This window comes from Streptomyces sp. NPDC052236 (assembly GCF_044548015.1).
Lineage (GTDB): Bacteria > Actinomycetota > Actinomycetes > Streptomycetales > Streptomycetaceae > Streptomyces.
The window spans coordinates 1-57,245 of record NZ_JBIUBL010000037.1 but is presented as its reverse complement, the minus strand read 5'-3'; the positions used below and the strand labels follow the sequence as shown (position 1 = coordinate 57,245).

At 69.4% G+C, this 57,245-nt stretch carries 42 protein-coding genes and 9 pseudogenes (1 of these 51 running past the window's edge); 22 read left to right on the top strand and 29 right to left on the bottom strand.

All coding sequences use genetic code 11. The features are described from left to right. A pseudogene (locus ACIHCQ_RS39545) lies at positions 1–30 on the bottom strand (aldo/keto reductase) (its annotated part extends 285 nt beyond the left edge of the window); the annotation flags it as partial. 139 nt (positions 31–169) lie between these two features. Further along, positions 170–592 carry a VOC family protein gene (locus tag ACIHCQ_RS39540; RefSeq protein ID WP_399673596.1) on the bottom strand — a complete coding sequence of 141 codons (423 nt, stop codon included), beginning with the start codon at positions 590–592 and terminating at the stop codon, positions 170–172. A gap of 167 nt (positions 593–759) precedes the next feature. On the opposite strand from ACIHCQ_RS39540, the gene ACIHCQ_RS39535 reads away from it, so the two are divergent. Further along, entirely contained in the window at positions 760–1,770 is a 1,011-nt protein-coding gene (locus ACIHCQ_RS39535; RefSeq protein WP_399673594.1) for a helix-turn-helix transcriptional regulator, read from the top strand. 213 nt (positions 1,771–1,983) lie between these two features. On the opposite strand, the gene ACIHCQ_RS39530 is transcribed toward ACIHCQ_RS39535, so the two are convergent. The 3 genes from ACIHCQ_RS39530 to ACIHCQ_RS39520 are packed head-to-tail and all read right to left on the bottom strand — an operon-like array spanning position 1,984 to position 4,431. Next, a complete protein-coding gene (locus ACIHCQ_RS39530; RefSeq protein ID WP_399673592.1) occupies positions 1,984–2,754 on the bottom strand; it encodes a class I SAM-dependent methyltransferase in 771 nt (256 codons plus the stop codon). 13 nt (positions 2,755–2,767) lie between these two features. After that, on the bottom strand, positions 2,768–3,580 hold the full coding sequence (locus tag ACIHCQ_RS39525; protein ID WP_399673590.1) for an LLM class flavin-dependent oxidoreductase: 813 nt from the start codon (positions 3,578–3,580) through the stop codon (positions 2,768–2,770). Further along, on the bottom strand, positions 3,577–4,431 hold the full coding sequence (locus ACIHCQ_RS39520) for an alpha/beta fold hydrolase (protein ID WP_399673588.1): 855 nt from the start codon (positions 4,429–4,431) through the stop codon (positions 3,577–3,579). The genes ACIHCQ_RS39525 and ACIHCQ_RS39520 overlap by 4 nt, the downstream gene beginning before the upstream one ends. Before the next feature lie 72 nt (positions 4,432–4,503). On the opposite strand from ACIHCQ_RS39520, the gene ACIHCQ_RS39515 reads away from it, so the two are divergent. From ACIHCQ_RS39515 to ACIHCQ_RS39500, 4 genes and pseudogenes are all read left to right on the top strand, one after another. Beyond that, positions 4,504–5,433: a LysR family transcriptional regulator gene (locus tag ACIHCQ_RS39515; RefSeq protein ID WP_399673630.1), complete on the top strand. Its 930-nt coding sequence runs from the start codon at positions 4,504–4,506 to the stop codon at positions 5,431–5,433. 51 nt (positions 5,434–5,484) lie between these two features. Then, positions 5,485–5,640: pseudogene (locus tag ACIHCQ_RS39510) on the top strand (peptidoglycan-binding protein); the annotation flags it as partial. Positions 5,641–6,157: 517 nt separating this feature from the next. Beyond that, a pseudogene (locus ACIHCQ_RS39505) lies at positions 6,158–6,304 on the top strand (hypothetical protein); the annotation flags it as partial. A 51-nt stretch (positions 6,305–6,355) separates the two neighbouring features. Beyond that, positions 6,356–6,505, top strand: coding sequence for a hypothetical protein (locus ACIHCQ_RS39500; protein WP_399673636.1), 150 nt, complete (start codon positions 6,356–6,358; stop codon positions 6,503–6,505). Positions 6,506–6,714: 209 nt separating this feature from the next. Here ACIHCQ_RS39500 and ACIHCQ_RS39495 read toward each other — a convergent pair whose 3' ends face one another. After that, positions 6,715–11,343 (bottom strand): HEAT repeat domain-containing protein, encoded by a 4,629-nt coding sequence (locus ACIHCQ_RS39495; protein WP_399673628.1) that lies wholly within the window; start codon positions 11,341–11,343, stop codon positions 6,715–6,717. Positions 11,344–11,729: 386 nt separating this feature from the next. On the opposite strand from ACIHCQ_RS39495, the gene ACIHCQ_RS39490 reads away from it, so the two are divergent. After that, positions 11,730–11,993, top strand: coding sequence for a hypothetical protein (locus ACIHCQ_RS39490; protein ID WP_399673586.1), 264 nt, complete (start codon positions 11,730–11,732; stop codon positions 11,991–11,993). A gap of 57 nt (positions 11,994–12,050) precedes the next feature. On the opposite strand, the gene ACIHCQ_RS39485 is transcribed toward ACIHCQ_RS39490, so the two are convergent. From ACIHCQ_RS39485 to ACIHCQ_RS39465, 5 genes and pseudogenes are all read right to left on the bottom strand, one after another. Then, complete coding sequence (locus ACIHCQ_RS39485) at positions 12,051–13,175, bottom strand: NAD(P)/FAD-dependent oxidoreductase (RefSeq protein ID WP_399673584.1); 1,125 nt, start codon at positions 13,173–13,175, stop codon at positions 12,051–12,053. A 25-nt stretch (positions 13,176–13,200) separates the two neighbouring features. Continuing rightward, entirely contained in the window at positions 13,201–14,835 is a 1,635-nt protein-coding gene (locus tag ACIHCQ_RS39480) for a LodA/GoxA family CTQ-dependent oxidase (RefSeq protein ID WP_399673582.1), read from the bottom strand. Positions 14,836–15,984: 1,149 nt separating this feature from the next. Next, positions 15,985–16,752 carry a hypothetical protein gene (locus ACIHCQ_RS39475; protein ID WP_399673580.1) on the bottom strand — a complete coding sequence of 256 codons (768 nt, stop codon included), beginning with the start codon at positions 16,750–16,752 and terminating at the stop codon, positions 15,985–15,987. A gap of 349 nt (positions 16,753–17,101) precedes the next feature. Then, positions 17,102–17,681, bottom strand: a pseudogene (locus tag ACIHCQ_RS39470) (IS982 family transposase); the annotation flags it as partial. A gap of 232 nt (positions 17,682–17,913) precedes the next feature. Beyond that, entirely contained in the window at positions 17,914–18,861 is a 948-nt protein-coding gene (locus tag ACIHCQ_RS39465; protein ID WP_399673578.1) for a helix-turn-helix domain-containing protein, read from the bottom strand. Between the two features lie 103 nt (positions 18,862–18,964). Here ACIHCQ_RS39465 and ACIHCQ_RS39460 point away from each other — a divergent pair, with 103 nt between their 5' ends. Further along, entirely contained in the window at positions 18,965–19,996 is a 1,032-nt protein-coding gene (locus ACIHCQ_RS39460) for a saccharopine dehydrogenase NADP-binding domain-containing protein (RefSeq protein ID WP_399673576.1), read from the top strand. Positions 19,997–20,062: 66 nt separating this feature from the next. Here ACIHCQ_RS39460 and ACIHCQ_RS39455 read toward each other — a convergent pair whose 3' ends face one another. Next, positions 20,063–20,194 carry a hypothetical protein gene (locus ACIHCQ_RS39455; RefSeq protein ID WP_399673574.1) on the bottom strand — a complete coding sequence of 44 codons (132 nt, stop codon included), beginning with the start codon at positions 20,192–20,194 and terminating at the stop codon, positions 20,063–20,065. A 31-nt stretch (positions 20,195–20,225) separates the two neighbouring features. Between ACIHCQ_RS39455 and ACIHCQ_RS39450 the strand changes: the two are divergent. The 5 genes and pseudogenes from ACIHCQ_RS39450 to ACIHCQ_RS39430 all read left to right on the top strand — a co-directional run. Beyond that, positions 20,226–20,615: pseudogene (locus tag ACIHCQ_RS39450) on the top strand (carboxymuconolactone decarboxylase family protein); the annotation flags it as partial. 953 nt (positions 20,616–21,568) lie between these two features. Beyond that, a pseudogene (locus ACIHCQ_RS39445) lies at positions 21,569–22,128 on the top strand (LysR family transcriptional regulator); the annotation flags it as partial. A gap of 576 nt (positions 22,129–22,704) precedes the next feature. Then, positions 22,705–23,199, top strand: a complete 495-nt coding sequence (locus ACIHCQ_RS39440; protein ID WP_399673626.1) for a hypothetical protein — start codon at positions 22,705–22,707, stop codon at positions 23,197–23,199. Positions 23,200–23,274: 75 nt separating this feature from the next. Next, complete coding sequence (locus ACIHCQ_RS39435) at positions 23,275–23,556, top strand: DciA family protein (RefSeq protein ID WP_399673572.1); 282 nt, start codon at positions 23,275–23,277, stop codon at positions 23,554–23,556. A gap of 22 nt (positions 23,557–23,578) precedes the next feature. Then, positions 23,579–24,046 carry a hypothetical protein gene (locus tag ACIHCQ_RS39430; protein WP_399673570.1) on the top strand — a complete coding sequence of 156 codons (468 nt, stop codon included), beginning with the start codon at positions 23,579–23,581 and terminating at the stop codon, positions 24,044–24,046. Between the two features lie 1,055 nt (positions 24,047–25,101). On the opposite strand, the gene ACIHCQ_RS39425 is transcribed toward ACIHCQ_RS39430, so the two are convergent. Continuing rightward, on the bottom strand, positions 25,102–25,485 hold the full coding sequence (locus ACIHCQ_RS39425; protein ID WP_399673568.1) for a VOC family protein: 384 nt from the start codon (positions 25,483–25,485) through the stop codon (positions 25,102–25,104). A 431-nt stretch (positions 25,486–25,916) separates the two neighbouring features. Next, positions 25,917–26,100, bottom strand: a pseudogene (locus ACIHCQ_RS39420) (transposase); the annotation flags it as partial. Positions 26,101–26,658: 558 nt separating this feature from the next. Between ACIHCQ_RS39420 and ACIHCQ_RS39415 the strand changes: the two are divergent. Next, positions 26,659–30,339, top strand: coding sequence for a protein kinase (locus tag ACIHCQ_RS39415; protein WP_399673566.1), 3,681 nt, complete (start codon positions 26,659–26,661; stop codon positions 30,337–30,339). A 226-nt stretch (positions 30,340–30,565) separates the two neighbouring features. On the opposite strand, the gene ACIHCQ_RS39410 is transcribed toward ACIHCQ_RS39415, so the two are convergent. Next, positions 30,566–31,822: an MFS transporter gene (locus ACIHCQ_RS39410; RefSeq protein ID WP_399673564.1), complete on the bottom strand. Its 1,257-nt coding sequence runs from the start codon at positions 31,820–31,822 to the stop codon at positions 30,566–30,568. A gap of 129 nt (positions 31,823–31,951) precedes the next feature. On the opposite strand from ACIHCQ_RS39410, the gene ACIHCQ_RS39405 reads away from it, so the two are divergent. Further along, positions 31,952–32,836, top strand: coding sequence for a winged helix-turn-helix transcriptional regulator (locus tag ACIHCQ_RS39405; RefSeq protein WP_399673562.1), 885 nt, complete (start codon positions 31,952–31,954; stop codon positions 32,834–32,836). A 282-nt stretch (positions 32,837–33,118) separates the two neighbouring features. Here the strand turns inward: ACIHCQ_RS39405 and ACIHCQ_RS39400 are convergent, their stop codons facing one another. The 3 genes from ACIHCQ_RS39400 to ACIHCQ_RS39390 all read right to left on the bottom strand — a co-directional run bounded on the left by ACIHCQ_RS39400 (position 33,119) and on the right by ACIHCQ_RS39390 (position 37,561). After that, positions 33,119–33,454, bottom strand: coding sequence for a transposase (locus tag ACIHCQ_RS39400; protein ID WP_399673560.1), 336 nt, complete (start codon positions 33,452–33,454; stop codon positions 33,119–33,121). 530 nt (positions 33,455–33,984) lie between these two features. Next, on the bottom strand, positions 33,985–35,400 hold the full coding sequence (locus ACIHCQ_RS39395; RefSeq protein ID WP_399673558.1) for a DEAD/DEAH box helicase: 1,416 nt from the start codon (positions 35,398–35,400) through the stop codon (positions 33,985–33,987). 1,081 nt (positions 35,401–36,481) lie between these two features. Further along, positions 36,482–37,561 (bottom strand): Camphene synthase, encoded by a 1,080-nt coding sequence (locus tag ACIHCQ_RS39390; RefSeq protein WP_399673556.1) that lies wholly within the window; start codon positions 37,559–37,561, stop codon positions 36,482–36,484. Between the two features lie 580 nt (positions 37,562–38,141). Here ACIHCQ_RS39390 and ACIHCQ_RS39385 point away from each other — a divergent pair. After that, complete coding sequence (locus tag ACIHCQ_RS39385) at positions 38,142–38,663, top strand: GNAT family N-acetyltransferase (RefSeq protein WP_399673554.1); 522 nt, start codon at positions 38,142–38,144, stop codon at positions 38,661–38,663. Here the strand turns inward: ACIHCQ_RS39385 and ACIHCQ_RS39380 are convergent. Continuing rightward, positions 38,627–38,896 carry a hypothetical protein gene (locus tag ACIHCQ_RS39380; protein WP_399673552.1) on the bottom strand — a complete coding sequence of 90 codons (270 nt, stop codon included), beginning with the start codon at positions 38,894–38,896 and terminating at the stop codon, positions 38,627–38,629. The two genes, ACIHCQ_RS39385 and ACIHCQ_RS39380, sit on opposite strands and share 37 nt — an antisense overlap. Between ACIHCQ_RS39380 and ACIHCQ_RS39375 the strand changes: the two genes are divergently transcribed. Continuing rightward, positions 38,897–39,376: a hypothetical protein gene (locus tag ACIHCQ_RS39375; RefSeq protein WP_399673550.1), complete on the top strand. Its 480-nt coding sequence runs from the start codon at positions 38,897–38,899 to the stop codon at positions 39,374–39,376. 456 nt (positions 39,377–39,832) lie between these two features. On the opposite strand, the gene sigJ is transcribed toward ACIHCQ_RS39375, so the two are convergent. Together sigJ and ACIHCQ_RS39365 are read right to left on the bottom strand one after the other, a co-directional pair. Next, on the bottom strand, positions 39,833–40,771 hold the full coding sequence (sigJ, locus tag ACIHCQ_RS39370; RefSeq protein ID WP_399673548.1) for an RNA polymerase sigma factor SigJ: 939 nt from the start codon (positions 40,769–40,771) through the stop codon (positions 39,833–39,835). 5 nt (positions 40,772–40,776) lie between these two features. Next, positions 40,777–41,721, bottom strand: a complete 945-nt coding sequence (locus ACIHCQ_RS39365; protein WP_399673546.1) for an NAD-dependent epimerase/dehydratase family protein — start codon at positions 41,719–41,721, stop codon at positions 40,777–40,779. Positions 41,722–42,079: 358 nt separating this feature from the next. Between ACIHCQ_RS39365 and ACIHCQ_RS39360 the strand changes: the two genes are divergently transcribed. The 3 genes and pseudogenes from ACIHCQ_RS39360 to ACIHCQ_RS39350 all read left to right on the top strand — a co-directional run. Continuing rightward, the gene (locus ACIHCQ_RS39360; RefSeq protein WP_399673544.1) at positions 42,080–42,622 is read left to right on the top strand and encodes a hypothetical protein; all 543 of its coding nucleotides are present in this window, start codon (positions 42,080–42,082) and stop codon (positions 42,620–42,622) included. A 416-nt stretch (positions 42,623–43,038) separates the two neighbouring features. Beyond that, complete coding sequence (locus ACIHCQ_RS39355; protein ID WP_399673542.1) at positions 43,039–44,256, top strand: PP2C family protein-serine/threonine phosphatase; 1,218 nt, start codon at positions 43,039–43,041, stop codon at positions 44,254–44,256. 411 nt (positions 44,257–44,667) lie between these two features. After that, positions 44,668–45,223, top strand: a pseudogene (locus tag ACIHCQ_RS39350) (hypothetical protein); the annotation flags it as partial. 467 nt (positions 45,224–45,690) lie between these two features. On the opposite strand, the gene ACIHCQ_RS39345 reads toward ACIHCQ_RS39350, so the two are convergent. Then, a complete protein-coding gene (locus tag ACIHCQ_RS39345; protein WP_399673540.1) occupies positions 45,691–46,230 on the bottom strand; it encodes a hypothetical protein in 540 nt (179 codons plus the stop codon). A gap of 404 nt (positions 46,231–46,634) precedes the next feature. On the opposite strand from ACIHCQ_RS39345, the gene ACIHCQ_RS39340 reads away from it, so the two are divergent. Further along, a complete protein-coding gene (locus tag ACIHCQ_RS39340) occupies positions 46,635–46,955 on the top strand; it encodes a hypothetical protein (RefSeq protein WP_399673538.1) in 321 nt (106 codons plus the stop codon). Between the two features lie 1,090 nt (positions 46,956–48,045). Here the strand turns inward: ACIHCQ_RS39340 and ACIHCQ_RS39335 are convergent. Genes ACIHCQ_RS39335 through ACIHCQ_RS39325 form a run of 3 tightly spaced genes read right to left on the bottom strand, consistent with a single transcriptional unit; the run spans position 48,046 to position 51,584 of the window. Further along, entirely contained in the window at positions 48,046–49,638 is a 1,593-nt protein-coding gene (locus tag ACIHCQ_RS39335; protein ID WP_399673536.1) for a carboxylesterase/lipase family protein, read from the bottom strand. Continuing rightward, complete coding sequence (locus tag ACIHCQ_RS39330) at positions 49,628–51,013, bottom strand: AMP-binding protein (RefSeq protein ID WP_399673534.1); 1,386 nt, start codon at positions 51,011–51,013, stop codon at positions 49,628–49,630. The genes ACIHCQ_RS39335 and ACIHCQ_RS39330 overlap by 11 nt, the downstream gene beginning before the upstream one ends. Before the next feature lies 1 nt (position 51,014). Next, entirely contained in the window at positions 51,015–51,584 is a 570-nt protein-coding gene (locus ACIHCQ_RS39325) for a phosphopantetheine-binding protein (RefSeq protein WP_399673532.1), read from the bottom strand. Positions 51,585–51,864: 280 nt separating this feature from the next. Between ACIHCQ_RS39325 and ACIHCQ_RS39320 the strand changes: the two genes are divergently transcribed. Continuing rightward, positions 51,865–52,563 (top strand): hydrolase, encoded by a 699-nt coding sequence (locus tag ACIHCQ_RS39320; protein WP_399673530.1) that lies wholly within the window; start codon positions 51,865–51,867, stop codon positions 52,561–52,563. A gap of 484 nt (positions 52,564–53,047) precedes the next feature. Here ACIHCQ_RS39320 and ACIHCQ_RS39315 read toward each other — a convergent pair whose 3' ends face one another. The 3 genes from ACIHCQ_RS39315 to ACIHCQ_RS39305 form a co-directional block, all read right to left on the bottom strand. Then, positions 53,048–54,850, bottom strand: coding sequence for a cholesterol oxidase substrate-binding domain-containing protein (locus ACIHCQ_RS39315; protein ID WP_399673528.1), 1,803 nt, complete (start codon positions 54,848–54,850; stop codon positions 53,048–53,050). 249 nt (positions 54,851–55,099) lie between these two features. Beyond that, positions 55,100–55,462 (bottom strand): hypothetical protein, encoded by a 363-nt coding sequence (locus tag ACIHCQ_RS39310; protein ID WP_399673526.1) that lies wholly within the window; start codon positions 55,460–55,462, stop codon positions 55,100–55,102. Beyond that, the gene (locus tag ACIHCQ_RS39305; protein WP_399673524.1) at positions 55,459–56,166 is read right to left on the bottom strand and encodes a transposase; all 708 of its coding nucleotides are present in this window, start codon (positions 56,164–56,166) and stop codon (positions 55,459–55,461) included. The genes ACIHCQ_RS39310 and ACIHCQ_RS39305 overlap by 4 nt, the downstream gene beginning before the upstream one ends. A gap of 356 nt (positions 56,167–56,522) precedes the next feature. Here ACIHCQ_RS39305 and ACIHCQ_RS39300 point away from each other — a divergent pair, with 356 nt between their 5' ends. After that, complete coding sequence (locus tag ACIHCQ_RS39300) at positions 56,523–57,035, top strand: hypothetical protein (RefSeq protein ID WP_399673522.1); 513 nt, start codon at positions 56,523–56,525, stop codon at positions 57,033–57,035. A gap of 58 nt (positions 57,036–57,093) precedes the next feature. On the opposite strand, the pseudogene ACIHCQ_RS39295 reads toward ACIHCQ_RS39300, so the two are convergent. Then, positions 57,094–57,245, bottom strand: a pseudogene (locus tag ACIHCQ_RS39295) (IS110 family transposase); the annotation flags it as partial.

Sequence of the window (57,245 nt, the reverse complement as noted above, 5' to 3'; positions counted from 1 at the left end):
GATGCCCGCGTCCAAAGCGCGGTGAATCATGCGCGCGCACTCGTCGTGGTCCTGATTGCCGTTCCTGCCGAACATCATGGTGCCCCGTCCCCTTTTCCGGTTCGCTTCTGCCGGGCCGCCGCGCGGCGCACGGCGGCCCGGGCCGATTGTTGTTCCTGTCGGATGTGGATCAGTCGTTGTACGGGGCCACCACGTCCAGGACCCAGGTCACGCCGAAGCGGTCGGTGAGCATGCCGTAAAGCGGTGCCCACTGCGACGATCCCAGGGGCTGCACCACCGTCGAGCCCTCTGTCAGCTTCTGCCACAGGGCACTGACCTCTTCTGTGTCGTCACCGCGCACGGACACGAAGAACGGGTTGCTGCCCTGGTCCCAGGGCAGCTGGGAGGGCACGTCGTAGGCCATGACGTGGAAGCCGTTGTCGCCCGCCACCTCGCCCCACACCACCCAGTCCGCCTCGTTCTCGTTCTGCGCGTTGCCCATGTCCTTGTACGTGACGGCGGCGATACGCCCGCCGAAGACGGACTGGTAGTAGCCCAGCGCCGCCCGTGCGTCGCCCCGGAAGTTCAGGTGGGTGGTGGTCGCGACGGACATGGCCTTCTCCTTGCTCGCGGTTCGGCGAGGTGCGCCGCCGCAGCGATGGAGCCTTGCGGGCGGCAACCTCGTGGCCAGGGGCCATGGCCTCTCTGGCGGATCTTGATACGCACCATTCCACGGGTAGCGGACAGGTTGTGTCCTGTAATGCGGGCAGAATGGTGAGCATGCAGAAGACGTCCTCGCGGCTGCTCGCGCTGCTCTCGCTGTTTCAGACGCATCGCGACTGGTCTGGTGACGACCTCGCCGAGCGGCTCGACGTCACCCCGCGCACGGTGCGCCGCGACATCGACCGCCTACGGGAACTGGGCTACCCGATCCTCGCTTTCAAGGGGCCATCCGGCGGCTACCGCCTGGATGCCGGCGCGCAACTGCCCCCGCTGCTGTTCGACGACGGCCAAGCCGTCGCCCTGGCCCTTGCCCTGCAGTCCGCGGCCACCAGCGCCACGATCGGCGAAGACGCCGCACGGGCCCTGTCCACCATTCGCCAGGTCATGCCGTCCCATCTGCGTCAGCGCATCGACATGCTGCAGGTCACTGCCGTCCAGTCACCCGAGACCGGCAACGCCTCCCCGGTCGGCACGCGGCTCCTCATGGAGGTGAGCCGCGTCATCCACGCCCGTGAGGAACTGCGCTTCGACTACGGGCACGACGCCACCGGCCCCGCCGAGCAACCCCGCCGGACACAGCCCCACCACCTCGTCACCTGGCGCGGCCACTGGTACCTGATCGCCTGGGACCTCGACCGTGCCGACTGGCGCACCTTCCGCGTCGACCGCATACGCCCCCGCACCCCGACCGGCCCGCGCTTCACCCCACGCGATCTCCCCGGCGATGACGTAGCCGCGTTCGTCACCGGTCGATTCCGAGGAACTGACGGCTCTACCACCGACTGGCCCTGCCGCGGCGAAGTCATCCTCAACCTCCCCGCGCAGGCTGTGGCCCCCTTCGCGCAGGACGGAATCGTTGAAGAACTCGGCCCCGACCGCTGTCGCCTGTCCCTCGGTTCCTGGTCGTGGACCGGCCTTGCCACCACTATCGGCCACTTCGACACCGACATCCAAGTCATCGGTCCACCCCAACTGACCGGTGCGTTCGCCGAACTCGCCGCGCGCTACGCCAACGCCGCAGGCACAACCCAATCGGCCCCGCCCCCAGACGCCGAAACCTCGCGCTGAGGCACACCGCGTCAGACCGGCAATGCTCGCACCAGGCGTCGAGAAGAGCGCTCAGCGGTGACGGACAGAGCACCCATGTGCCAAGTAGCGCCCATGGACGAACGGGACGCCGGCCAACCGTTGAACGAGATGGCCAGTTCAGCGACCGATAGGCAGGGCCAATGGCTGTGACCACTCACGCAGCGCGTTCCGGCGGCGGCCCCTCGCAGGTGGTCATCGCCGACGCGCGATGACCAGCCAGGCGCGGGAGTCGAACCATACGCCGTTGCCGGTGTCGTGCGCGTCGAGAGTCGCGCAAAGCCGATCGAGTGCGCGCTTGGCGGACGCGGGATCCAGGTCGGTGACCAAATCCTTCGCCATCCACAGCTGGAGTACGGCAGCACTCGCGCGGTCGGCGTCCGGGCCGTAGTAGACGGGCTCGTGTACGTCGACGACGTCCACTGCTGTGAAGCCGGCCGCGGTCAAGTGGCCGACCACGACGTCCGGATCGGCCAGTGTGAAGGGGTCGACGGCCGCTCCGGCCGACGTCGATGACGTGTGCCCGGGGGAGAGCGCCGCCCGGATCGCGGCATGCCACTCCTGGCGGTCGGCGGCTTGCCAGACCAGCTGTACGAAGCGCGCACCCGGACGCAGGGCTCGCCCGATGTTGGCGAACGCGGCGATGGGGTCGGAGAAGAACATCGTGCCGAACCGACTGATGCCCAGACTGAAATGCTCCGGTGGAAAAGTATGGGTCTGGGCGTCGGCCTGCACGAAGTTGACATTGCGGAGCCCTTCCGTCTCGGCCTGTTGGCGAGCTCGCGCCAGCATCGGACCTGAGACGTCGATGCCGAGCGCAGTACCCGGCGACGCGGCTCGGGCCGCGTCCCGGGTGGTCTGGCCGGTGCCGCAGCCGAGGTCGAGGACACGATCGCCGGGGCGGATGTCGACGGCCTCCCACAGCCGCTCGTGATAGCGCGCCAGCTCCGAGTCGTAGTCGAACAATGCGATCGCCTCCTTATGCCGCTGGGCCGTCGCGGAGTACGCCGCGCACGGTGTCGAGCCGTACACCCGGTTCGAACTCCTGCAGCCACCACGTCGCGCCGGCCTTGGCGTACGGCTCGGGATGGACACCGAGCGGCAGACTGACGGCGATGTCGTACGAGACCATCTCGCCATGGCGCAGTTCGGTGAGGGTGCCGACGACTTCAGCGAGCTGATCCGGGTGCTGGAGATTGGCCGGGAAGAAGCCGTCGAGCCGGGCGGCCCGGCGGACCGGCTTGGCGTTGCCCGGGAATCCGGCGGCCCACACCGGCACGCCGGGCCGCTGAACCGGCCGCGGCAGGAACGTGAGGTCGTCGACGGTGTAGTGCTCGCCGCGGTGGCGCACCGGCTCGCCGGACCAGGCGGCGGCCAGGATCGCCAAGGACTCGTCGAGCATCCGTCCGCGCCGTCGGTCGTCGAGCTGCTCGCCGGTCTTGGACAGCTCGCCGGCGAACCGGTCGCTGCCCAGGCCCACGCCGAGGGTGAGGCGGCCGTCGCTGAGCTGATCCAGTGTCGCGGTCTCCCGCGCGACCTTGGCCGGCCGTCGACGGGCAAGGGGCGACACCATCGGGCCGAGCCGCAGCCGTTCGGTCGCGGTCGCGATCGCCGCCAGCGCGATCCATGGGTCGGCGACCTGTCGGACCGGAGCCCGCCAGGCCAGCTGATCCCACACGAAGCAGCCGTCCCACCCGGCTTCCTCCGCGTCGGCGGCCAGGCGCGCAACCACCCGCGGGTCGGCGAGGTCGTCGAAGAGCGGCAGCCAGAGTGCCGACCGTAGCCGGTTCATGCGCGGCCTCCGTCCGTGTGCCGCACCAGGGCCGACACGAAGTCGTCCCACACCGGCCTCGGCAGGTCGTGTCCGGCCCCCTTGAGGACCAGCAGCTCCGCACCGGGGATCGCGTCGCGCAGCGCCTCGCCGTGCGCCAGGGGCAGGAGTGGGTCGTGGTCCCCGTGGACCACGAGCGTCGGCGCCGCGATATCGCCGAAGCCGCCTCGGGCCGGCTCATCGAACTCGATGGCGTAGTGGTTGACCAGAGTCGATGCGTAGCTTGTGGCGCGTGCCACGTCGCGTTCGACCAGCGCTCGGATCGCGGCCTCGTCGAAGTGCGGCGAGCCACCGGCGTACGCCCTCGCGCCGGCGACCACGTACTCGACGACCGCGGCCGCCTCGGGCGGATCCGGCTCGGCCGGCATGGCCAGGTCGCTCGACGGTGGTGGCAGGTCGTCGGCCCCGGTCGAGCTCGAGACGAACGTCAGCGACGCAACCCGACCGGGATGGTCCACCCCGAGAATGTGCCCGATCCCGCCGAACATCGATTGACAGACCAGGTGGGCGCGCTCGATGCCCAAGGCGTCCTGGATGCCGAGCACGTCCCGGGTCAGGTCGGTGAACGAGTACGCAGGCTGTCCCGGCGGGTAGCTGGTCGAGCGGCCGGTGTCCCGGTGGTCGTAGCGGATCACGAACCGGCCGCGGGCGGCGATCTGTTCGCACAGGTCGGCGTCCCACCACAGCATCGAGGCGGCCGACCCGGCGACCAGCATGATCGCCGGGGTCGCGGGGTCTCCGAAGGTCTCGACACACAACTCTGCGCCGTTGATTGTGGAGAGTTGCTCGCCGTGGGTTTGATGAGTAGTCATGTCTGGCACACTAAAGCCCGCGACTCCATTGTGAAAAGCGATGATTTACGATCAGTTTGATCGCTCATGGCAATGGGTTTCGCTACGCTGGACCTCGTGACCCACGTCGAGCTTCGCCACCTGGCGGCAATGGCCGCCATCGCTGAGGAGGGCTCGTTCGGTCGGGCGGCCGCCCGCCTCGGGTACACCCAGTCGACGGTGAGCCAACAGATCGCCGCGTTGGAGAGGACCGTCGGCGGTCCGGTGTTCGACCGGCCGGGCGGTCCCAAGCCGGTACGGCTCACCCCGCTGGGCTCCGTGATCCTCACCCACGGTCGCGAACTGCTGGCGAAGGCGGAGGCATTGGCCGATGCCGTGGACCGGTTCAAGGCGGGAGACGGCCGGATCGACATCGGCACGTTCCAGAGCGTGTCCAACGTGATCCTGCCGTCGGTCGTACGCCGGCTGCGAGACGAGCACCCCGGCTGCGACATCAGGTTGTCCGAGGAGGAGCCGGAGCAGCCGCAGATCGGTGACCTCGACCTGCTGTTCTACGACGGCCGCATCGACGGCGACGTCGAGCACCTCAAGCTGCTCGACGACCCGTACCTGCTGGTCGCCGGCCGCGGTACCTTCCCCGAAGGTCCGGTCCCGCTGGAGCGGCTCGACGGAGCACCGATGGTGGCCTGGCCGCTGACCTGCGACCAGCCCTTGATGGAGCAGGCAGTCGCCCGCAGCGGCGCCCGTCCACAGATCGTGTTCCGCACCGCCGTCAACGACACCGTGTTGTCGATGGTGCGAGCCGGCCTGGGATCGGCGGTGCTGCCCTGGCTGGCCATCCGCGGTGCCGACGTCCCATCCGACGACAGGCTCCGCGTCCACGAGCTACGGCCATCCCTGCCGCCGCGGGAGATCTACCTGCACTGGCGGGCCGGACGTACCCACTCACCACTCGCCAGCCGGGCCATCGAGATCGCCGCCGAAGTCGCAGCCGAGCTCGCGCCGCCACCAGCCAGTGCTTGATGCCTGCCGGTTTCCCTCGCCCAGGCGCTGCTCACCCTCCACCTCGCGCGTTTGAACATCCGAGCCAACGGCCTGCGGAGCCTGCTGACCGGGCACGGCTACGGCCTCGCCATTGACCGCGCATTCGGCCCGGAGACACTCGCCGCGGTCAAGTCATTCCAGACCAGGGCTGGATTGGCGGCTGACGGCATCGTCGGTCCGGCAACCAAGCAGGCCCTGTACCGGGATGTCGCCGACACGCCAGGGGCGCCCTCGCCGGTCAACCTCTATTCGGCGGAATGCCCGGAATTCATGCAGGTCGGTGAAGCCGACGGATGTGTCACAGAGCTGCAGAGTCTGCTCAACTCGCACGGTCAGCGCCTGGTCCTCGACGGGATTGTCGGTCCGGAGACGAAGGCGGCGCTCTACGGACACGACACGCAGACAACGTGTGTCGTTCCGCCGAACGAGTCGATGTACCAGCCGGCCGTCTTTTCCGCTGGTCGGGCCGGTACCCATCGGCGTTTCGCCATCGCGGCGGCCGTCGAATCGGAAGCAGCATGTGCCACTGGCCCGAATGCCGGCCCTCGTGTAGCCAACACCATCCGTTGGCTGTTCGACGCGCCGCAATCGCGGGAACAATCGCTCGAGCAGGATCACTACTACAAGAATCTCGTCCGCAAAGCGAACGCCAACCTGTACAACGCCAGCCCGAACAACGCCCCTGGCCCTTCCGCCATACCCTATGTCTGGGGTGGCGGTCACAGGGCCAGGACTCGTCCGATGGATCTACGAACTCGCCACGGGAAAGGACGTATTCGGCTGGGGAAACACCGACAGCCAGACCAAGAAGGGCAGCAAGGTAACCGCCGAGAAAGCCGTTCCGGGCGATCTCATCTTCTGGGGATCGAGCGAGAGCAACACGCACCACGTCGCGATCTACATGGGAACCATAGATGTCAATTCCCGTGACGGCGGAACAGGCACGGGGCGCGCGATCTTCGAGGAGTGGTACACCGGTTCCTTCGCCGAGACGCACCTGCTCGGCAAGCGCGGACAGAACGCACTCGGCTACTACCACTACGCGTTTTAGAAGACTGATGAAGATGTTGGGCTCTGGCCCAGGACTGTAAAACGAACGTTGACAGACCCGGTACGTAGACGAAGTCGACCGCAAAGCAGCACGCTTCGAAGCGGTGGTGTCCGACAGCCGACGAGTGCTTACTTCCTGAGGCTGGTCTGTGGCCCGTCAAGGGTGGCCTTCTGCCGGCCGGTGCCCGGTTACGCCGGTGACGCCGCTGCCTACCGGTCGGTGGCGGCCTTGATCTGCCGGAGGACGTCCGTGTAGAGGGACCGTTTGTCGGGACGCGCATGAACAGCGGCACGCCTGAGAGCGGGGACAGCGGACGCGCCCATCCTGATCAGCCCCTCGGCCGCCGTCCTGCGGACGGCAGGACGCGGGTGCTCGAGCATTCCGATCACGGCGGGTACCGCCGGTGCCCAGGCCGCGTGGCACAGAGTCCGGATCGCCATGCGCTTCACGTCCGGCCGCGGGTCGTCCAGCAGGGTCGACGTGTGGCGTAGGTAGGTCTGCCGGTCCAGCATCGCCCGCGAAGTCCGGTGGGCGTGCAGCCGCACCTTGGGCTCAGGATGGTTCAGCAACTCGCCGATCAGGCTGCGCAAGCCGGGGTCCTGGCCCGCAGTCGGGCCGCGGTGCTCCTCGGCCAGACGCGTGAGTGCTCGGCGTACCTGCTCCGGAGTGCCCGTACGTGCCAGGTGCAGCAGCTCCTGCCGCGACGGACGGTGCCCGGCGATTGCCGACACGGCTGCGGAGCGGTCACGCAGCGCCGCCAGCGCGGCGGCGTCCTCCCGGTCGGCGTCCGGGCCGCGCAGTGGCCCGTCGACGAGCCGCAGCCCGTCCGCGAGGTCGTCGCGTCCCTCCGCGCGCAGCCGCCGGCAGGTCCGCTCCAGTGCGGGCGTGCGCGGCAGCGGACGGCCGAGGATCAGATCGAGGAAGCCCCAGGCGCCGGCGTCGAGGCGGTCGCCGAGGCCCTCCGCCAGTACGTCGGAGGGGACACGAGCAAGAGCGGACGACTCAATCGCCGAGCGGAGGGCGGGCGGGCCGTGCTCCCACCACTCCAGCAGCAGCGGAACCAGCGGCCCCAGATCCCACGGGTCGAGATACCCGGCCGCGAGAACCACCCTGTCGCGCCGGATCCCGTCGGCCCTGAGTTCGCTCCCGCCGAGTGCGCGCAGCGCACGGCACAGGTCGACGCCGACGGGTATGTCGACGCGGTCGTGGAGAAACGCTCGAAGCACGGAAAGCCGGATCTCGGGCTCGGGCCACTTCGACAGGGCCAGGGCCGCGGTGTTCCGGTGGCCGGGGGTGGCTGCCTGGAGCATGGCCAGCAGACGCGTTCGCAGCGCGGCCGAACGCGGCTGGTCGAGGTCGTCGGCCCGCGTGACGCGCGGCGCCGGCGCGGGTGTGCCGGCGGTCTCGGTGATGGTCCACGGCGGTGCGTCGAGGGGCTGGAGCGCCGCCATCCAATCGAGCAGGGCGACACGGACCTCCGGGGGTGCGGTGGGGTAGACGTCGACCAGCGCGGCCAGGCGGTCCCGGGAGTCCACAGCGCCCCCGTCGCGGCGGCGGAACTCCGCCAGGGTGCTCGGCGTGCGCACCGTGGCATCCAGCGCGGTCCGCCACGCGGCCCCCGCCCCTGCCCCCGCCCCCGCCCCGGCCGGCGCCGGAGGTTGGGGGATGGCGAACGCGTCGCGCAGTACCGCGGTCTCGGCCCGCCAGGGGTCGGCACCGAGCCGGGCCGCGGCAAGGGCCTGCTCGAGATCGGCGCGGACCAGTACCGCACCGCAACGGCGCAGCAGCGTCAGCGTGGACCGCTCTCCCGCCGGCTCTCCCGCCGGCGTAGGAGGCAGCGCGCGTACCGCGCCGACGACCGCCGGCCTCTCCACCGGCGGCAGCACGTCGGCGACCGCTTCGAGTACCGTGAGAAGGTCGTCGCGATTCCCGCCCGAGGCGTCGGCGAGCTCGTCGAGCAGGACCCGGGTGAACCGGGCGAAGGCTGTCAGTTCCCCGGCCGTCCACGGTGCGGGACACAGCCGGAGCGTGAGCCGCAGTACACGGCTCCGGGCAGCGGGTGCGGACTCCGCCAGGCGGAGCCAGTCCGCCAGCATGGGCCGCAGTTCCCGCAGCCGGTCGGGGTGCGGTGGCTCGTCCCTCTCGGCGATGCGCAGCGCGACCGGGGGATTCCAGCCCTCGGTCAGGAGCGACCCGGCCTCGGCGTCCGCGCCGCCGTCCGGTGCCGTTCCCCGAGTCGCGAGTGGGGTGATGCCGTGCCTGGCCAGTGGTGCCGCCAGGTCGTCGAGCGTCCCGGAAGCCAGGCCGACCCGGCCGGCCGCCACCAGGGTGAGCAGTGCCGGTACGAGTGGTGACGCCTGGTCGTCCAGCGCCAGGACCGAACGGGCCGGCAGCACCTGGCTGAGGCCTTCCAGCAGCAGTTCGCGGGCACGGCCGTCCTCGGCGCGTTCGGCGGCGGCAAGCAGGGACGCCGCGTAGGCGTCGCCGAGGATGGCGCGCAGCGCCTCGACGAGTGTGGCGCGCAGCCCCGGATTGTCGTGGTGCCCGAGCCAGAAGAGCAGTTTCGGCACTGCGGCGGGTGTGCCCGCGCGGACCAGGACCCCGGCGGCGGTCTTCTTGATGTTCATGTTCGGGTGGTCGAGGCAGGCGGCGACGGCACCGCACGCCCAGTGGGCCCGCGCCTGGCCGAGGGCCAGCAGCGCCTGCCGCACGGTCTGGACGTCCTGGGCGGCGGTCAGCGTGACCAGGCTCGCCGACAGGGACTGCGCGTCGTCGCCCGTGGCGTCCCGGGCGAGCAGCGCGATCACGTGCTTGCGTACATGCCGGTCGCGGTGGCGCAGCAGGCGGTGCACCCGGCTGCGGGTGTGCGCGTAGGGGGTCCGGAGCAGCAACTCCAGGAGAATGGCCTGCTCACCGGCGGACAGCTCGGGCCGGTCCAGCAGATCCAGCGCCATGGTCGCAACGAGTGCGTGGCCGGCATCCTGCGCGTTCGCCGTGCCGAGCAGGCAGGACGGCCGGATTCTGCCCCGCTCGTACAGACGGCGGCCCTGGGAGCGCACAGCGTCCAGGACCTCCTGGGGCACTACGGGTTCGCCCTTCGGCTCCCCGTTGCCGGGGCGCGGGCCGCCCGGTTCCCCGGACGCCGCGAGGTCGCCCACAATGCGCAGCAGCAGGTCGGCGATGACCGGCAGGGTACCGGCGTCGCCGTGGGTCGCCAGCCTGCACAGTGCCGCCACCGGCTCGTCAGGGTCCAGGTGGGCCCTCAGCAGGGCCAGTTCCTGTGCGTCGGGGCCGCCGAGATCGGCCGCGACACGGGCCGGCAGATCGGTAGGGTCAAGACGGGCGAGGAGGCCGCGCCGCTGCGCCGGATCGTCGGTCAGATGCCACAGCAGCTCAAGGGCCCGGTTCCGTACCGAGAAGAGATGGGGTGCGGTGAGGCCGGTACCCTGACGCACGGTCAGGCCGAGCCCGTCGGTCAGTGCGGCCACCGTCCGACGCCCGCCGATGGCCTCCAGGGTGTCCAGCACCGCCGCGGGCGCCGACGGCAGACAGGCGAGCACGGCGTCTTCGGCCTGTGTGTGGCGCAGCTCGCGGATCGCGTCGAGGAACGGTCCCGGTGCCGGGGCCAGGGGAAGCACTCGTGTGATCGCCTCCCCGATCGGCAGCTCCGCCGCGCCCTGTCCGGCCAAGGCGACCAGAAGGGCGAGCCGCCGTGGCCAGCTCGGGTTGTCGGCGGCCACATCGACGAGCACCCGGAACATCGTCTGCCGGCAGGTGAACAGGACTGTCGCGACCTCGCGGGAAGGAATCGAGTGATCGGCCAGCGCCAGGCCGACGATGGCCGGGGCGTCCTGTTCGTCCGGGAAGTGCCCGCGCCGGTGGAGTCCGCGCAGGCAGGTCACCAGTGGCCCGCCGAGCAGCAACGGGTCATGTGCGGCGATGGCTGTCAACTCACCGATGTCCTCGCGTTGCGCCAGGTCGCCGAGGAGTCTCATGGCGCGCCGGCGAAGGTCTGGCGGCAGGTCCGTGTTCTCGATGGCCTGCCGCAGTACGTCACCGTGCCCGTGGTGGGCCGCAGCGGTGAGGGCGGCTCGGGCCGGCTCGGGCCTTGTGCTGACCGCGTCGGAGGTGAGGAAGGGGGACAGGAGGCCGGGCGGCAACGGCGTCAGTGCCGCCCAGGGCTCGCCGAGTTCGCTCAGCGCGGCGGTCACGACGTTGCTGCTGCCGCTGTCGAGCAGACCGGTCAGGTGTCCGCGGACCAGTGCGGGAGCCAGCAGTCCGGCGTGCAGGCCCTGCCGGGCCAGCCGCAGGGCCTCGGCCTGCAGGACCGGGTCGCCGCTGCCCACCAGTTCGGCCACGAGCTGGTGGGGGCGATGCGTGCTCGTGATACGCGTTCCCCGCACGGCCTGGTACAACAGTTCGCTCGGTGGTTCCTCGCGGATCACGGCCGGCTCGTTGAGAAGATCGGCGCGCAGCCAGGCGATTTGCACCCCTACCGGCAGCTCGGCCGTACGCCACGACGGCCGGCGCCGCCCTGGGGCGTGCGGGCCCAGCCGCTCGTAAAGCCCCGCCAGGACGAGCGCCGCCTCCGGCGTCCCCGCCACGGATTCGGGCAGCAGACCGGCGAGTTCGGCCATCTCGGGCCCGTCGGCGGGCCTGCCCGATGTGACTCGCTCGGTGAGAAGGACCAGGCTTAGATACCGCAGGCGAGGGTCCTTGTGCCGGACGAGGCGGGCGAAGACGGCTGGTGTGCAGAGCTGGGCGTCGAGGTGGTCGGACAGCCAGCCGACGTCGGCCCGACGTATCGCACGTTGAATGGGTTCGTCCGTCCGCGTCATCACCGGGGGATCGTAGGCCGGGCGTTTACGGTCTTGCCACCCAAATCCGCCTGAGTCGAAGCCCCGTCCGATGATCTGTGGTTTTTATTGGCGATTGTTCGGTGTCGTGGTGTCAGTGCGGTAGGTATCGGGTTTTTGCTGTTCGGCCTGTTGCGGTCGCCGTCACGATGCGCCCCCTGGAGGGCCGCCTCCCGACGTATAAGAGCCTGTTCCCCACGGAGTGCAACACATCCCGTCCGCGTGGACCGCGCCACCCTCGTTCGGGCAGCGAAGAAGGGCGCAGCGCTCATCAAGGCATGTGGCTGAAGTGCTGCTGGACTGCGTACGCCTCCCCATGCCACGTTCGAAGCCGCGGGGGAACCGGCTACGGGGGGCTGGGAATGCTGGTGACGGAGTTCAGCACGGGGGTCGTGGCAGCGCCGGAACGGTTCGCGCTGTGGGAGGAAGTGACGGAACGGTCGCACATGCGCAATCGGCTGCGCAGCAACGACCACGACGACTTCCGTGCCAGGACCGGTCACCGCGGCGTCGCCTCGGGCGACTTTTTGCTGACCCGTTCGGCTTTCATCCCGCAGGCTTCGGCGATGCGGTTGAAGCTGACCTGCACCGCGTTGGCGATGGAGAAGACGACGGAGAAATCCCGGACCTGAAGGACTCCGTTGGGAAATGTGTAAAGCGGCTGTCCGGCGGTGGTCGGGCTGACGTGATCATTCCGCTGCGCCCTGGTGCCGGCGGCCCCAGAACGGGGTGTCCCAGCGTTGTTCGCGTCGGTACTGCGCGGCGTGTGCACGCAGATACTCGGCATGGATGGCCGTAGTGCGCCGGGCGTAGGCCGCCAGGGCGTCGGTGTCACCGGCCCGGTCGGCCAGGATCGCCCGTGCTGCGACCAGGCCGGTGGCCAGGGCAGAGACGATTCCCCGGGCGGCCAGAGGATCGGTCGCGGTGGCGGCGTCACCGACCGCTACCCAGCCCGGGCCGGCCGCGGGGCTGGCGCAGCTGGAGCCGACGGCCAGCACCCGCAGCCGCCGGGGTGGGCCCTTCCAACGGGCGATGCGGTCCCGGACATGACCGGTGCGGTGCGCCTGGGCCCACCACACGCCCGGATCGAGCAGGTGTGAGCCGGCGAGGAGGTCGGCGTCGGTCATGGCCATCACCACCCGCCCACCACCGGGCAGCGGGGCGTTATACCACCAGCCCCAGCCAGTGGACTCCACCAGCGAAGTACGCTCCCACTCGACTTTTTTCGTCCTCGGCGGACCCAACAGCCCGGCGACCGCGATCAGACGGTCGGACCGGATCAGCGTTGCTCCGGCCCGGCGGGCCAGCCGCGCAGCCCGGCCCGTGGCGTCAACGAGATAGCCGGCCTGCAGCACGCTGCCCCCACCCGTGGTGATCTGCCAGTGGCCGTGCTGCCACTGGGCGCCGCGGACGTGCCCGGAGTGCCAACAGGCTCCACCGGCCCGGGCCGCCTCCAGGAAAGCGGCGTCGAACCGGGATCGGTCCAGGTGCCAGCCCTCGCCGTACGGCCCGAACCGGTAGTCCACCGCGGTGAGCGCATCGCGGCCCCAGGCGGCCTGGTTGCCGTAGCAGGGCGCGTGCCTATCGGCGGCGAGACGGTCGAGCATTCCCAATCGTTGGAGCAGCGGGCGGGCGTCGGGAGCAAGACTTTCCCCGACTCGCCAGTCGGGTGTGCCCATTGGGGCAACGAGGGCGACTCTCGCCCCGGCCCGGACGAGGGCAAGCGCGGCCGCGCACCCGGCGGGGCCGCCGCCGGCGATGAGAACGTCGCAGCGCCCGACACTCGCGCTGCCGCTCGGCCCGCTGCTGTTCACTGCATCGCTCCTGCTTCGGCCCGGCCTACAGGGACTCGGGGTCGGTCCGCTCCGTCTCGACCAGAATCTCGCCGCCGTCCGGACCGGGCCGGGCGACGATGAACCCCAGAGTGCTCCACTTCATGACCATCTCGTTCATACCGGTGCCCGGGTTCGCACCGTCGCCGACACCGCGGTCCCACTCTTGGAACGCCCCGGCCGCGGCCTCAATGAGCGCGTCGTGCTCCGGCTCGGGAAGGACTTCATCGGGGCGGGCAGCCGGCCACCAGTGGGTCTTGCACGCGTAGAAGTCGGCCTGCCAGGGCAGGGCCATGTACTTGGTGACATCTCCGGCGGCCAGGTCTTCGCGTAGCCGGAAGGGCGCGGCCCAGGTGGCCGGGTCATCAGCGATGTACGTCATCTCGATGCCCGGGAAGAATCCGCCGCCACTTCCCGTCTCCAGCGCGGCCCGTACCAGGGCGTGCGGCTGGTCTGCCGGCGCGAAAGCCTCAAAGGGAACCGGGGCGGGCACACCCGACCAGTCGTCCTGGAAGTCACCGGCGGCCCAGCGCCGCATCCGCTCGTACTGGCCGGGCAGCACTGTCAGCCATGTCCGTGGCTGGTTCTGCTGCCGATCGCCGTCGTCGCCGGCAAGGATGGGCATGAAACCGTCGTTGGCCTGACTGGTGTCGTCCGTCAGCCCGGGCGTGCGCAACCTGTTGAAGACGGCCTGGCGGAGCCGGGCATTGGCGGTGGCATTCGAGGACAGCCGGGCGAAGCGGTCCGGCGCAAGGAAGTTGCGCCTGGGATCGCCGTGTCTTCTGCGGGCGATTTCATTGACCCACGCGAATCCGACCGGGCGGGCGAGCAACGGGTAGATGTCGCGGGTGAAGGAGACCTCCGGCGGCGTGGGTAGCCTGCCCGACGTGCGGGCGACCTCCAGGGCGACGTCGTACAGGGTGATCAGGCTCGGTGTATCGGGGGCGAAATCGGGCGGGCCCGCCACGCACCAAGCGGGGGTCACCGGTATCTGGCGTCCCTGCGGGCCGATGCCGACCGTAGCGCTGACCGGGCCGTCGGCGATGTCGTCGAACCAGAAGTCATTGTTGGCATAGTGACGGACCGGGTTGGCGGGCTTGACCGAATCGGACTTCCCGAAGCCGCCGAGGACGAGTAGCCGACCGGCTTCGTCGGTGCGCAGTTCGCCCAGCGGTACCCGGATGCCCAGGAAGGTCCCGGTGTCGAACCTGGCATCCGTGCCGTCCTGGGATGGACCGGTCACGCTGCGGCGGCCGGGCCGGACGGCCAGCCGCGCCCGAGCGGAGGGATCAGCGGGATTGATGTGCTGGTTACGGCGGTTGGAGTCTGCGGTGGACTCGTGGAAGCGCCCGGCGAAGTTGAACCACTCACCCTTGGCGTTGGCCAGTTCAGTCGTCCACGTGATCTGCGCTTCGGCGGAGGTGAGCTCGCCCAGGACGGCACCAGCCTGGTCATAGGCGTACAGGCGGAACCGGGCGGCTTGGCGTTTGATCCGCCCGGCGGCGTCCTTGAAGCCGCCGTCGGGCCGCGGCGGGATGCCGGGGGCCTCCGGGACGATGAAGAATCCCTCGGGGCTGTTGCCCAGCCGGGCGATGCCGATCGTGGGATGGATCTCGCAGCGGACGATGTCCTCGGGGTTCATGGGCGCTCCCGTTCAGAGGTTCGGCATCAGCAGATGTGGGCCGCCTGCTGAGGCCGGTGATCAATCGTGGGAGTCACCGACCTGATCCCTCAAGGCAACACCAGGTACCGAGTGGGAGCAGGCCACGAAGTTGATGCGGATGAGTGGGAATGACTCCTGCGGTGGCCGGATTCCTGCCCGCGACATTCGACTCCCGCCCCCACGCGAGCTGCAGACCAAGGCCATCCGATCCGTCGTCCCCAAAGCCCTGGCCGGGCGTGGCGTTCGCCTCCTCGGTCGCACGGGGAGACGTCTGCGTTCACCAGGGTCGAGCTCTTCGAAGGAGGTCGTTATGACTCCGCGCCCGGCTGTACTCCACCTGGGGCCCCGGGAACGCCGCGCTCCTGTACTGAAGGGTTTCACCATCGTCTCGCCGATCGCAGGCGGTCGCAACCCGATACCGACCTGCCCGCCGACATTGCAGCGCAGTTCGATACCGGGAAGGGGCACAGCGCCCCAACTCGCATTTTCGGGCTCGACGGAAATCCTGCAGTCGCGTCATCCCGGGCAGCAGCACCCGCCCAATCAAGACGCGCGCTGGTCAGGGAACCAAACTGAATGTCAGTCACCTCACGGGAGTCACGGACCCGCCGGGGGTGTCTGAGACCGCTGTCAAGTGTCCCGGAGACGGGGCGGTAAACCGCCGATCCGTGACCGACGCGCGGCCCGGAGCCGAGCACCGCGCCGAAGCAGAGCATGAGAAGACGGCAGCCAATTGCGCGAGCACGGTGCCGTACATCCGCATGTGTACGGTTGCCAGGACCGCGGCGAGATGGGCGAGACACAACCACGGAGCACCGAGATGCGGGGTGCGGCGGCGCCACGCGTCCGCACGTAGCGAGCAATGCCGAGGCGACGTAAGACCGTGTCCTATGTGGTTGCGGCGGACGTTGGTATGGCATGGGGAGGAACGACTGGGGGTGGTGAGATCCAGGATGTCCACGTCCGGGATGCGGGGACCGAACTGGTGCACCAGCGGGAGCACGTCGCCGAGCTGAAGCGACGGCTGCCCGAGGGCCCGGTCGTCGAAGATTACCTGTTCCACGAGGGGCCGCCCGAGCTGGCCGCTGGGGGCGGCTGCGCAGCGCGGCACGGGTCAGGACGGCCGCGTCACGGAGCGGCAGGCGCCAATTCACCGGTTTCGAAATACAGCTCAGTCCTGGCGCCAATCTCGACCGGTACGTCCTGGCCGTCCACTGCGGCGACGGCAGCCACCTTGTCCCGTTCCTCCAGCTTCGAGCCAGGCTCATTGGGGCGACCGGTGACAGTGACCTCGACGCCGTGGCGCAGCTGGTCGTCGGACACCTCCAAGCCCTGGATGTCAACCGCCAGCAGGTGGTCGAACTCCCGGTGAGCCGTTGCCTGGAAGGGCCCGGTGATCCGATGTGCAAAGAACCGCTCCGGTCCTTTGCCGAACAGGATGTATGTCAGCTGCTCGGGCGGTTGGGCATCCGGGGCGAACCTGTGGTGGAAGACCACGTCGACGACGTCCACCACGACGTCGGAGGCGATCTCGACAGGCATCTCGGGATGGGCGTCCGGCTGTTCGAAGTGGTTGCGGAACAGGCTCCCGGTGAATGACCTGCGGGCGGGCCGTTCTCCGGCCTTGCCGGGGAAGAGGTCAGGGAGCGCAAACACCTCGGGTGCGAACGTGTAGAGGCGGGCTTCCGGGTGCGCCTTGCGGTCGTCGTGATAGACGCCGTTGAACGAACCGAAGGACCCGTGCAGGAGCACCTGGCGGTTGTGCGGCGCGTGAATCATCGGCAGGTGGGACAGGAAGACGGTGCTGTTCCCCAGCACCGCCATCCCGTGGAAAGCGGGGGCGTCGGGTTCCGGGTGTTCGCCGGGATGGTGGATGTGACTACCGTCTATGCCCATGACATTCCACCTGTTCGCTCGGACCTGGGAAGGGTTGCTGTTGCTGTTGTGTTGGGCCTGAATGCATGAGAGCGGTCAAGAATCCCCTTTGGCAGGACGACCAGCGCCGGCTGAGCGGGAGTGCCCTGGCGGGCCTACAGCCCTGTCCCCAGCATGCGACCGGCCAGGGCACGATGCATCTCGGGATGCCTGCCCGGCGGAGGGATCCCCGCCGCTTGGTAAGCCCGTGGTCGCAGGCCCTTTCGCCGCTTCTCATGCGTGACCCATCCAGCTCGCTCTTCCCCTCCACGCCCGCATTAAGGACGGAAAGGCGTTCACTGCCGGGGCCTCCACCCCTGGTGCTCCGGCGGGTCTCGCGCTCGTCGGCCTTGGCCCCGGTCAGGACGAAGGCGACGGGCAGGCCCTGGAGCGTGCACACCAGGTGCGGCCGAAGGCCCCAGAAGAAGCGGCTGTGACTGGCGCGGTACCCGTACTCGGCCCATCCGGCCAGGTCGGAGCGCTTGACGGTCTCGCGTGAACGGCCGCACTCCACCGGCGTGGAGTCCACGATCCACATGTCGTCGCTCCACACGGATCCACACGGATCCACACGGAGGTGTCGGTTGCCGGCAGCCGGGTAACCCGCCGCAGCAGTCCGCCGGCCTTGCGTAGACACCTGTTGCAGCCGGGCTGCTGGGGCAGGTACGGGAAAAGATGCCGCAGGTGGGAAGGGGTGTGACGGAGCTGCCTGGCCTCGGAGGTGAAGCCGGGCATGGCCTGCGTCATCGCCAGTGTGACCAGCTCGGCGTCGGCAGCCGCAGGGCGACCCCCACGGCAGGCCGCCATGGCGCGAGATGCGCGGACGCCTTCAGCAGGTCGTCGGTCTTCACATGGAGTGCGGTCGGGAGAGTGTCTCGGGCGGCCGTGCGGGAGGCCGGCCGGTGACCAATTCCGGGCAGAAGATGTCCAGGGCGATGCTGAGCCGGTAGTGGCCCGCAGCCGAGTCCGATACGGGGTTCCGGCGGGCTGGCCCAACACCTGGGTGGAGCCAGGGCACAGGCCCTCCGCATGGTGGTGAAGCTGTTGAGCCCGGCCGTCCGTCTTCCGACGGGGCTCATGGCGGAATCCGTTGTTTTTACGGCCGTTACTACCGGAGCCCCCAATTCCGCGGGAGTCCGCCCGTCAGGCGGGCCGCGCGCTGCGGAACGCCCGCCGGTAGCTGTCCGGCGGCACCCCCACCGTCCGCTTGAACTGGCGCCGGAGTGTCGTTGCCGTGCCCATACCAGTGGCCAGGGCCACCGCCTCTACGCTCTCGTCGGTGGCCTCCAGGAGCTCCTGGGCGCGGCGTACGCGCTGCGCCAGCAGCCACTGGATGGGGGACTGGCCGATCACCGCCTGGAACTGGCGGCCGAGGTTGCGCGGGCTTGTGTTCGCCCTCCGGGCCATATCGGTCACCGTCAGCGGCTGGTCCAGGCGTTGCTGGACCCACGCGAACAGGTGGGCGAGCTTGTGGTCGCCGGTGGCCTGGATGGGTGTGGACACGAACTGGGCCTGGCCGCCCGGCCGGTGCGGTGGCATGACCAGACGCCGGGCGACGGAGTTGGCGATGGCGGCACCGTGGTCGAGGTGGATCAGATGGAGGCACAGGTCGACGGCGGCGGCCTTGCCCGCGGCCGTGAGCACGCTGCCGTTGTCCGTGTAGAGCACGTCCGGGTCGACCTCGGCCAGCGGATGACGGGCACTCAGTTCGTCGGTGTGGGCCCAGTGGGTGGTGGCCCGGCGGCCGTCCAGCAGACCCGCCGCGCCGAGGACGAACGCCCCGGTGCAGAGGGAGACGATCCGGGCGCCCGACGCGTGGGCGGCGCGTACGGTGCCGATCAGCTCCGGCGGCAGCGGCTCGTCGATGTCGGCGCACGCGGGGACGATCACGGTGTCGGCGCCGACCGCCCGGTCCAGGCCGTGGTCGGGCTCGACCAGGAACGGGCCCACGCGCACCGGTCCGGGCCCGCAGAGCAGTACGTCGTACCAGCCCTCCGTGGCTTCGCGCGGGGGATTGCCGAAGATCTCGTAGGCCACCCCGAGTTCGAAGTGCAGCAAGTGACCGGCGGCGAGCAACGCGACTGTAGGCACGTCCGAAAGTGTACGCATATTGTCGTTCCGGACCATCACGGTCGGATTCCGTTCGCGGCGAGACTTACCTCCATCGGGCAGGGAACATCGAGATCGGGGAATCATGGACACGGCCGCTGCAGTGGTTGTCTACGGGGCGAACGGGCACACCGGCCGCTTCATCGTCGCCGAGCTGAGAAGGCGCGGCGTCACTACTGTCATCTCCGGCCGTAACGCGGCGCAGTTGGAGGCGCTCGCGGCCGAGTGGCCGGATGTGCTGGTGCGGCCGGCCGACGTGGACGACCCGGGCGCCCTGGATCGGGCCCTCGCCGGGGCTGCGGCCGTCATCAACTGCGCCGGACCGTTCGCGGTGACCGGCGGCCCGGTTGTCGAGGCCGCTTTGCGCGCGGGTGTTCCGTACGTCGACGTCGCAGCGGAGATCGAGGCGAACGTCGCGACGTTCGCCGACTACGCGGACGAGGCCCGGAAGACCGAGACCGCCGTGGTTCCGGCGATGGCTTTCTACGGCGGCCTCGGTGACCTGCTGGTGACCGCGGCGATGGGGGAGTGGACCGCCGCGGACGTGGCGCACGTCGCGTACGGGCTGAGCAGCTGGCGTCCCACCGCGGGCACCAGGACCGCCGGTCAGGTGTCGCACGAACGGCGCGCGGGGCGCCGGGTGCGGTTCGCGGACGGCGGGCTTCAGTACCACGACGACGCGGTGGTGGAGCAGGACTGGGAGTTCCCGGAGCCGCTGGGCCGGCGCACGGTGATCGCGGAGTTCACCATGGCCGACGTCGTCACCGTGCCCAGCCACCTGGACGTGCCCGAGGTCCGCACCTATATGGCCGTCGAGGCCGCGCGGGACCTGGCCGGGCCGGACACTCCCGCTCCGGAGGCGGTCGACGAGCTGGGCCGGTCCGACCAGACGTTTGTTGTCGACGTCGTCGTCAGCGCGGGCGGTGTCGAGCGCCGGGCGACGGCTCGCGGGAAGGACATCTACGCGGTCACCGCGCCGCTGGTGGTGGAGGCCGTGCAGCGGATCCTGGCGGGGGAGACGCGGACGACGGGTGTGGCCTCGGCCGGCGCGATGTTCGACGCGGCGGACTTCCTGCGGGCGCTGAGCCCTTATGTGACTGTGGAGCTGCCGCACTGAGCGGTGACGGGACAGGCTTTATGGAAACCAGGCGGGCCCCCGGCGATTCTCCGGGGCCCGCCTTGCTCACTCCGGTGCGGCGGTCGGATACCGGGTAGGCACGGCCACCTGCTCCTCCTCGAACTCGAACCGCGCGAGGTCGACCGGCTCACGAGCGGCGATGAGGTGCAACGGATTCCGCTGACCTGGGTTCTCCACGTTCTACTGGTATGACCACCATGCCGGTCATACGGTGCCGCGCGCCACGATGAGCCTCGTCCACCTGCGCGCCGGGCAGATCGTCGGCAACACCTACCTGACGATCCTGAACACCGGCTTCCTGCGCAAGGCCGGGGAGTCCGAGGAGCGCATCACCGCCGTCTCCTCCTGGCAGGACGCCCCGTACTTCACCGACGCCGAACGTGCCGCCCTCGCATTGGTGGAGGCCACCCTCCAGCCCGCCCCGCACGGCCAGGAGCGCGTCAGCGACGAGCTGTACGCCGAGGTGGCGAAGCACTACGACGAGAAGGCGCTGGCCACCCTCACCATCGCGATCGGCCAGATCAACTTGTTCATCGCCCTGGCCGTCATCGGCAAGCCGCAGCCGGTCAGCTCCCTGGCGGACGAGCAGTGGGACTGATCCGGTCGGTCCGTCCCCGGGGGTGCCCTCCTTGATGTCTGCCGGTGGGCGCTGGGGCCTTCGTCGGCCTGGCGCTTTTGCCATCCACGGTCTGTCGGTCTGACAGGGCCGGCCACCGACCCGTACGAAGGGTCCGACCTCGCCGGCGTGCCGATCGCAGCGGCGTCGGCGTGCAGATCCGCACCGGCACGGGAGCGCAGCGGAGACCGAGAACCGTCAGCTGCAAGGCCGAGTCCTGACGCTCGAGGACGACCTCGCGGCCGCTCGTACAAGCCTCCGGCGCATGATGCGCAGCGAAATCGCCCACTTCCGCACCCATAGAGAGAACAGCTGTCGGCGTGCTGGCAAATGTTCCCATCTCAGCTGCTGTCGGTTCTAATCCAGTTGCTCTCTGGCACCGTGGAGGATATTGAATAGGGATGATGTCGTTTGAGTGCCGGAACTGTGGCCTGCCGCTCACCGGGCCTTTGAGTTCGTTGCCAGCCGTTTTGGACTCTCCGAGCTGGCCGGACCCAGGTGAAGGGCGACATGCTCCGGCGACGATGCCCAGGGGTTGCTACGCCGTTGAGACAGAGCCGTGGGGGCCGCCCTTCGTTCCCACCGAGACGGAAGGGCCGGCTTACCCGCGTGGGCCATGGATGGATGACGACCGAGGTTCGCTCACTTCGGCCGGACCACGTGGCAACATCGTCCTTCACCCAGACGACGCTCTCGGCCTTGTCAGCCGGCCGACCGGACAGGTTGAGTGTTGCGGGCCGACCGCGGAACACGGGATGAACCAGGGCTGCGCGTGTGGGGCGTTGGTGGCGACGCTCGCAGCCGGCTGCTACGGGCCATATGAGCTTCACCTGGCAGCGGAGGCCATCCGCAGGGTCAACGTGTCCTGATGGCCTCCCGCTGACAGGCAACGGGTCGTCCGCTGCCGCTCACCAATATCGCGCGGGCAGACACTCGTGAGCAGCAGTCTGTTCCACCGGATCGGCCGCCGGGCCGTGCTCACCGAGGCGGGGACGGCGTTGATCGAACCGGCCCGGGCGGCTGTGCGTAGCCTGGAGACGGCCCGCGCCAGCGTCGGGCCGTGCATGAACTGCGCCATGGGGGACTGGACATTGCCGCCATGCCGTCGCAGGCGGTGGAGCCGCTGACCACGATGATCGGTGCGTTCAGCGGCCGGTATCCCGGGGTGTCGGTGAACATCCGGGCCGCCTTCACCTCGCGCGATGTCGTCGACATGGTGCGCACCGGGGCCGCCGAGCTGGGGCTCCTTGCGACGTCGGGTCCGCTTGCCGACAAGGAGGTGATCTCGCATGCTGCCGGGGAACAGCGTTTCGTGCTGCTCCCCCCTGCCGACGGGCCGTTCCCGGCCGGGCAGCCGGTAGGCCGCGAGGCACTGGCTGGGCAGCGGCTGATCGTCGGGCAGCGGGGCACCGGGATGCGCGCGTACGTCGACGGGCTGCGCGAGCACGGCATCGGATTCATCACCGCGGCGGAGACCGAGCACCGGGTGGCCCTTCCGCGAAGTGTGGAGCGAGGGGAAATTCACCGGCGGCCACAGAGCATTCCACCGCGAAATCCTCCGCAGGATGCCACCCAACCAGCGCCCAGGCCTGTTCGCGACCGGCCGCACCAACAACCGCTTCCTTGCGGCAGCGGCCATTCACCGTGTGAGCGACGTCGGTCAACCTGTGGGACGACCTCGAGCCCGCCGCGCATGGCACTCCCCTCGGAAAGCCGGAAAGCCGGAAAGCCGCCACACGCCGAAGCAACTCGAATCCCTGACCGCCGAGTTGGCCCTCGCGTGCCAGCTCCTCGTACGCCCGCCCGCCATCGACACCTCTCGCCGGCGGCCATAGCCCTGGCGTATCGCGCTGCTGCCCCGGCGGCGCCGCGCTCGCTCCGGGGCGCCTCGGGGAACAGCGAGTCGGCGGCGGCCGGCCCGGCGTCCGTTGGAGTGCGTGCCGAGTGTCGGTCCACCGGGGCGGCGGCGTTGTCATGGGACGCTTGCTCCACTCCGCACGGGTCCACGTGGCCGGGACCGTTCGAGGCGGTCCCGGGGACGTGCCGTGCGAATCCTGATGTGGGAGGCCCGGTGGATGTCAGCACGTTCTACGCACTCTTCTCGGCCACCTGCTTCACGCTGGTCGGCCTCTGGTGGAACGTGGTGCAGGGGCACCGGGACTGGCTGCGCGATCCGGCGCTGCGCCGGATCGTCGGTGGTATCTATCTCTCGTTCCTGCTCCCCGCGCTCATGGGCCTGTTCGCGCAGGTCGGCGGCACCGAGACCCCGGAGATCTGGCGGTTCAGCTTCGTAGTGCTCGCCGTGATCGGCTGTGTGTCGACGCTGCGCCTGACCGGGCGCAGCCGCCGGGACGGCTCGTCCGTGTTCCTGACCCTGGCGCAGGCGGTGGCGGCCCTCTTCTACACCTTGATCGCGGTGGTGGGCGCGGAGCCCGAACTCGCCGACGTCGTCGACCTGAAACCGATCCAGGCCGAGGCGGTTCTGCTGATCCTGCTGGTCGTCCTGGGCCACGGGCTGGTCTGGAGGTTCATGGCCGGCGAAGGCCGGCCCCCCGACACGGACTAACCTCGCCGTGGGTTGGGTGATGAGACGTCGCTGATCGTCGGCTGTGGGTGGGCGGGGTGTTTTCGCTGCTTGGGCATGGTGGAGTCCCGGCGCGGTGGTCCGCCCGAGCACGTCCAGGCCGTCACCTTCCACGCGGAGACCCGGCAGCTGGACCTGTGCCCCGACTCGCCCGCGTACGCCACCCAGCTGCGCCTGATCAGGTCCCGGATCATCCGCGCGGCCAACGACGCGGCGGGCTCGGAAGCGGTCCGTACGGTCCGGGTCCTGTCCGTCGGGGCGACGGCGGCCCTGGCGCCCCGGGTGGCGGGCACCGCCCCGGCTACGGACCCGACCGTGCCGATAGGTCAACCCAGGTGAAAAGGTCTGTCAAGCTGCTTCGGTGTTCGAATATCGTCTCTGGCTTGCCGCAGTCCCGGAACCCATACCTGAAGCCGAAGCCCGTATCTACTGGAACCTGAAGGATCTCCCTACTCCAACCCTCGACGGAGCATTGAAGCACGCGGACTGGGCCTACGTCGGCTCCTGGCAGGACAGCCATCTGGCGGAAGTGCCGCAGTCCGGCCGCTGCCCTGCTGTCCGGATCTTCGACTGGCTGTTCTATCGAGGGACCATCGACTGCTACCAAGCACCGATTCTGGATGCTCGGCTGCGGGATGAACTGATTGGGCTCTACCAGCCCCGGCCGGGTGACCTGCCCGCGGAGTCCACCGATGTGGATGAGATCGCCACGTTCCTCACGGCGCACCTCGGTTGGAGCCTGCTGCCGGAGGAAGCGCCACCACGAACCACGGCACCGTCTCCGGGCGATCACGGGCAGCCTTGCCGACGAGCAGGACGGCTGAGCTGACCTTCTTACCGTCAGCAGACTTCTGCGAAAGCCATGTCGTTTGAGAACACCGAGGGGCAACGTTCTCAAACGACATGGCACCCCAGCAGGTCAGCAGCCCTCTACCGCCACATGCACTACGACAGGACACGACTCGTGCCGGCGACCATGCCGAGGATTGGTGCCCCGTCTCTGTCGATCTGGCCTCTGTCTCGGCTGATCTGGTCCGATTCGCCTGCGGTCTCAGGTGACCTGGTTCGCCTACGTGTTTGTGTCCCGTCTCGCTGAACGTGGCTGTATCTCATCGATCTGAGCGGGTCGGCCTCCAATCTCATGTTCGGTCGCTGTTGCCGAGGGCGCCGTCACCCTCTGGGGTGACTCTTGTCCCGTTCTTCGTGGCTTGTCTCATGGCATTCGCGATGGTCGTGTCATGGATGGGGTACGGGTGCTGCGTGGCGGGGCTCCGCCGGACGTGTCGGACTTTGACCTGGCCTGGTTGGACGGCGGGGTCGAGGTACGCAAGCCCCCACACCATGACGGCGTCTGCCACCGGCACCACAGCTGGCTCCTCGGCGACGAACAGCACAGCCTCACGCAGCTGCCCGAGGTTCTGCGGGCCAACCGCCAACATCAGCGAATCGTCTGCCGAGGCACCCACCCCTCCACCGCGCCGGCCTACGTCGGTGCCCGCGACCGCTTGATCAAGTGGTTCACCAACGAGGTCAGCAGCCCGCTACTTCGGCAGCGTTGGAACCACCGACTCGACGTGCTGGGCGAGGACCCGTTCGGTGATCCCCACCGTCCCTCCGAAGCCCGGATCGAGCTGGTCATCTGTCCCGAAGCCGTCGTTCTCACCGGCCTGTTCGCCTCCCCGCACTGGCGAGACCACCCCCAGTTGCCGACCGAGGCTGCACGACGCTTCGGCATCGCTACCCAGCAACTCCCGTCGGGCCCAGGCTCTGTCGCGAAAGTGGATCTTGATCGTGGACGATCACGTGCCGTGGGATGCTCGTTGCTGTCCCCAACGAGTGGCTGTGACCAGCTGCCATGGGGCTCCCGACCCGAGCGTCTGAGCCTTAAGAAGACCTCGCAGCGCGATCGGACTCGCTGCGGAGGACACAGAATTCATTGCCTTCAGGGTCCGCAAGGACGGCCCAGCCCGCACCGTCGGGCTTCCGGCGATCGGCGACGAGGGTGGCTCCGAGGTTCAACAGCCGCTCGGTCTCGTCTTCGCGCGAGGTCGTCGGGCGCAGGCACAGGTGGATCCGGTATTTGATTGTCTTCGGTTCTGGCACCTGGTTGAAGTGCAGCAGTGGGCCCTCCGGAAGCATCACCTGAGTCTCCCGGTCGCCTGGTCTGTCCTGCGGATGCAGCGGACAACCGGTCACCCCGCTCCAGAACCGAGCCAGCTCATAGGCATCCGCACAGTCAATCGCCACGTTCTGCAATACCGAGATCATGCAGGTGAGCCTGCCTGAGCACCGCTCAGTCCGCTACCAAATTGCGTCCAGGCTCCACCGGCACCGTTCAACGTCCGCTATCACACGAAACCAGCAATTTCACAACAGACCCTAGTCCGGAAACTGCCACCTTTAGTGCGAATCCTGGAAGCAGACGTCTCACCATCCTGACGAGGCCCAGCTCAGGAAGCCCCGCCCTCGCCGTGATCGATGAGACGCGCACTCGACGCTGACCACAGCCCTTTGGGACGCCTTGTTTCGCCCTCCATGAGTCGCGACTCAACCGTCACCCCGCAGGTCAGCGGCCCCACCTCTGCAAGATCTAATGAGACGGGACATTCGCCTACGTGTTTGAAGCGGGCGTCGTGGTTGCGGCTTCTTACTGGGCTTGAATTCGTGATGTCGTGAGGGATCAGTCGGGTGTGTGGGTCGCTTCGGTACTGGATCTTGCGCAGGCCGTGTCGGACCGTGCGGGATCAGGTGTTCGGGTGTGGTGAATGCGACGTTGGGCAACCAGCCGCGTCGCAGCAGGGACCAGATGCCCTCGACCGGGTTGAGGTCGGGTGCGTAGGACGGAAGCTGGTAGACGGTCAGCCAGTCCCGGGCGGCAACAAACTCGCGCATACCCGAGACGTTCCACCGCCCGCCGGGCCGCAGCATCTTGGCGACGCCCCGGACGGTGCAGCTCTTGCGGAACCGGCGGCCGATCACCGTCTTGATCCGCGACTGGGCCCAGCGCCGGTCGTCCCAGCCGTGAGCCACGGGCCCCTTTGTCGGCCCTGCTTTCAGCGCCTGGCGATCACCGTGTTCGTCTCGTCCCGCGCGAACCGGTCAGACGCCTCCAGGCGCAACCGCTCGCGGAACTCCCATCGCTCGGCGGTCAGGACCAAGTCATTCTGAGTGAGGGTCTGTTGCACCGTCTCGGTGAGCCGGTCGGCAGCTGGTGGAGTGCGATATGCGAAGCTTGTCGTATTCGTAGCTGAGAGCGACTGACGAGTCCGGCGCTGTGGTGGAGGCAGCGGCGTGCACCTTCACGTTCGGCGTCAGCATCCGCCAGGCGGCGAGATCGAAGAAGCCATCCTGACTGGCAAGTTGGCGTACGGCCGCCGGCAGGGGGCTCTCACGTGACACCGCGCGCCCCTGCTGGAACTGCCTCCTGTCACCCTGCGTCTCATGGCTCCGACCAACCACATGTGGCCGATCGACTTCCTGGGGTATTGCATGAGTCGCCGCAGTCTGACGCCGGAGGACCCGCAGCGTCAGGGGGAGTACTGGCTGGCCGCCCGGCTCGGCTCAGGCGGTCAGGGCGTGGTGTATGAGGGGTATGCCCCCGACGGTACTCGGGTCGCGGTCAAGGTCCTGCGCCCCGATCTTGCTGCGGGTGTTGAGGCCAGGACTCAGTTCGCCAAGGAGGTTGTGGCGGCGCAGCGGGTGGCGTCGTTTTGTACGGCGAAGGTGCTGGCCGCTGACCCGCACGCGGACAGCCCGTATATCGTCAGCGAATTCATTCCCGGCCCTGACCTGGGCACGGTCGTGCGGACCTCGGGGATCTTCAAAGGGGATGCTCTGCTGCGGTTGGCCACGGGGATGGCTACCGCCTTGACCGCGATTCACCGGGCTGGTGTGGTGCACCGGGATCTGAAGCCGGGCAACGTGCTGCTCGGGCCGGACGGGCCTCGGGTGATCGACTTTGGGATCGCCCGCACTCCGGAGATGACGCTGACGGAGACGGGCGGGTTCAAGGGCACCTTCGGTTACATCGCTCCCGAGGCGCTGCAGGGACAGCGCGCTGACGCGGCTGCGGATGTATTCGCGTGGGGGGCGGTGGTGCTGTTTGCCGCGACCGGTTGTGAGCCGTTTCGGGGCGAGAACATCTTCGAGGTTGCGCGGAAGGCGGTGGAGCATGAGCCTGAGCCTGAGCTGATGGCTTTGCCTGCGGCGCTACAGCCGTTGGTGCACGACGCGCTGGCCAAGCGCCCGGAGGATCGGCCAAGTTCAGCCGCGTTGCTGATGCATCTGCTGGGCGGCGAGCGCGGGGGCCGTCAGGTCCTGGAAGCCGGCGCCAGTGCGGCGGCGGGGGTGCGCGCGCCCGGCGCGGCGGCTGCCACCGTCCCGGCGCTGGGTGATGTCGCCGAAGCCACGTACGAGGCTCTTCCGCCGGTGGTGCAGGCGGTCGCGTACGAGGTCTGGCTGCGCTTGGTCGTCCCGGGCAGCGCATCGGACGGGTCGCAGGACGGCGTGCGCACAGCGAGCGAGGAGGAGTTGCTGTACGGACGGCCCGACGGCGAGCAGGCAGCTGTGCGCGAGGTGGTCGCCGCATTCGCCGATGCGGACGTGCTGGTACGCGAGCCGGCAGGGATACGCCCGGCCAGTGCGGCGGTGCTGCGGGCCTGGCCGCTGCTGCGGGAGTGGGTGGATGCCAACCGTGAGGGACTGCGGGTCCATCGGCGGGTGGGCGAAGCCGCTCACGCTTGGGACCAGCACGGACGACGGACAGACGACCTTGAGCGCGGCACGGCCCTGCTTCGCGCACTCGGCTGGGCGGCCACCGCCCCTGGGCGACTGCGCCCGAACCTGCTGGAGCGTGAGTTCCTCGATGCCAGCAGGGCAGCCGGCACCCGTAGGAGGCGTCGGCGCCGTGCCCTGCTGGCCGGTACCGCCGTGCTGGTGGTGCTCGCCATGGTGGCCGGCGCCCTGGCCTGGCAGCAGAACCGGGCCAATGAGCGTCAGCGTCTCCTGGCCGAGGCTCGTCGGCTGGCCTCCGTCGCCGACAGCCTGCGGTTCACGGACCCGGTCATTGCTATGCGGCTGAGCGTGGCCGCGTGGCGCCTTGCCGACGTCACCGAGACACGCTCCGCGCTGATCGGCGCGATGACGCAGAAGGAGGCCGACGGTTTCAGTGCGCCCAGCAACGACGACACCACGTGGCCGCAGCTCGGCAGCAGCGGCCGGACCCTGGTGACCTACCACAACAACCAGGTGGTGCGGTGGGACGTCGTCCGCCACCAACAGGTCGACTCGCTCGCGGTGCCCGCGATGAAGAACTCCGACGGTGGTGCGGTCAGCGCCGACGGGCGGACGCTCGCTGCGCCCGCATGGAAGGAAGGCGGGCTGGCCACCCAGCTGTGGCGCTTCCCCGGGCCCCGGCGCATCGGGAAACCACTGGACGGACGCTGGGAGCCAAACCGCGGCTTCAGCCCCAGTGGGCGCCTGCTCATGCTGGACGAGATCGAAGGTGACACATTCCGGCTGTGGGATGTGGAGCGGCAACGCCAGGTGCTGGAGGTCCAGCGTTCTCAGGGAATCGCCGAAGCCGCCGTCAGTCCGGACGACCGCCTCGTGGCCCTGTACCCCTTCGGGGGCCCGCTGGAGATATGGGACGTGAACCGGCAGGAGCGGCTGCCAACTGATTGGGCTCCGCGCTCCCCCCAGACACAGGACCAGAACTACACATGGGTCGCGTTCAGCAGTGACGGCCGCACGCTGGCGATCGTGGCCGGTGACAGTGTCCGCCGGTGGAACATCTCCTCGGGCAAAGAACTGGTCCAGTTGCGCCACAACGCCGTCCGGGATGCCGACTTCAGCGAGGACGGCAGGTTCCTCGTAACCGCGAGCGAAGATGAGATCCTGCTGTGGCGCCTCGCCGCGCCAAGCCGACCGGTGCTCCGGCACCCGTTGATCAGCGAGTCTCCCCACCAAGTGAAGATCGACGTGGCCGCCCGCAAGATCCGCTATCTCACCTATAACCAGCGCGACGCCTCAGTGCGCTCCCTCGACCTGGGGCACGCTCTCGCCCCCAAGTGGCGCGCCTCAGCCGTGCAGGACGCCAGGTTCAGCGCGGACAGCCATCTGCTGGGCGTGACCTGGGACCGGCAGCACACGGCGCAATTCGAGCTCCGGGACGGACACAGTGACAGGATCATTTCTGCTCTGCCGGACGCGCCGTTGCCGCCCTTCCGGGACCGGCAGGGAAGAGAAAGCGCAGGGTCGTATACGAGGGTCATGTCCTTCAGCCGCAGGGGAAGCATCTTCGCTTACGGAGCACCGGCACAGACCTTCGCTTCATCGCCAACGGGGATAACCGTGTGGAACGTGTCCAAGGGTCGGTCGACCGCCGCGCTGTCCCTCACCGACCCTGACAGTTTCGACGCCCGCGCTGTTGACACGATCGCCCTCAGTCCAGACGGGACCACACTCATGGTCTCCCGGCCCGCATTCGCCGAAGCGGAGGTCTGGGATGTGCGCCGCCGCACGAAACTGAAGACACTGCCGAACGCGGGTGGAACAGTGATGGCCTTCCGCCCGGACGGGCGACTACTTGTCACCAGCAACGCCGTAATCAGCCTGCCCTCGGGCAAGATGCTTGGCCCGGGCCCCGGCGAGCAGACAACGACGATCGCGTTCAGCTGGAACGGAAGACACCTTGCGACCGGCGACGACGCCGGCCGGGTGACCCTGTGGGACGGCGCCGCGCGTCGCCAGTTGGGTGTACTCTTCGGCACCTTCACCGGTCCGCGACGCGGCAGTTCCGAGGCCGCCAGCGCCCTGGCGTTCTCCCGCGACGGCCGCACCCTGGCCGTCGGCGGCGCCGATGGCACCCTGCAGTTGTGGGACGTGGCCTCGGCCCACCTGCTGGGCTCCGCGCTCCCCACGCCGGGTGACAAGATCCTCTCTCTGGCCTTCAGCGCGGACGGCGACACCCTCTACGCCGCAGGCGCTCATGTCCTGTATCAGCAATACGCACTCGATCTGCGGCGCACGGCCGAGACGGTGTGCCAGCGTGCAGGAGGGGGCTTGTCCCCGGCCGAGTGGCTGATTTATATCCGCCAGGTGCCGTACCAAGCGACCTGCTGAATCGGCGCAACCGAGAACCACGTCAACTCGGCTGCCCCATCGACTCCGGCGCATGGAATGCAACCACCGCGGCGGCGCTCGACGCCTGGATCGTCTTCGAGGACGAGGCCGGAATGTCGATGACGCCGCCCACCGCCCGGCACCTGAGCACGGCGCGGCCGTACCCGGTGGCCCGGGTCCGCGGCCGCTCGCGCCGGCGGATCTCGATGCCGACTCCAGGACCGCGTCAGGCGAAGTCCCGGCGGCGGCCCACCGGGACCGCGAGCAGGTACAGCGGCGGCAGGAGCGCGGCTGTGCACACCGTCCACAGGGCCGCGTGCGTCCCCGCGTACGTGGCGAGCAGGCCGGCGGTGAGGGCGCCGAGCGGCTGGGCGCCCCAGGAGATGAAGCGGACGGTGGCCATGACACGGGAGAGGAGATCGGGCGGAGACTCGGTCTGGCGGTGGGTGCGGGTGGTGATCGACCCGATGACGACGCCGAAGGCGAAGCCGGCGTTGCCCAGGGCGAACCAGTATGCGTCGGCTGCGGACGTGGTCAGCGGGGCCAGCAGGGCGGCAGCGCCGCCGGCCAGCGCGCTCCCGACGAGCCCCCGGGCGGTGCCGAACCGCCGGGTCAGTCGGACCGCCACGGCGGATCCGGCGAGCGCGCCGACTCCGTCCATGGCGAGCACCATGCCGAGTTGTACGGGCGTCAGTCCGGCCTCCCGGACCAGGTAGAGGGGTGTGAGGGCGACCAGGGCGGCGCAGACGAAGTTGGTGGCGGTGGCCCAGAGCATGCAGGGCAGCATCACTGGGTGCCGCGTCACGTACGTCCAGCCCTCGCGGATCAGCCGGAGGGCGCCGTCGCCGGTGCGTGCGGCGGGACGGCGCTCGGGGAGGGTGCGCAGCAGCACGGCGGAGAGCAGGTAGCTGGCTGTGTCCACGAGGAGCGCGCCGACCGGGCCTGCGGCGTGCACGAGGAGGCCGCCCCCGGAGGGCCCTCCGGTCTCGGTGACGGCGTGCGTGCCGGACATCAGGCTGTTGCGGTCGGCGAGCTGCCGGGCCGGGACGATGGCGGGCAGAAAGGTCGAGTTGCCGATGTCGAAGAGTACGGTCGCGGCGCCGGTGACCAGCGCGGCGAGCAACAGGTGCGGGTAGCTGAGCCGGTCAAGCCACCAGGCGAGCGGGAGGGATCCGACGGCGGCGAACCGTATGAGATCGAGGGTGACCTGGAGGCGGCGGAGCGGGACGCGCTGGGCGATCACTCCGGCCGGGAGGCTGAGCAGCAGCCAGGAGATCTGTCCGGCGGCGGCGAGCAGGGTGGCCTGCAGCGCGGTGGCGTCGAGGACTGTGAGGGCGACCAGGGGCAGAGCGAGGGCGGTGACGGCGGTGCCCGCGTCGCTGACGGTGGCAGCGGCCCAGTAGCGCCAGAAGATGGCCGGGGGCGAGGTCGCGTGGTGGGTGCTGCGGCGATCCTGCTCCGGGACCGTCGGTGTCTCGCTCATACTGCGTCCATCCTCCAGTGAGTCTCTTATGGGAACTTACTTGACGTGATTGAGTTCCTATCCGGAACTGACCTCATGGCGCAAGATGGTTTCAAAGACCGGACGCTGTATCCGCAAGACAGGAGACCCATGGTCAGGTCGGTGCCCGAGCGGGACGCCGCCTGTGCGATCGCGCAGGCGGCGGCGGTGGTCGGTGACTGGTGGAGCCTGCTCCTGGTTCGGGAGACCGCACGCGGGCACCACCGGTTCGACGTGCTTCAGGAGGAGTTGGGGATCTCCCGGAAGGTGCTGACCGAGCGCCTTGCGCACCTGGTGGCGGCGGAGGTCTTGGAGAAGGTTCCGTACCAGAGTGGCCCGGTGCGGTACGAGTACCGGCTGACGGACAGCGGGCGGGGGCTGCTGCCCGTGCTGCTCTCGATGCAGGACTGGGCGGACCGCTGGCTGCTCGGCGACGGCTCGCTGAGCGGCACGGCCGACGAGGAGAGTGCGGAGGCGCGGCGGGTGGCGGGCCTGGTGGGCGAGTGGCTGCCGCGCCTCGAACTGCCGGGGCACCGGGACGGTGAGCCGCTGGACCCGGTGGCCGAGGCCGCGGCCACCGTCCTGTTCTGCTACCCGGCGACCGGTCGCCCCGGCCCGCTGCCGGACGGCTGGGCCGACATCCCGGGTGCCATCGGCTGCACGCTGGAAAACCGGCTGTTCAGGGACGCGTACGACGACTTCCGCGCGGCGGGCGCCGAGGTGCGCGGCGTGAGTACCCAACGCCCGGACGAGCAGCGCGTGTTCGCGGTCGAGGAGGGCATCCCCTTCACTCTGCTCTCAGACGTCGACCTGCGCCTCGCCGCCGCTCTGCGGCTACCAGTGTTCCGTGCCGGGCAGGCACTGCGGCTGAAGCGGGCGGTGCTGGTGGTGGACCGCGAACGCGTGGTGCGCCAGGCGCGCTTCCCGGTGACGGACATCCCGGGGGCAGTGCGCGAGGCGCTGGCGGTGGTACGGCGGGTGGCGGCGGGGCACTGAAGGGGCGGGCGCGGGGACGGCCCCGGGCGTGCCCGCGAGTCCGTCACGGCGACAGCCGCTCCCGCCCGCCAGCCGTCCCCCGGAGTTGTTCCGTACCTGACGGAGCCTGCCGTGCACCTGATCCCCGCAGTCCCTGTTGTAGCTGTCGAGGTCAGTGGCTGACGGCCCGTCAGGACTTCAGCCGGGGGATCCGGTGTTTGTCCAGGAAGTCTTGGCATGCGGGTGGTGGCCGGGGCGGGGTTGCTTCTCCGGTCGGTGGCAGACCGCTGAGGCGCTCGATGTTCACGGCGATGGCCGTGAAGACGTGCTGTGGGTGGGCCTTCGGTGCCCCCGGTAGGGGCAGCGGCGCATGCCGTGTCCGTGAGCGAATTCGTTGACGGTGCACTCTGCTCCGGAACGCACCGCGTACCGGGCCTGCCAGTCGGGCGTCTGCTGCCCGGTGCGGACGCGGGCTTGCAGGTCGTGGAGTTCTCGCTGGGGGAAAGCCCACGTTCCGGGCGCTTTCGCGGGAGGTGGTGCACTGGGTGCGGTGCGGTGCGGTGCGGTGCGGTGCGGTGCGGGCAGGGCCGGCACTGGCTCTTGGTGAACCGTGGGAGGCCGGGTAGGGGCCCGTGCCATCCCTTGCTGACCTGGCCCTGGGGGCAGATCACCTGGCGGCGGTCGAAGTCGATGTGGAAGTCGTCCCGGCAGAAGCCTTCGTTCCTGCGGTGCCGACGAGTGGGACTGCCCGGCACCGGCCCGGTGACCGTGACCTCGACCAGGGAGGGGGTAGTTTCTGCTCGACCTGTCGGACCGGCAGGCCGCCGAGGCGGTGCGCTGCCGCATCGACTTCACATACGCCCTGGGGCGGCCAGGAGGTGTTGCTTGAGCTCGCGGAGGTGCTGATCGAGCGACTGGCCGGGGTGGACATCACGGTCCCGCATGATGAGTTCGGGGCGGCGCTGGAGCAGGTGGTGACGGTGAAACTCGCAGGCTCGGGGTGGGCGGAGCCTTCCGGGCCGCAGCCCGTCATCGATCTGGTGCCGGCGCTGAAGTCCGCCGTACTGGCTGGCTGGTTTCTATGCCCTCCACGCCGGGCCCTCAAAGGGGGGCGCCGGTGGCGGGATAGCAGAGCGGGCGGGCCCGGCCACCCACAGGTCCGTCCGGCGTCAGCGGCCCTTGCGCACCCGGGCCGCCGCGCGGGCTTCCGCAGTCTTGCGGGCATCGGCGGTTTTGCGGGATTCCTTCGCGGGGCCCGGACGGGTGCCGAGGCCGCGGAAGGCGGCGTTGCCGCTGCTGGTCTTCCCCTTGATCGGCGGGCGCTTCGCCCCGGTGATGGCGGTCAGCTGCTCCCCGCCGGAGTGCACCTGAGTGACAGTCGGCCGGATGCGGGCGTCGGCCATCATCCGGTTCACATCGCGCCGCTGGTTGGGGGTGACCAGCGTGACCACGTTCCCGGACTCCCCGGCGCGCGCCGTGCGCCCGCCACGGTGCAGGTAGTCCTTGGCATCGGCCGGCGGGTCGACGTTGACGACAAGGTCGAGCGCGTCGATGTGAATACCTCGCGCCGCGACATTGGTGGCCACCAGCACGGTGATCTCACTGTTCTTGAACTGGGCGAGTGTGTGCGTGCGCTGCGGCTGCGACTTCCCGCTGTGCAGGGCGGCAGCCTGTACGCCGCTGGCCCGCAAGTGACGGGTGAACTGGTCCACGCCGGCCTTGGTGTCCAGGAACATCAGTACCCGGCCGTCCCGCGCGGCGATTTCGGTCGCGGTTGCGTACTTGTCGGCGGCGTGGATGTTCAGCACATGGTGTTCCATCGTGGTGACCGAGCCCGCCACCCGGTCGAGCGAGGCGAGCACCGGGTCGTGCAGGTAGCTCCGTACCAGCTGGTCGACGTTGCGGTCGAGCGTGGCCGAAAACAGCAGCCGCTGCCCGTCGGGGCGGACCTGGTCCAGGATTTCCGAGACCTGCGGCAGGAACCCCAGGTCGCACATCTGGTCCGCCTCGTCCAGCACCGTGATCCGCACCTGATTCAGGTGACAGTCCCGACGCGACACCAGGTCGGCCAGCCGCCCCGGCGTCGCGACGACCACCTCGGCGCCGGTCCGCAGCAGCGCCGACTGCCGGTTGATCGGCAGCCCGCCGACCACCGTCGCCAGTCGCACATTCAGCGCCTGCGCGTACGGCGCCAGCGCGTCGCTCACCTGTTGCGCGAGTTCCCGGGTCGGCACCAGGACCAGTGCGAGCGGCTGCTTCGATTCCGCTCGCCGGCCTGCCGTCCGGACCAGCAACGCAAGCCCGAAGGCAAGCGTCTTGCCGGAGCCGGTCCGCGCGCGGCCGAGGACATCGCGGCCGGCCAGCGCGTTGGGCAGGGTCGCCGCCTGGATCGGGAAAGGCTCCGTCACCCCGAGGCCGATCATCGTCTTCATCAGCTCCGGCGGCAGCCCGAGTGCGTCGAAGGACTCGGCCGGCAGCAGGCCCGGGGTCACCGTCTGTGGCATCGAGAGTTCGCCCTGCGGCGCTGTCGCCCGCTGGGGCTTGCCTGCACGGGAATGTCCAGGGGCCGACGGCTTCGCGTTCATGGGGAACCTTCCTCGATCGGGCGCCCGGAACGCGCCGGGGCCCGTACCCCTCGGTACGGGCCCCGGTGCGGTGTCGAAGCGTGCCTCGAGTTTACCAGCGGGCGCCCGGATGCCTCCCGGTCCGACCGGCCCGCGCACGAAAGGGGCTGTCAGGCAGCAGCGGTGTTGGCCCAGGAGGCCACCATGGTCCACTCTTCGACGGTCCTGACACCTGACACCTGACACCTGACACCTGACACCTGACACCCGGCCTCGGCGCACGCCCGTGGATCGAGCGCGCCCGGGGCCCCGGAGCTGCTGTACCTGGGCGCTGCGCCGCCCGGCATGCGGGTGTCCCATGCCGAGGCCCGCCCCGGCTACTTCAGCGTCGATCGGGCGCCCGGAACGCGCCGGGGCCCGTACCCCTCGGTACGGGCCCCCGGCGGTGTCGAAGCCCCCTGTTCTCCGCCTTTTCCACTGCCTCAAGGTGATGAGGGTGATGAGGGATGAAGGGAGCGGCGCCGGTCAGGGGAAGGGCCGCCGCTGCGCTCGCCTTGTACGGGGCGCTCAGGCCGCAGGCAGCGGCCGAAGGGCTGGCTCAAGACCGCGCAAGGAGGGGCCGTGCCGTCCGGCGGGTGAGTTCTTGAAGGCGGTGCGCCATGGCACGGGATGACGAGGGCCGGGGCGCGCACAGTGCCCCTCCCCGGGCGTACAGAACTCCAGCGGCTCCAGGAGCTCGCCGACAGCAGCAGACGCCGGACGCGGAGCTCAGCGAGCAGGCGCCGAGGCCACCGAAGCCACCAAGGCCACCGAAGCAGCGCAGGAAGGGGGAGTAGGAGTATGCGGGACGTGCCTGCCAGTGGCCACGCTGCCCCGGCGCCAGAGCGTCGGCTCGCTGGTCGGCGGGGGATGCCGCCGTAGGTCCGTGTACAGCCGCGCCGTCACCCCCGGCTCGCCGGGCACCCGCCGCAGCGCCGTGCCGGAGATCGCCCACCGCCGGTCCGGCTCGGCCACCGCCGCGGACACCGCCGCGGTGGCGCGTCTTTCGATCCACTCCCCTTGTGTAAGAAGGCGCAACTGGCTCCTGTCCAGCTGGTCCGGTTCAGTGGTCGCTCTGGGGCCCGTGGTAGCGGGCGCTGGTGCGGTGCCACTCCCGGTTGCCGGCGAGCCAGGCTTCCAGTCCGTTCAGGAACAGCGCCAACTCCGGTGTGGCGAACCTCATCAGATCGCGGCACTGGGCGTCGAACGCGGCCACCAGGTCGTTGTGCAGACGTACGCCCAGAGCGTGTGCGTCCTGGTAGGAGCAGTCCTCCTCGGCGGCGATCGCCTCGCGCACTCCGAACTGGTGGACCCCCGCGCCGTTCTCTTTGCGCGTCGAGTGCAGATCGTTGACGACGACGGTGATGAGACCTGCCAGCTTCACCGCCCGGCGTACCGGCGGGTGGGAGTACAGGTCATGGGACAGTTCGTAGCCGTCGACGATGTCGATCAGGGTCAGGCACGGGGTGAAGCTGTTTGCCTGGCGCGATCCGAGGTACTCCCAGACCGGCGCGATCTCCTTGCGCATGCGCCAGTTGGATTCCTGGGCCATCGCCACGAACAGGGCCAGGTCCTCATGGCGGACCCGGGCGACCTGCTGCGGTGTGGCGTACTGGACCGTCCTGTCGATGTAGTCGCGCAGGGCCACCAGGACCGGGTCCGCTCGCATCGCCCGTTCGGTGTCCCAGTCGTAGCGCTCGGTCAGGTAGGGCCGGTCCAGTGCCGACATGGCCACCGACAGCCGCCGTGCGACCTGGTCCAGGGTGGCCCCGGCTCTTACGTCGTCGACGTAGTAGTCGTCCAGGGCGAACAGCGCCGCCATCGACTGCCCGGCCAGCAGCAGCCGGTCCCGGTCGTCGGTGTTCGGATGCGTCAGCATGACGTACCGGCCGAAGTCGCACTTCTCCAGGTAGTCGAGGTGGCCGGCGTACAGGCCGATGCTGTCCGCCCAGGACAGCAGCATGGCGGTGATCTCCCGGCCGAGCGGCTCGTCGACCCGGAACGGGGCAGGCCCATCCAGCCCGTCGTCGTCGCGCACCGGCGCCGGTCGCGGGCTGAACAGCCGCGCAGCGGCGGTCCCCAGCCCCGACGGCCCGGGCAGCACTCCCGGCCGCGGCCCACCGGTCCGCTCATCGCCGCTCATACCTACGCCTACACTCATTGGTTCCCCCCCGTGGATAGGTCGTCGGCGACGACAGTGCCAGCCCACCCCGGCCCCGGTGGGGCCCCCAAGATCTCTTCACCCGTTCGGGCGAAGGCCGGGCCGGCACGGTGCAGCGCTCCGGGACCACAGCTCAGCACCCATTGCCCCTGTTGGACCCAACGGGGGCCAAGCCTTGAGTACCTCAGGAACCGATCACAGCTGACCCTGGTTGACGCTGAAGCCTCCGAATCGGCGGATCTGTCTGCCGCGCCGTCGGCCGCGATCTCACTCTTCAGGAACGCTCGGTGTACCTGCCGGACCAGCCACAACACAGCACATGCCCACGTGTGTGCTGGGGCGTGTTTGAGAAGTAGCACCGTCCGCCCGTAGGGCGGGCCCTGGGGCGTCTGGTGCGTGCAATCGCAAGGCGGTGGGGGTACCTCCCGGACGAAGTCCGGGGGAGGGACTTCTCAAACACGCCCTATAGCCGCGTGGAGCTGGTGACCACCGCGTCGCCAGCCTTCTGCATCCGGTTCACCGCCCGCACATGCCCACGTCTCGGCTTCGATAGCCTCGGCCCATGCCCTTCGACCTCCAGCCTTACCTGAGCGGCGCACTCGTGGACGTCAGGCCGCTGCGCGAAAAGGACTTCGACGACCTGTACGCCGTCGCCTCCGATCCGCTCGTCTGGGAGCAGCATCCGGCCCGCGACCGCCATCGGAGGGACGAGTTCACTCGCTTCTTCCACGAGGCGCTCGCCTCCCGGGGCGCCCTCTCGGTGATCGACCGGAAGGACGGCCGGCTGATCGGCTCCTCCCGGTATCACGGGCACGACCCCAGGCACGACGAGATCGAGATCGGCTGGACCTTCCTCGCCAGGTCGCACTGGGGCGGTACGTACAACAGCGAGCTCAAGCGCCTCATGATTCGGCACGCCTTCCGGTTCGTCGGCACGGTCGTGTTCCTGGTGGGACGGGACAACGTACGGTCCCAGCGGGCCGTCGAGCGCATCGGCGGCGTGCTCAGCGGCACGCGGGCCGACGGAAGCAACGGGGAGAGCGTGCTCTACCGGATCGAGTCCCGAACCTCCGCCCCGTCGTAGAGCCCGTCCTCCTCGATCCAGCGCAACTGCTCGCAGTCAGAGGCGAGCTCGTCCGGGTTGTCCGGGATCAGATGGACGAACCCGGGCGAGGTCGCGACGTCGATGGTGCGCGGGGCGGGATGCCCGGCCGGATGGGCCATGACCCCGTGGGCGTACGAGGGCAGAGCGCGCACCGTCGCCATGGCCTCGGGCGACGGGACCACCCCCTGTTCGCTCGGGTTGATCAGCGACACGTGGCGGGGCCGGATCAGCAGCTCGTACGCGATCGGCGGCGGGCAGAGGTGAACAAGCTGGAGCGGGTGAGGCGGCTGGGGCGCTGTCGGAGCCGTCCGGCACGGTACGGCGGGGAGAAGACGCTCAGGGCCCTGGCGGCGGAGGCCGCGGCGAGCGAGGCCCGCTACCAGGCCCGGGTCCGCACGGTGCCGCGGTCGTCGTACTCGGCGCACTGGCGGCGGATGCTCTCGCCGCTGCTGAAGGCGCTGGAGGTGACGTGCAACAACACCGCGTACCGGCCGGTGAAGGACGCGATCGACCTGCTGGAGCGGTATCTGGAGCAGCCGCTGAAGGAGGGCGCGTTCTTCGGCCCGGCCGAGACGGTGCCGCTTCAGGGGTGGTGCCCGAGCAGTGGCGGGCGGCCGTGGTGGACGACAAGGGCCGCGCTGCCACCGAGGCAGATCGGCGGGCACTGTCCCCGCTGTTCTGGACACACGTGAACCCATACGGCCATGTCGAGCTCGACATGAGCTCGACATGAACAGATGCCTGGACCTGGAGCCGACCGTCCGGGCCGCGACGGTGCCCGGACCGCGCACCCCGAGGGGAGACCACCGCAGCCACCACGTGACCGGGCCGATTCGTGGGGAAGGCCGGGGTCAGTGCATGGAGGGCTCGAGCGGCGCCGCCGGGGGCGCCGCCGGGCGGACTGGCGTGCTGCGGCGCCCGCGCAGCCAGTCGCCGACCTCCCCGATGGCGAACAGCTTGGGGCCCGGGGCGAGGTCACCGCGGTGAACTTGCCCCGGCACGTTGCCCCACGACGTTCGCACGCGTGGCCGTCAGGACGCCCCTCCGCTCCAGGTGATGCCGAGCCGGGTCGGCATCATCTGGTCCAGTGCAGAGCCGGTGACGCGGCAGGTTCGTCTCACCGGCCACGTCGCGGGGGCGACCGGCGGTCAGGGGTTGCCGCCGGATCGGCGTTCTGCGAGCAGCCGGGCGCCGAGGTCGCTGACCTGGTCGAGGTGCCGGAGCTTGTCGGGGTTGACGATGGCGTGGATGGTCTGGATCCGACCATCCGCGATGCCGAGTCCCATGACCTCGACGAGCAGGTCCTGCGTGTCGTACGCCATGGCACCGGGCTGGCCGTTGACCTCGGTGAGGCGGATGCGGACGCCGAGGCGTGCGAATGCGGCGATCCTGGCCAGCAGGGTGCGTGCCACGTGCTCCCGGCCGTTGACCGATTGGCCCAGTGCCGGCACGTTGCCGCCGCCGTCGACGTGCAGCGCCACGTCCTGGGCCAGCAGCTCTTCGAGTGCGCTCAGGTCGCCTTGTTCGGAGGCGGCGAAGAAGCGCTGGGCCAGTTCTTCGCGTTGTCGCCGTGTGGCGTGGTAGCGGGGCCGGTGCTTCTGGACGTGGTTGCGGGCTCGGGCCACCAGGTGCCGTGTGCTGTCCACGTCGGTGCCGATGATCTCGGCGACCTCCGTGTACGGGTAGTCGAAGACCTCGCGCAGGAGGAAGGCGGCGCGCTGGTGCGGCGACAGGTTCTCCAGCAGTACCAGGAACGCCAGTGACAGTGAGTCGGCGGTCTCGGCGTGCTCGGCCGGCGTCGGGTCGGTGACGAGCGGCTCGGGCAGCCACTCGCCGACGTAGTGTTCCCGCCGCACTCGGGCCGAGCGGAGCTGGTCGATGGCCAGCCGGGTGGCCAATGTGGCGATGTACGCGCGCGGCGAGGCGATCGGCTCGCCGCGTTGCAGGGTCTGGTGCATGCGCAGGAAGGCCTCCTGCACTACGTCCTCGGCTTCGCTGACGCTGCCGAGCATCTGGTAGGTGATGGCGAACGCCCGCGGGCGCAGCTCGTCGTACAGGTCCGAGACGGACATGTCGGCTATTCCCATGTCGGCTATTCCAATCCCTTGGCGAAGCCCGTGCGCCAGCTCGGGTATTGCGGCGTCCAGTCCAGTTCGCGCTTGGTCTTCTCGCTGGAGATCCCGCGGGCCCGGGTCATCATGTCGACCGGGGCCTTGCCGGCCAACGCGCGCACGAGCCAGCCTGGTACGCGGCGTGGCGGCTTGGCGCCGAGTGCGCGGGCCAGGTCCGGCAGCCAGTCGCGCACGGGTGCCGGCTCGTCGTCGGCGACGTGGTAGATCCCGGCCCGGCCGCGTTCGACGGCCGCGACCGTGGCCGACGCGGCGTCGGTGATGTGCACCAGCGACAACACCCCGCCACCGCTGCCGACGATCGGGATCTTCCGTTTGCGGAGGTGCTCGGCCATGACGGCATCCGGCGCGGCGCTGATGCTGGTCCCCGGGCCGTAGAAGCCGCCGTAGCGAAGCGCGATGCCCTCAGCCCAGGTGATGCCGGTCACCGCGTTCTCCAGGTAGCGCAGTGCGGCCACCACCTCCGCCGCGTCGGCAGGGGGGTTCGGCTCGATCCGGCCGTTCTCGTCGGCAACCGGCCCGCCGGTACGTTCCATCCACTGAGCGTTGCTCTGCGCCACGAACCTGCGGACGCCGACGGCGCGCGCGGCGGCCAGCAGGTGGTCGGTGCCCTCGGTGCGCAGGCGGTTGGTCGCGGCCGCCATCAGCTTCGCCTGCCGGACTTTCATCGGTCCGCTCAGCGCGGTGAGCTGGTGCACGATCACCTCCGGCTCCGCCTTGGCCACCGTGTCGGCCACCGACTCGGGGTCGAGCGCGTCGACGACAACCGGCTCGGCACCGAGTGCGCGCAGCGCACCGGTCTTGGTGGCCGAGCGGGTCGTGCCGACGACCTCATGGCCGCGCGCCACGAGTTGGACAACAATCTGGCTGCCGATGGCACCGGACGCTCCGGCAAGGAAGATCTTCATGACGTCTCCGTTCGTCGTGCTCACATACAAAGACGAGACGCCCCGACCCTCCATGATCGGCTGTGATCCAGTTCACAGAGAGGGGTGTTCGCAGCCCCGTGCGTGGCGGCGGGCGTGCTTGATCCAGGCCCAGGGGGTGGCCGTCACATCGACCGAGCGGCCGCATGGCCACCCGCCTCAGACGTTGCCGGGTGCGAGTAGGTGGCGTACAGGAAATCCGAGTGAGATTGATCTTGCTTGGCGGGCGCTACGTCCTACGTCCTTACGTCCTACGTCGCGCGGCGGGATCGCGTACCGCTCCGGGGAGCGGACGGAGGCGTGGCGGGAGCGGGCCGGCAACATCGGACCGACGCTCGACGTGTGCCCGGAGACCGGCCGGGCCCGGCTCTCCTGCCGCCGGGCCGAGGACGTCGAGGACCTGGACGGCTGGACCCTGCACCGGCTCCGCCGCAGCGCCCTGACCCACGACGCCGAGGGCGGCACCTCCACCCGGCGCCGGGTCGTCGATCGTGGCGACGGGGAAGACGGGTGGCTTCGCGCCCCGGCGGGCGGGTCCGGGCGGGTCCGGGCGGGTTCGGGCGGCGCCGGTTCGCCGGCGAGCATCCATCCCCACGTCGTGAGCGAGATCCGGTGGATCCGCGCGGAGGACTTCGCGAAGCCCGCGCCGGTGAGGTACCGCTCGGCAGCCGCGGTGTACGACGACGGCGGGGCGGACAGAGGCATCACCCGGGCGCGCGGCAGCCGAAGAGCGCCCCCGCCTCCGAGTTCGGTCACTGGTTCGATCGTCGCAGCAAATGCGTACACCTCGTCCCGGCGGCCGGAACACCCCGCCGCAGGTCGCGGCGCTCACCGTAGAGGCTCCGCCGCAGTAAATCCGGCGTTTACCGCGGCACCATCCTGACGGATCGCCGGCGCGTGGAAGCCCGATCAGCCGACCTCGAAGCGGAACGACAGCTACCACTATCCGCTGTACCGCCGGCCCTCGCTCCGACCGCAGACCTGAGCGTTACGCAGTGCTACACGCCACCTGGCCGTCGCTGTACGAGAACAGAACAGGGCCGTTACGGGCATGCCGCATCGTGCCACAACTGGCGCCCCGTGATCACTTACTCGTAACCGGCTCATGCCTCCGATCGGCTGTTCTCGCCGAATTCGGCGGCTTGGTGAGCCACCGTCCAGGTCGTGGAGGCATAGGCTGATGGTGAAGGTTGTTCGGAATGTGGCTTCTCGTTTCCGGCCGTTGTGTGGCGCCGGGCGAACCCCCGTGAAGGGGTCCATGGGTGAATGCGGGTCGTCAGGCAGTGATCGGATCCGCTCATGAACGCTACGCCGACACGGTGGTTCCTCGGCGGTCTGCTGCAGGCCAGCCACCGTATGACGATGGAAGAGCTTCCGGCCAAGGTGTCGGAGTACGCCGCCCGTGCCGGCCTGTCGGGAGTACTGATCTACGTCGCGGACCTGCAGCAGGATGTGCTGCGCCTTCTCGCTGATCAGGCCCCGAACGCCGGGAACGGAGATGAGGGGACGCCCGAGCTGCGGATCGAGGGGACGTTGGCCGGGCGGTCCTTCCAGCTCGCGGAGCCCGTGTCGGCAAACGGTCCCCGCCCTGGCCCAGGCGCCTGGTGGGTGCCGCTGGCCGAGGGCGGCGAGCGGGTGGGAGTCCTGAGGGTGAGCACCGAGGAAGCCGACGAGCAGAGCCTGCGGGACATCCTGGACCTGGCGGTTGTGGTGACGCTGATGATTATCGCCAAGCGCCCGGGCAGCGACTACTACTACCGGCTGGTGCGGACCCGGCCGATGACGGTGGCAGCGGAGATGCAGTGGAATCTCATGCCGCCCCGCGGTTTCGCCAACGACGCCGTGCTGATCGGCGCGGCGCTGGAACCGGCCTACGAGATCAGCGGTGACACCTACGAGTACGCGCTGGCCGGTCACACGGTGCACCTGGCGATCTTCGACGCGATGGGGCACGACATGGCGGCGGGCCTGGCCGCCAACCTGGCTGTGGCCGCCTGCCGCAACAACCGCCGCCAAGGGGCCGGCCTGGTCGAGACCGGCGAAGCGATCGATCGCACCCTGACCGAACAGTTCAACGGTCACGGCCGCCACGTCACCGCCGTGCTGGCCAACCTGGACACCCACACCGGCCGGCTCAGCTGGATCACCCACGGCCACCATCCCCCGCTCATCCTCCGCCACGGAAGCCGAATCACCCGGCACTGCCCGCCTGCGCACCCGCTGGGCACAGACCTGGGAATCAGGGCCACCCTGTGCCAGGAACAGCTCCAGCCCGGTGACCGCGTCGTCCTCTACACCGACGGCATCACCGAAGCACGGGACGCGGACGGCCGCGAATTCGGCCTGGACCGGTTCACCGACTTCCTGATCCGCCACGACGCCGACCGGCTGCCCGTCCCCGAGACCCTGCGCCGCCTGACGCACAGCATCATGGACTACCACGGCGGGCGCCTCCAGGACGACGCCACCGTCCTGCTCATGGCATGGCACGGAAAACAGCCGGCCGACCGCACCTGACGCCCCCGGACCAACCCCGCGCTCAAACAGTCCGCGATCCGAGAGCCTCGAATCAAACGATCTTACGAATAGCCTGAGTGCACCTGACGGGGAACGCCCCGGCTGAAGGGCGTGCTCGCTCGGGTCCATGTGGGTGCGGGCAGCCGTCGGCCCTCCCGCGGGGAGGATCGGGAGGGACGGCGAGGCCCCGCTCTGGTGGCAGCACGTGGCGGCACATGGACGGGGCCGGCGATGAGGGCCTCACTTGGGGCCAGAGGGTCACCGCCGTCACAGCATGGCATTGGATTCGGCCACACGACAGGGTTGTGACTGAAATAGACCGCATGACGGTATGGGTGTACGTCCGAGCAGCCCGCAGCCGTCCGCATGCCGACTCGCACGCGCCCGGCCAGGCGCGAGACACCGGTCCCAGAGACGACCGAGGCGGCCGGAGCCGGTCCGTTCGCCGTCTTCGCCGTGCTCGCCCCTGTCCTCTCCGGAACCGCCGCCGCGATCTTCTTCCTTGTCGGCCTCGTCCTCAAGATGTTCACTACCGAGTCGGCGTTCGCCCGGACCATGTTCACCGCCGGGTGGCTGTTCGGAGCCGTGGCTGAGGGCACGATCGTCGTCTGCGCGGTCGTCCTGCTGGGCACTGCTCTGCGCAACCGCGGCCAGTCCACCCGGGAGGCCGTGAACTACCACGAATCAGCGAGGAGTTGGCCCGGGCCAGAGAGGCCTGGCGGGAAGCCGTGCTGGAACGCGGCATCATTCCCTTCCTGCGCGAGGCACTCGCCGATCCCGGCACCGCTGCCCTGCGTCGTACGGCACCGCCGACGCCGACCAGCCGCACCCCGCGCCTCGGCTACGACCGCTTGGGCTTCGCCCCCCTGACGACGGCCCCGGTCCCGCTCCGGCTCCCCGCCCGAGTTTCACCAGCCCCGACTTCACCAGCCCGGACTTCGGAGGCCCGGAACACCAGTCGGAGTGACCCGCCGAGGTCAGGCCGTGCAGTCGGAGCGGCGGACAAAGAAGTCCGGCGTACAGGTCGCACCCGCTTACCGCCCGGCGCCGTCCACGACAGCGGAAGGGCTGCGAGGCCATGCCCGTCACCACGGGTCGAAGTCGAGCAGCGTCAGGCGATCATGCTCCAGCCACGACTCGGAGACCACATGCCCGCCGCACTGTCGCCGACCAGTACCAACCGCACCGGTTGCCCTGACCGAGGAAAGCCGGAAACCGGCGCCCAGGCGGCACCGACTCGAACCGGACCGGCCACAACCGGCTCAAGAAGCCCGCGCTCACGCACCTCCGTCGTGCTGAACGCTCCAGCTCGATGTCATCCGCCGACACCTCACGCGCATCCATCCGAGCCCCCGGTACGGCGCTGACCAGCCACGACGACCGCACAGCGTCGGGCCGCCAGAGCGGTGTCGGCGATCGTGCTGAGGTGATCGGTCAGCAGCGGGGCGGGAGCGCCGGCGCGTGGAGCTGACCGGCACCGGGCGACTCTGACGACGCCTTGGACGATCGCTTCCACGGCGGCCGAATCGACCGGGCCCTCCTGATGAGCTTCCTGCGGTTGCCGAGTGATCGTGGCGGCGAGGTCATCGGCCTCTCCCTGGAGGTCACGCAGCGCCCCTCAGATACGCCGAAGTCAAGGACTCGGTTTCCGATGGGCTCTTCGTCGGGAGACCACACGCCGGCTGCCGCCACACCGGCCGTGAGGGCAGCGGCCGCGCGTGCGAAGTGCACGAGCCGGTAGGCGTGCGCCCTGCCGATCCCGAACTCCTGCTTGGCGTACTCAGCCCAGCCGCCGTAACCGAGGGTTGTCCACACCTGGGCTTCATGAGCTGCGCGGATGCGGTACGCCAGGACTCCGGCGGCCTGCTGGACCTCGCGCAGCGCTACGCGAAGGTCTTCTGTGAGCTGTCGCGCCGTGACGGTGCCCAGCAGGTCAGTGCCCTGTGCTTCGCTTGGGACTTGCAACATCGACATCCGCACAGCGTGACAGCTGGCGGATCGTCCCAACGCGAGCCAGGAGGGCTCCTCAACAAGCTCCCGGGGCGCGTGGAAGTACGCGAGCGAAGATCTCTCGTCGCACCGGACAGCGGACGCGAGGGACCCCGGCGCTGCCATGACAGCCCGGGGGCTCTCACACGTGGTTCCCGCCGGCTCAATGACCAGCCGAGGCAGTGTCAGGCCCACTCCACGAGCAGCGCGGCAGGCACCTTCGCCAGCCCGTCGTACTCATGGCAGCGGCAGGAGGTTGGAACAGCGGAGGACGGTCTGCTGGGCCTTTCTTGGTGGGGCTTTCACTCGTTTGGGTGGAGATCTGATGCGGCTTCTTCTCCGTATGGTCAGGATGGGGGTGTGAATTCCGAAGTGAGAGGAAAAGGCCGATGACCACAGGCATAAACGGCTGCCAGAACGACTCCGACAGGTGGGTTTCGGTCGTCAATAACGAGAACTCCAAGGACAGTCGTATCTGCCGTCCGCACGGGTATACCGACGTGTACCTGTGGATCTCGCAGCAGGGCGACACCCGGCCTTCTGTCCAGACGAAGAAAGGCCTTATGTGGATCCAGGATGACGACTGGAGAATCATGGGTCAGTGGGAATGGTCTGATCAGAAGGTCCAACTCGCCAAGGTCGAGTCCCAACCGCAAGACTACCTACTGACGATCACAGCGGATGGCGATATCAGACTGAGCGAGAAGTAGCGGAAGAATGCCGCCTGCGAGTGCGGAAAAGGGTCTACCGCCCCGCTCGACGCCGGGCTGAACAGGCTGGCAGGCCTTCCCGCGCTGGAGCGCTGACAGCACGAGACCCCGGGCCATGCCCCCCGGGGTCTCTCTGTGCTTTACTTGACCGGCCGCTTCCAACGGCCAGCCAAAAGTGGTGTCACGCCCACTCCACGCCCAGCTCCGCGAGCGCTTCCCACTGGTGCTCGCTGAGTCGTCTCGCCTCGATAGGGCTGGATCCGACCTGGCGCGTCGGACTCTGCTGTACTGGGTTATGACTTGCCGGCGTCGGGCCCCGAGACTTCCCCTATGGGGCCTTTCTGATCGGGTAGGGCGGCGCTGGCGTTCCGTACGCGAGAGCCGGCCTTGGAGAGTTTGTATTGCTTTCCAGCCTTGTTGTGCGAGGGCGACGCGGGGCGGGTGGCGGAGTTCGAGGAACCGGACGCGATCGCAATCGGGCGCAATTCCGTAGGACAGGACGCTTTCGAGGTCGATCGTGGAGCCGACCACGAGCAGCGAGTTGATCCGGGCCTGCCCACGGTACTCGGCCAATTGCGGCGGCTCCCACTCGTCGCAGCCGATCGGTGCGACGGCAGGGGGATCCGGCATCGCTGACCCCGACTACCCAGTGCAGGTATCCGCCGGGGTTTCCGACCTGCGAGCGTGATCCGGTACGGCCCGACTGTGACCCGCGGGCGGAACAGCCGGCTGCGGGTGGTCAGGGAGTGCATCAGCGGACTCTGTGAAGGGGAGCACGTAAAACTGCGACAACAGGGCCTCTTACTTCTCGCTGGATTCGACAACCGCGAGCTACCAAGAGGCCCTTCCTTCATGCGTGCAGAGCGGCCAACTCACCCGATCCAGCACCCTGTTCGATCAATAACGAACGCATGACCGAAAGGGCAACGGCTTGTCAGTCACTGGCTCCGTCCGGACGCACCGACCAGCGCGGACCGCCTGTTCTGCCACGTCTACGGCCGCAGTGGGCGGGCTTGGGATAGGTCTACCCTCGCCACCGAAACGCCCTCGGCAGCGGGTGAAATTCAGCCATTGCCGACAGCAAGGGGACTCATGCTCCCGTTTCCGCGGTCGACGAACATCCCCCTGCCTCCGAGACATCGCGGGACAGCCAGGGCGGCGGGCAGGTCCTGGTCCAGGCCGCGCGGCGGGTTGCGAACGGGTCGTTGACCGCGCGGGTCGGGTTGCCGAAGAGCAGGGTGTGCCGCTGGGCGTCGGTGTAGGCGGGCCACGAGCCGACGCCGGGGACCTCGGGGCTCCCCGTGTGGCAGAAAGTGATCCAGGCCGCGCTCGCGGCTCTCGCCAGGGCGGCGTTGGCCGGGTTGCGGGCGACCAAGGCGGCGTGGCGCAGGTTGTCGAAGAAGAACAAGGCGTCCTCTCCGTGGCTGCCGGTGCCGCCCGCGAAGACGTACGAGTAGGTCGGGGCGGTTGCGGTGGCGCTGCGGGCCGAGGCCAGGGCGAGGGCCGGAAACCGGTACAGCGCGTCGGTGGTGACCACGACCGCGATCCTGCGCGCCGGGGTTTGCGGGCGTTCACGTCGGTATTCGGCGACCAGGTCGGTCACGTCGCAGCGCGCGATCATCGAGCAGCGGCGGGCGAGTTCGGCGTCGTCGAGGCCCTCCCAGTACGCGGGGTCGGCCTCGATGGTGCGGGCCGTCTCGTTCAGGGCGCTGCCGATCATGACGGGCACGTGCGGGGCCGCGCCGCCGGCCAGGTCGGTGTAGCAGGGCTTCTCGACGGGGCTGCCGTCGACCGTGGGCTGGAACGCGTGCCGGTACTCGGCCCGCAGCAGGGCCTGGGCGCCGAGCAGTCGGTCCACCGGGACCTGAGCCAGCAGGTCGGACCGGTCGGGCGGAATCCCGAGGTGCTGCAGTGTAGTTCGGGCCGCGTCCTGCGGAGATACGGCGGCGGCCGGGCGGGGCGGTGGCGGACTGGTCAGGATGGCGCGCTGGAACGGCGGCTCGGGTGAGGTGACGGACAGCAGGGCGGCGACGCGAGAGGCGCCGCGCGAACAGCCGGCCAGAGTGAGGTTGGCCGGGTCGCCGCCGAAGGATTCCACGTTGTGTTGCAGCCAGTTGAGCGCTGTCCGCAGGTCCAGTAGTCCGACCTGGCCGGACGCCGCGTACTCCGGCAGGCCCGTCCAGGACAGGTCGAGGTGGCCGAAGATGCCGAGCCGGTGGTTGACCGTCACCACGAGCAGGTCGCCTTGGCGGGCGAGGGCGGCGCCGTCGAACCGCGGCCAGTCTCCCGCACCGAAGTCGGTGCCACCGTGCAGCCAGACCAGTACCGGACGGCGGGCCGCGGGGCGAGCGCCGGGCGTCCAGATGTTCAGCACGAGACAGTCTTCGCCCTGGTTTACCACCTTGGTCGGAATGCCGAACAGTGGCAGCAGCGAGACCACTGCCGGGCGCGCGCCGAGCGCCTCGGTCAGCGGCCGTTGCGGGGAGGTCGGGCCGTAGGACCTTGCGTCCCGCACGCCCGCCCATCCGGGGTGCGGGCGAGGAGGCTGGAACCGCGAACGGCCCGAGGTGGACGCGGCGTACGGCACGCCGAGGAACGCATGCACGCCGTCGACGTGCAGCCCACGCACCCGGCCCGAGTCGGTCTCCGCGACAAGTCCGTCGGCATACACGTCAGAGTGCATCGGCGAGAATCCGTAGGTTGTTCAGGTCGATCTTGCCGGAGCCGGTGCGCGGCAGGCTGGCCACCGCCCGCAGCGGCAGGCACTCGGCCGGCAGTTCGAGCGTGCGCAGCACGTCCAGCCATACGGCGCGGAACTGCTCACCGCTGCCCTCGACGAACACCACAGCGCTGTCGCCGGGCATCGGCAGCACCGCGGCCGGACCCACGACAGCGAGTCGCCGCTCGATCTCGTCCGAGAGGATCCGCCTACCGTAAAGCTTGATCTGCCGGTCCTTGCGGCCCACCACGTGCAGTATGCCGCGGTCGAGCCGACCCAGGTCGCCGGTGTGCAGCACGTCGCCCACCATGTGTCCGCTGGCCAGGTCGGCTCGTGAGAACGCATAACCCATCATCACGTTCGGGCCCTGGTAGACGATCTCCCCCACGCCGTCCTCGGTGACGTCGCGTAGCCAGACCCGCCCGCCGGGCACCGGTCGCCCGACCGAGCCGAGGTGGTCGAAGAGCTCGCCCGGGGTGAGGCAGCACATCCGTGCGGTGGCCTCGGTTGCCCCGTACATCGGGCAGAAGCCGCCGCCATGGTCGGCCATCAGTCGGCCGAAGTGTTCGACCAGCGCGGGCTCAAGGGCGCCCCCGGCCTGGTAGGCGATGCGCAGCGCGGGAAAGCCGGCCGGTCGCCAGCCGGTGCTGTGCAGCAGTCGGTACGTCATGGGCACCGCGCCCAGGTTGCTTACACCAGTGCGGCCGCACACCTGCCAGAACCGCCGTGACGTGAGGCTGAGCCTGGACAGGACCAGCGGTGCGCCGGCCACCAGGTGGGTATTCACGATGGACAGGCCGAAGCTGTAGTCGAACGGGAGGGAGGTGATCCCGACGTCACTCGACCGGATTCCCAGCGAGGCCACGATCGAGTCGGCGTTGGCCGCCAGGTTCGCGTACGACAGCCGCACGACCTTCGGGCGTCCCAGCGAGCCCGACGTGGTAATCAGCGCCGCAAGCTCGGGGTGCATGGCCGAGTCGGCGCGGGTCTCGCTCCTCAGCACTCGGGCCCCGCACAGCCCTCCCGCCACCCGGTAGCCCGCCGGGACCGGTTCGGTCCCGGCGTCGACCACGAACTCGGGTCGGTATGTGTCGAGAAGGGCATCCCTCGCGGCGGTGTCCGGACTTTCCTTGACCAGGACCGCATGGCCGAGCTCGAGAGCCGCCAGATAGGCCAGCAGACCGGGCAGGTCGCGCCCGGTGAGGATCGCCACCAGTGCCTTGTCCGGGCCGGTGAAGCCGCGCTTGGCCGACTCCAGGCCGACGGCAACGGACTCCGCGGGAACGGCTTCGATACCGTCGATGAACGCCGGGCGCCCGGCGAGGCGTAGCGACCGCATGTCACCGTGGCCGTTGTGAGGTCGTGAGCCGCTCGGCCAGCAACCGCGCGATCTCGCGTACCGTGCCGGCGGCGAATAGCTCGACGAGGCTCAGTGGCACGTCGTACGCCTCCTGGATCGCGTGGAGGAACGCCACTGCGGTCAGCGAGTCGCCGCCGAGGTCGACGAAGTCGTCGAGGACGCCGACACGCGGCCGGCCGAGGATCGAAGCGAGCCGGGCCGCGATGCCTTCTTCGAGCTCGGAGGCGGGCGGCTCATACCGAGAGACTGCGGACGGGCCCGCGAGCTCCTCGATCGGGGCGAGCAGCCTCGCCGGCACCCGGGCCACCGCGAGTACGGCCGGCTCGGCGCCGTGTCCGGCTCCGTCCAGCGCCGCGCGCAGGTCCTCACGGACGTCGAGCACACAGGCCATCTCGCTGAGCACCACGACGACGCCGACGCGGTCGCCGTCCAGGTCTTCCCGGCTTGGCGACACGGCCGAGTCGAGAACCCCCGGATGGGCGACGAGCGCATTCTCGATCGTTGCCACCAGCGCCGAATTCGACGCCATCATCTCGGTTTCTCGGCCCATCACGCTCCAGCCCCTGGTCGGTCGCCACGATCAGTGTGCATGTGGTGGTGAATCAACTCCATTACCCGATCGGGTAAAAGAGTTGAGTCCGAGTCGACTCCGCGCGGTCGCGGCGTAACGATGTCCGGGCACTGTCAAATCCGGAGGTCAGGTGAACGACGGTCAAGGCTCGACCTCTGCCGGGCCGACGCGACGGGAACACACACGTCACCGCCTACTGGAACGCCGGACCCCGTTCACCGCCTGCCAGGCCGACCCCCGGTTCGCATACTGCCTGTACGTGCCGAAGGGCCTTGAGCCGACCGAGCGAAGGCCGTTGCTAGTCGTCGTTCACGGAGACCGGCGCACCGCCGAGAAGTACCGGGACGCACTTGAGGACTTCGCCGAGGGGCACAGATGTGTGGTCCTCGCGCCGCTGTTCCCCGCCGGTGTCCCGGCCCCGGGCGACCTATTGTCCTACAAGCTGCTCCAACAGGCCGATGTGCGGTTCGACCTGGTGTTGCTGCGGATGGTCGAGGAGGTCACCGCCCGGTGGCCGGTCCGTGCGGAGAGGTTCTATCTGCACGGCTTCTCCGGCGGCGGCGTGTTCGCATTCCGGTTCTACTGTCTACACGCGCACCGGCTGGCCGGAGTGTCGGTCGGCGCACCAAGCGCGGCGACTAGGTTCGACACCACCCTGCCGTGGCCGGCCGGAATCGCGGATGTGGCCGACAGGTTCGGTGTCACGCATCGGCTCGACGCGGCGCTCGCCGTCCCGGTCCACCTGACAGTCGGCGCGCGCGACACAAGGCTGATCGGGAGACCGCCGCAGGCCAGTCGGGTCGACCGGACCAAGGCGTTGCACCAACACCTGCTGGAGCTCGGGATGATGGCTACCCTGGAGGTCGTCCCGGACATCGCCCACGACGGGTTCGATCTGCTGCCTGCCGCGACCCGGTTCCTCAGCGCCCTGATCGCGGCGAACCAGATGCCCGGCTGACCGCTCGGCCGGACGGCCTGGGCCGGGTACGCTGCCGGCCGGGACTCGGGACCGAGCAGCGTAACCACAAGCGCTTCGGACTCGTCCGCGTCGACTTCGCGACGCAGCGGCGGACGCCCAAGACGTGCTGGCCGACCACACGGGCCACGCGGTGAGTGGCGATGACGTGGCGAGCTGGTTACCCGGCAGCGTCTTGCCGCGGTCGATTCGTACAAGGGCCGGCCCCTGTACGCGACGGCCGACGCGCTCGCCCCGGACACGGACTTGGTCGAGCAGATCGTCGCGGATCGTGTGGCCGGTTGGAGGCGAGCGTGACCCGGGACGCGGCGGCCGAGCGGATCGGCCGACACTGGCGCGACATCCAACGCATGGGTGCCGAAGGCCGCCTCACCACAGGCCGGTTCGGCCGGTACCTGACCCGGACGCGGACCGCCTGGCCGCAGAGGCCGACGGACCGCCCCTTGATCACAACCGAATACTCGCCCTAGCGCACCAGCTGATCCGTGAAGCCGTTGCCGAAGACCCGGTGAGGATCGAGCCGGTCCAGGATGGAGACGGCTTCGGACCACTGCCCGGCGCCGTACGAAGCGGGCACCGTGGACTCGATGATCTGCTCGTCGGCCCAGGCAGCCGTATCTGTATAGCCCCAGCCCTTGGACCACTCGACGCGCGCGAGCGCGTAACCACCGTCGAAGGTGCTCATCAGGAAGCGTTCCAGTTCCCGGTAGAACTGGTGGGCTCCGGGTGAGGTCGGCTGGGTCAGCACGTCCACCCATACGACGCAGTCGTACTCCGGGTGGTCGGGGTGCGGGCGGACGACGGAGAGCAGCGGCGGGCGGGCGCCCGGTGCTGCGGAGTCGTCGGGCTGGTCGAGGCCGCTGACTCTGATTTCCACCTGTCCGTTGATCGGGAATCTGCCCGCCGCGGCCCAGGCCGCCAGCCGTTGCTGGTAGTAACCGGCGAACTGGGAGACGACGCGCTGGACGTCGGCGCGGCGGGTGAGGATCCCGTACCCGTTGGCGGTCTCACGAAGTGTTGTGGGGCGCAAGTAGAACTGGAGGGTGTGCGAGGGGCCCCACAAGTCCTTCGCGACGGTGGCGGTCAGTCCGGTCGCCGCCACCGTGTACTGCGCGGCGCCGAGCACCGGCGCGAGATGCCAGGAACCTGCGACGAGAAGCCCGGCCAGCTTGGCGACCGGGGGCGGGACGACGTCGCTGAACGGGTAGTTGTACGGGGCGTGCACCGGTCTGGAGGTGACCGGACGCTCAGGGCTGAGGCTCCATACCTTGAGCCAGGGCCGGTTGGTGAAGGCGAACCAGATCGTCTCCACCCGCCCCGACTCGGCCATGAAGTCCGCGAAGGTGTTTCCCCGGGCGGCGAGGGCGCTGCCCGGGGCGGCGAACAGTTCGTCGGCGGTGAGGTCGACGCGGCTCTGGCAGCGCAGCGGGATGTCCGCGCCCGCCTGGATCTCGGCCTCCACGATGAGGCCGCGCCCGAGGTGGGTGGCCAGCGCTTCGCACTCCTCGTCGGTTCCCCGGTGGAAGGTCTTCACGACGTAGGCGTCCTGGTCGGAGTCCCAGACGACGGCGGTGAGGGACAGGACGAGGTTGCTGAGGCTGCCGTAGGTGTGGCCGGGGCGGGCGGACTCGCCGTCCGCGGGGACGCTGGTGCCGTGGGCGTCGATGGCCAGCGTGCCGCCCAGGGTCAATTCCCCCGGTGCGGGAGTATTGGTGACGCCCAGTCCGTGGTCGGCGAGGAAGGCCATCAGCGTTTCGAGGGTCACTCCGGCCTGCGCACGCACCGCGCCGGGCGCGCCGGCGGGCGGGGTGGTGAGTTCCATGTGCGTCAGATGCTCGGTGGTGTCCAGCAGGAGGACCTGCGCGTCGGACTCGGTGGCCGGGACGATGGTCAAGGGTGACCAGTTGTGCGACTTACCGCGGGCGCGCAGCCGCCAGCCATTGGCATGGGCCCAGTTGGCGAGGTCGGCGAGATCCTGGCCGGTGCGGGGCGCACAGGCCCACAGCCCGCTGTGGGTGATCTCGCCGGCCCAGTTGACGTACGGAGAGAGGTAGGGCACGAGCCCGGCGGGAAGTTCGGGTGCGGCGCTCGGAACGACGGCGGGCGCCGCCGCGGCCGGGGAGGCCCCGGCTATGGCGGCACCGAGCGGGATGCCTAACGCTCCGGCAGCCGCCGCGGCGCGCAGAACACCACGGCGGGAGAGGCCGGACGGCTCAGAGGGACTGGAGGAAGTGACAGGACGTGAAGAGAACTCCGACTGATCAGACATGACCTGAATGTATGGGGAACCAGCACGTTACCGAAGCTCCAGGACACAAGCCGCCGAAACCGGCACCCGAACGTCAAACCGGCAAACTGCACCCGTTCGGTCTGGGCAAGAACGCCACCCGGCCCAAGACCAGATCAACACCACCGGCGAGGATGCCTGTCAGCTGCTGGAGTATCTCCGCGAGCACGGGGCCGGCCGCGCACTCAGGGCCCGGGTCCAGGCCCTGCGGCAGATCGTCGTGCAGAACTACTACCGTGACGCGGGAGGGCGCCTGCGCCGGCGCGCACCGCCGACGACGGCGGGCTGCCGCCCTTGTCCGGCGCGATCGTCTCCCCCTACGACACCTCGGCCCGCTACGCCCGCCGCGGGCAGACCACCCGCTGGAACCAACCACGTCCAGCGGTCCGCCGCCTCGGGGGTGCGGAGCTTCGGGCGGGTCCGGCCGAGCGTCTGCTTGATCATGCGGAAGGTGTGCTCCAGGTCGAATCTGCGCAGGAACGCCTGCCGGCGCAGATCGACAGCGTCGCCGGTCATGCCGGTCTTCGAGGACCACAGCCAGAGCGGCGGCGGGTCTTTGCCGGCGGGCAGGTGGTCGACCTGGAGGCGGATCAACGTACTCTCGATGATGGGGAGTTCGCCGTCGCGGCCGATCCAGGCCGAGCGGGTGGTGAGCCGGGGGTGGATCCGGTCCCAGGCCATCGTCTGCGCGGTGCCGTAGCGGTCGATGACCTGCACGGTGGCCGTGTCGGGCTCGCCCCAGGACTCCGGTTTGGCGAAGCGGAACGCCTTGCCGTGCTTCGGGGGCCGTCCGCCCTGCGGCGGCGAGATCCACGGCACGGGGACGGGCTTGCGCATCGCCGGGTAAGGAGGTGGGTCATGCGCGGGGCGTCGTATCCGGCGTCGAAGACGATGAGGATGTCCGCGTCCCCATCGCACCACTGGCTGCCGGCGACGAGGTCCTCGACGACGCGGCGGACCTGGACGGCGGTGACCTCGGCGACATCGTCCTGGGGTCCGAGGCGGACCGCGTCCAGAAGCTGGCACCACGAGGTGTGGCCGCTCTCCAGCGCGGCGACGAACGAGTACGGCCAGCCGGGAATCATCAGGTGCTGGTCCCGGCTGCGGCCGTGAGTGTGGCAGAACAGCCGCTCCGCGCTGCACGGTGCGTCCGGCCGCAGCCAGTTGCTCACGTCCACTGCCAGCACGAGCCGCCCGTCGGCCGCCTTGGGCTGGGGCAGTGAGGCCAGCGGCCGCCGCGGCCGCCCGGCATCGATCCGACCGTGGTTGAGAGCGTCGCGGAGCGCGCCGGGGCCCACGGCGGTGCTCGGCCGGCAGCGTCAGGTCCACCGGCGTCCTCACCGGCCCGTCGGCACACAGCAACGCGTCAGTCAACTCGAACAGTTCGTCACGCCGCGCGGTCAGACACGTGTGAAAGCCGTCGCGGAAGTGTGATGCCAAAGCGAACGGCTCCCGCTGGGCACTGTGATGCAGCAGACTCATTGGTCGGAGCACAGGATCAGGCGAAGGCCGTGTTCACGTCCGGGGAATCTCCGTATGGGTGCTCATGTTCGGAGCATCGTTCGAGGCCATACGGACACAACGCCGGGATCACAACCAGGTACTGATGAGGGAGCGGTGGCTGTCGTAGGTCTTCTTGGAGAGACTCCTCGGCGTGCCTGACAACTCGCTGCTCATCGCTGGCCTGACTGGTGTGACGGCCATCGTTGCCAGTTCGCTGGCGAGCTGGCTGACCAGCAGGGGCAACGCCCACGCTGCGCGGATACAGGTCGACGCCACCACCGCGGCGCAGCGCCGCGAAGGGACCAGACAAACCCGGCGGGCCGCCTACCTCGTTCTCATCGAGCGGGCGCAGACCGTTGCCGACGGGCTCGAGGGAGTCGACGGCCTCTCCGCCGAGCTGGAAGTTGCCCTCACCGCTCACTGCGACCGGCATCAGCAGCTGCGTCGGGCAGTGACGATCGTCGATCTGGAAGGTCCTTCTGCGGTTTCCGTCGCGGCGTCGAACCTGTTGATCATGTCGGGCAGCCTCGTCACCGCCCTGACGGCTGCAGCCGAGACCGGCAGCCGGGAGAACCGTATTGAGTTCCAGGAGACATTGCGCGCCTATCTACGGCTGATCAGGCCCTTCGTTGACGCGGCCGCCGCCGCACTAGAGGAGACGTAGAGGCCTTGATGAGCGTCTCGGACGACCTAGAACCTTAAAGAACTTCCCAATGAGGATGTCAAGCCGCTGTGGTGGCTGGTGGTGCTGGCTCGTAGCACGCTCCGTCGCGCATCATGGCCCACAGAACATTGGCTCTGCGACGGGCGAGTGACAGCACGGCCTGCTTGTGGCCCTTGCCTTCGGCGCGTTTACGTTCGTAGTAGGCCCGTG

Excerpts from the sequence above, each read along its gene's own strand:
- ACIHCQ_RS39540 (WP_399673596.1), bottom strand. The coding sequence starts at position 592 with ATGTCCGTCGCGACCACCACCCACCTGAACTTCCGGGGCGACGCACGG.
- ACIHCQ_RS39535 (WP_399673594.1), top strand. The coding sequence starts at position 760 with ATGCAGAAGACGTCCTCGCGGCTGCTCGCGCTGCTCTCGCTGTTTCAG.
- ACIHCQ_RS39525 (WP_399673590.1), bottom strand. The coding sequence starts at position 3,580 with ATGAACCGGCTACGGTCGGCACTCTGGCTGCCGCTCTTCGACGACCTC.
- ACIHCQ_RS39520 (WP_399673588.1), bottom strand. The coding sequence starts at position 4,431 with ATGACTACTCATCAAACCCACGGCGAGCAACTCTCCACAATCAACGGC.
- ACIHCQ_RS39515 (WP_399673630.1), top strand. The coding sequence starts at position 4,504 with ATGGGTTTCGCTACGCTGGACCTCGTGACCCACGTCGAGCTTCGCCAC.
- ACIHCQ_RS39500 (WP_399673636.1), top strand. The coding sequence starts at position 6,356 with ATGGGAACCATAGATGTCAATTCCCGTGACGGCGGAACAGGCACGGGG.
- ACIHCQ_RS39495 (WP_399673628.1), bottom strand. The coding sequence starts at position 11,343 with ATGACGCGGACGGACGAACCCATTCAACGTGCGATACGTCGGGCCGAC.
- ACIHCQ_RS39480 (WP_399673582.1), bottom strand. The coding sequence starts at position 14,835 with ATGAACCCCGAGGACATCGTCCGCTGCGAGATCCATCCCACGATCGGC.
- ACIHCQ_RS39475 (WP_399673580.1), bottom strand. The coding sequence starts at position 16,752 with ATGGGCATAGACGGTAGTCACATCCACCATCCCGGCGAACACCCGGAA.
- ACIHCQ_RS39460 (WP_399673576.1), top strand. The coding sequence starts at position 18,965 with ATGGACACGGCCGCTGCAGTGGTTGTCTACGGGGCGAACGGGCACACC.
- ACIHCQ_RS39435 (WP_399673572.1), top strand. The coding sequence starts at position 23,275 with ATGGTGGAGTCCCGGCGCGGTGGTCCGCCCGAGCACGTCCAGGCCGTC.
- ACIHCQ_RS39425 (WP_399673568.1), bottom strand. The coding sequence starts at position 25,485 with ATGATCTCGGTATTGCAGAACGTGGCGATTGACTGTGCGGATGCCTAT.
- ACIHCQ_RS39415 (WP_399673566.1), top strand. The coding sequence starts at position 26,659 with ATGGCTCCGACCAACCACATGTGGCCGATCGACTTCCTGGGGTATTGC.
- ACIHCQ_RS39410 (WP_399673564.1), bottom strand. The coding sequence starts at position 31,822 with ATGAGCGAGACACCGACGGTCCCGGAGCAGGATCGCCGCAGCACCCAC.
- ACIHCQ_RS39405 (WP_399673562.1), top strand. The coding sequence starts at position 31,952 with ATGGTCAGGTCGGTGCCCGAGCGGGACGCCGCCTGTGCGATCGCGCAG.
- ACIHCQ_RS39400 (WP_399673560.1), bottom strand. The coding sequence starts at position 33,454 with ATGGCACGGGCCCCTACCCGGCCTCCCACGGTTCACCAAGAGCCAGTG.
- ACIHCQ_RS39395 (WP_399673558.1), bottom strand. The coding sequence starts at position 35,400 with ATGAACGCGAAGCCGTCGGCCCCTGGACATTCCCGTGCAGGCAAGCCC.
- ACIHCQ_RS39390 (WP_399673556.1), bottom strand. The coding sequence starts at position 37,561 with ATGAGCGGCGATGAGCGGACCGGTGGGCCGCGGCCGGGAGTGCTGCCC.
- ACIHCQ_RS39385 (WP_399673554.1), top strand. The coding sequence starts at position 38,142 with ATGCCCTTCGACCTCCAGCCTTACCTGAGCGGCGCACTCGTGGACGTC.
- sigJ (WP_399673548.1), bottom strand. The coding sequence starts at position 40,771 with ATGGGAATAGCCGACATGTCCGTCTCGGACCTGTACGACGAGCTGCGC.
- ACIHCQ_RS39365 (WP_399673546.1), bottom strand. The coding sequence starts at position 41,721 with ATGAAGATCTTCCTTGCCGGAGCGTCCGGTGCCATCGGCAGCCAGATT.
- ACIHCQ_RS39355 (WP_399673542.1), top strand. The coding sequence starts at position 43,039 with ATGAACGCTACGCCGACACGGTGGTTCCTCGGCGGTCTGCTGCAGGCC.
- ACIHCQ_RS39345 (WP_399673540.1), bottom strand. The coding sequence starts at position 46,230 with ATGTCGATGTTGCAAGTCCCAAGCGAAGCACAGGGCACTGACCTGCTG.
- ACIHCQ_RS39340 (WP_399673538.1), top strand. The coding sequence starts at position 46,635 with ATGACCACAGGCATAAACGGCTGCCAGAACGACTCCGACAGGTGGGTT.
- ACIHCQ_RS39335 (WP_399673536.1), bottom strand. The coding sequence starts at position 49,638 with ATGCACTCTGACGTGTATGCCGACGGACTTGTCGCGGAGACCGACTCG.
- ACIHCQ_RS39330 (WP_399673534.1), bottom strand. The coding sequence starts at position 51,013 with ATGCGGTCGCTACGCCTCGCCGGGCGCCCGGCGTTCATCGACGGTATC.
- ACIHCQ_RS39325 (WP_399673532.1), bottom strand. The coding sequence starts at position 51,584 with ATGGGCCGAGAAACCGAGATGATGGCGTCGAATTCGGCGCTGGTGGCA.
- ACIHCQ_RS39315 (WP_399673528.1), bottom strand. The coding sequence starts at position 54,850 with ATGTCTGATCAGTCGGAGTTCTCTTCACGTCCTGTCACTTCCTCCAGT.